Raw genomic sequence first — 55,038 nt, 5'->3', positions numbered from 1 at the left:
TGGCGCTGGATGTGCAGAACGAGGCGCTGTACCTGCTGCTCGCCCCCGATGGCCGGGTGCTGGCGGGCAATCTGGAAGCCTGGCCGGCCGAGGCCAATGGCGATGCGCCCTGGATCCGCATGCCGCTGCTGCGCGACGGGCTGGAAAGCGAGGCGCGGCTGCTGCGGGTGGAACTCGGCGAGGGGTACCGCCTGCTGGTCGGCCGCGACGTGGCGGAGAAGCTGCGCCTGCGGGCGCTGTTGAGCGAGGGGCTCGCCTGGGCCGCCGCCTCCTCCGCCCTGATCGCCGTGCTGGGCGCCTGGCTGCTGCGCCGCGCGCTGGAGGACCGGCTGGCGCCGGTCTATGGCACCGCGGCCGCGATCAGCGGCGGCGACCTGTCCCGCCGCGTGCCGCTGTCCGACCGGCAGGATGAATTCGACCGGCTGGGCATGACGATGAACGCCATGCTCGACCGCATCGCCCAGCTGATGGAGGGGGTGCGCGGCGTCTCGGATGCCATCGCGCACGACCTGCGCACGCCGATCGCCCGCGCCCGCGCCAAGCTGGAGGAAAGCCTGGATTCCGCGGCGGATGAGGAGGCGCTGCGCGCCGCGGTGGAACAGGGCATCGCCGACCTCGACGACATCGCCCGCGTCTTCAAGGCGGTGCTGCGCATCGCGGAGGTGGAGGCCGGCGCGCGCCGCGCCGCCTTCGCGCCGCTGGACCTGGCGCCGATGCTGGCTGATGCGGCGGAGCTCTACGGCGCCGCTGCCGAGGCCGGGGAACAGGTGCTCGAGGCCGCGCTGCCGGAGGCGCTGCCCCTGGTGGGGGATCGCGACCTGCTGCTGCAGGCGGTGGCGAACCTGCTGGACAATGCGCTGAAGTTCAATCCGCCGGGCGGGCGCGTGGTGCTGGGCGCGCACCAGGTGGGCAGCGTGGTCGAGATCTGGGTGGCGGATGACGGGCCGGGCCTGGCGCCGGCGGACCGCGCCCGGGTGGGGGAACGCTTCTTCCGCGCCGATGCCGCCCGCACCACGCCGGGCTCCGGCCTCGGCCTGTCCCTGGTGCGGGCCGTGGTCGGGCTGCATGCGGGGGAGGTGGTGCTGGCGGATTCGCATCCCGGCGCCGCGCCCCCCGGCCTCAGGGTCACCCTTCGGCTGCCGACTTCCCCGCAGCCGGCCGGCATGGTGCCGGGGCTCGCAGCGGGGCTGCCGATGGGCCTGCCGGCGGCATGAGTCCGGCCGCGGCCCGCGCGGCAGGCCCCGCATGGCGCCTTATTCATGGCGACGCCATGCCCCGATGCGGTGGCCGGGCGCATCATGCGCAGCATGCAACTGCCCGTCTTTCTGCTGGTCCTGGTGCTGTGCCTGTCGATGGGACCGCTTCGCCTGCGCGCGGACATGCCGCTGCGCGTCACCAGTGACAGCACATCCTATTGCCGGGAACTGGCCGGCCGCCTGTCCGCCCTGCCGCCGCCGCGGCCGGCCAGGGAAAGGCGGGTGGTGGAGGAGGGGCTGCGGCTCTGCGAATCCGGGCATGTCCGCACCGGCATCGCCCGGCTTCGGCGCGCCCTGCGGGATGCGCCAGCGGCGCAGTAGCGCGCCGCCAGCTGCGGTCCGATGAATTTCTGGCGGCCCGCTCTGGCCGGGGCCGCCGCGGTGCTGGCCGGCATCGGCCTGGCGCGCTTCGCCTATGTGCCGCTGTTCCCGGCCATGGTCGGCGCCGGCTGGGTGGATGGCGGCGGGGCCGGGCTGCTGGGGGCGGCCAATCTGGCGGGCTATCTGGCGGGCGTTCTGGGCGGGCGGGGCCTGGCGGCGCGCATCGGCGTGCCGCGGGCGCTGGATGCCGGCATGGCGCTGGTGCTGCTGTCCTTCGCCGCCTGCGCGATCCAGGGCGGGCTCTGGTGGTTCGTGCTCTGGCGCGGCCTGGCCGGCGCGGCGGGCGGGGTGCTGATGGCGCTGGTCGGGCCGGCGGTGCAGGCCAGCGTGGCGCCCCATGCGCGCGGCATGGCAGGCGGCGTGGTGATGTCCGGCGCCGGCAGCGGGGTGGTGGCGGCGGGGCTGCTGGTGCCGCTGCTGCTGCCCGGCGGCTTGGCCTTCACCTGGGCCGGGCTGGCTTTGGCGGCCGGGCTGCTCTGGCTCGGCGCGCGCCGCTTCTGGCCGCGCCCGCCGGCGCTTGCGGCGGCGGAGATCGCGCAGGCGGTGCCGCGGGCGCTGCGGCTGCTGCTGGCCTATGGGCTGTCCGGCGCGGGCATGGTGGCGCCGATGGTCTATCTGGCGGACCTCGCCGTGCGCGGCCGCGGCCTGCCGATCGAGGCTGCCTCCCTCGTCTGGGTGCTGTTCGGGCTGGGCGCGGTGGCGGGCACGCTGCTGGGCGGGCGGGTCGCCGGGCGGATCGGCGGGCGGCGGGCGCTGCCGGTCTGGCTGGGCGTGCAGGTGGTGGCGCTGGCGGCGGCGCTGCTGCCCTGGTGGCCGGCGCTGCTGCTGGCCGCGCCGCTCGGCGGCTTCGCCGGCGTCGGCGCCACGGCAGTGACGCTGGCCGCGGCGCGGGAGGTGGCGGGCGCTCAGGCCGGGGTGGTGTGGATCCGCGCGACGGCCGGCTATGCGCTGGCCCAGGCCGGCATCGCCTTCGCCCTGGCCGCGCTGTTCGCCGCGACGGGTGACAGCCACGCCGCTGTTTTCGCCGCGGGCCTGGTCCTGTCCCTGGCCGCCCTGGCCACCTCGCTGGCGGGCCGCTGAGCAAAAAAAGGCGGGACCCCGGGGAAGGGGCCCCGCCTGAGGTGAGGATGCCGGCGAGATCGGGGGGAGGCAGCCGGCATCCGGAGGGAGAGACGGGGTGCGGAAGCTCGGCAACCCCGGGGATGTTATGAGACCAGAATGGTTGCGGAATGGTTTCCAGCCTGCGCGCTGCGCGGTCTTTTCGTGCCGGCGGGCCTGGCTTAAGCCCCATGCGCAAGGATCGGGAGAAGAAGCATGGCGGGGACTGGTTCGAGGGCGCTGCCGCTTGAGGGGCTCAAGGTGATCGAGCTCGGCCATTACATCGCCGGCCCCTTCGCCACCCGGCTGCTGGCCGATCTCGGCGCCGAGGTCATCAAGATCGAACCGCCGGAGGGCGACCCGATCCGCGGCTGGGGCAGCCGGCACAATGGGCATCCCGTCTGGTTCAGCATCCATGGCCGCAACAAGCTGTCCGTCACGCTGGACCTGAAATCCGCGAAGGGCCGCGACCGCATCCTGAAGCTGGTGGCGCGTGCCGATGCGCTGGTGGAGAATTTCCGGCCCGGCTTCCTGGAGCGCATCGGCCTGGGGCCGGAGGTGCTGCACCAGGCCAATCCGCGCCTCGTCCTCGCCCGCGTCTCCGGCTACGGCCAGGACGGGCCCTATCGGGACAAGCCCGCCTTCGGCTCGATCGGGGAAGCGATGGGTGGGCTGCGCCACCTGACGGCAACCCCGGGCGTCACGGACCATCCGCCGCCGCGCTGCGGGGTCTCGATCAGCGACGACCTGGCGGGGATGTATGCGGCGCTGGCGGTCACCTCCGCCTGCTGGGCGATCAAGGGCAATCCGGAGGCGCGCGGCCGGATCATCGATGTGGACCTGGTGGGCGCGGTGTTCAGCCTGATGGAGGGGATGCTGCCGGAATACGGGCTGACCGGCGCGATCCGTCAGCCCGCGGGGTCGGCCATCCTGACCGCGGCGCCGACCAACACCTATCTCTGCGCCGATGGGAAGTGGCTCTGCATCGGCGGCAATTCGGACCCGATTTTCAAGCGGCTCTGCGATGCCATCGGCAATCCGGCGATGGGGGCCGATCCGCGCTTCGCCGACAATCGCGGCCGCTGCGCGCATATGGCGGAGATCGACGCCGAGATCGGCCGCTGGACCCGCACCCTGCCGGCGGCGGAGGCGGAGGCGGTGCTGGAGGCGGCGGATATTCCCTGCTCGCGCCTCTATGACATCCGCGACTGCGCCGAGGACCCGCATTTCCGCGCCCGGCAGACGGTGATGGAGGTGGAGGACCCGCTGCTCGGCGCCACCCTGCTGCACCCCGCCGCGCCCTTCCGCTTCGATGGCGTGACCCCGCGCGAGATGGTGCGCTGGACGGCGCCCGCCGTCGGCGCGCACAACGACCATGTCTTTGGTGAACTGCTGGGGGAGAGAAGCGATGCATAGCGCCGAGATCTCGGAAGTCGCCCCGCGCGACGGGCTGCAATCCATCGGCCCCTTCGTGCCGACCGAGACCAAGATCGCGCTGGTACGGAAGCTTCACGCGGCCGGGCTGCGGCGGATGGAAATCGGCAGCTTCGTGAACCCGAAGGCCGTGCCGCAGATGGCTGATACCGCCGCGGTGCTGGAGGCGGCGCTGGCCCTGCCGGGGCTGGAGGCCACCGTGCTGGCGCCGAACCGGCGGGGCTTCGAGATGGCCAAGGCGGCCGGCGCGCATCGCGTCGGCGTCTTCATGTCCGTCACCGAAAGCCACAACAAGGCCAATGTGAACCGCAGCCGGATGGACAGTTTTCTCGATCTCTCCGGCATCGTCAGCGACGCCCGGGCGGCGGGGATGAAGGTCCGCTTCAACCTGTCCTGCGCCTTCCACTGCCCCTTCGAGGGGGTGGTGCCGGAGGAGGAGGCGCTGGATTGGGTGGAGCGGGTGCAGGCCCTCGACCAGGGCATCGAGATCAGCATCTGCGACACCACCGGCAATGCGGCGCCGGACCAGGTGCGCCGCGTCTTCGCCCATGCCATCCGCAGCTGGCCGGATGCGGAGGGCAAGCCGCGCTTCGCCTTCCACGGGCACGACACCTACGGCATGGGCGTCGCCAACTGCGCCGCCGCCTGGGAGGCCGGTTGCCGGGTTTTCGACAGTGCCGCAGGCGGCCTGGGCGGCTGTCCCTTCGCGCCGGGTGCCACGGGAAATGTGGCGACGGAGGATGTCGCCTGGCTGATGCGCCGCATGGGCGTGGCGACCGGCGTGGATTGGGCGAAGCTGCTGGAGGCGGCGGATTTCGCCGCCGCCATCCCGGGCGCGCTGCCGGGCGGGCGGATGCGGGCGGTGCCGGCGGCGCGGGCGGCGTAACGTCTCGATCTGGCGGGCGCATCCTGCTAGTTTCAAGGCGATGCGCGCCGTCCTTGCCATGTTGCTGCTGCTGATGCTCGCAGCCTGCGGCACCTCCCGCACCCCGCCTTCGGTGGTGGCGCCACTGCGGCCGGAGCTGGGGGAGCCGGTTTCCTGCGTGCCCTATGCGCGGGCGCGGTCCGGCATCGGCCTGTCCGGCGATGCCTGGCAGTGGTGGGATGCCGCAGCCGGGCGCTATGACCGGGGCGCGGCGCCGCGGCCGGGCAGCGTGCTGGTCATCGGCCGCACGCCGCGCATGCGCGCCGGCCATGTCGCCGTCGTCGCCCGCGTGATCGGGCCGCGCGAGATCCTGGTGGACCATGCGAATTGGGCCACAGGCGCGGCGCGGGGGCGGATCATGACGGACCAGCGCGTGGTCGATGTCTCGCCCGGCAATGACTGGTCGCGCGTCCGGGTCTGGTATCCGCCGATCAACGCGCTGGGCAACACGGTCTTCGCGGCCCATGGCTTCGTCCATGCCGGGCGCAGCTACGCCGGCGGCTGAGAGACCGTTTGAGAACACCGGCGGGTCGGTTCCGCGGCGCTTTTCCGCCCCGGCCGTGTTGGGCGGCTCGCCGATGCAACCAGCATCGGCCGCACCGCCCGCCTTGCAGGGACGAAAAATCGCCTGCTGTCCCTCAGCCGCCGGCATTCTCAAACGGTCTCTGAGCCTTTCCCCAGGCGCTTCCAGCAGGCTATCTGTTTCGCAAGCATTCCCGGAGGAAACCATGACCACGACCCGCCGCGGCCTGATGGCCGCCGCCCTGGCCACCGCGCCGATCCTCTCCGCCCGCGCGCAGTCCAGCTGGCCGGAGCGGCCGCTGCGCTTCATCGTGCCCTTCCCGGCTGGGTCCAGCCCGGACCTGACCGGCCGCGTGGTGACCGCGCATCTGGCGACGGCGCTCGGCCAGCCGGTGGTGGTGGAGAACCGCGCGGGCGCCGGCGGGAATATCGGCACGGATGCGGTGGCCAAGGCGACGGATGGGCACACGATCGGCCTGTCGATCAACGGCCCGCTCTCCACCGCCCCGGCGCTGTTTGCCAACCTGCCCTATGACCCGGTGCGGGACCTGAAGGCAGTGTCGCTGCTGGTGCGCGGGCCGCAATTCCTGGTGGTGAACAAGGACCTGCCGGTGACGGACCTGGCCGGCTTCATCGCCCATGTGAAGGCGAACCCGGGCAAGCTCGCCTTCGGCTCGGTCGGGCCAGGCTCGGGCGGTCATCTCGGCATGATCGACCTGATGGCCAAGGCCGGCGGGCTGGAGATGCTGCACGTGCCCTATCGCGGCTTCCCGGATGCGACGCTGGACCTGGTGGCCGGGCGCATCCAGGCCATGGTGGTGACCACCGCCGCGGTGATGGGCCAGGTGCGGGATGGCAGCATCCGCGCCATCGCCGTCACCTCCGCCAACCGCTTCCACCTGACTCCCCAGGTGCCCACCCTGGCGGAACAGGGCATCGCCAATGCCGAGAGCTATGGCTGGCAGATCATGGTGGCGCCGGCCAATACGCCGCCCGAGCGCATCGCCCGCCTGGCCGCCGAAGCCCAGAAGGGCCTGCGGGAGGCCGCCGGCCGCCAGCGGCTGGAAAATGCCGGCTTCGAGGTGATGGCGACGGGGCCGGAGGAAGCGGCCGCCTTCCTGGCGGAGGAAACCGACCGCTGGGGCGGCATGATCCGGCGCCTCGGCATCCGCATGGATGCCTGAGATCACCCGGCCGGCCGGATGCACCCGCGCGCGTCACCACGCACAGGTGACGCGGCGCGGGGCGGCCGGCCGCCTTCCGCAAAGAACTCGCTGCGCAAGCTGCCGTTGATCCCGTATACCACTCGGGAGAGACCAGATGTTCCTGCGCATCGACAAGTTACAGACCGAATTGCCGCCGCCCAAGCGACAGGACCCGAACGAGGCGGCAGCCTTGCAGGAACTACTCGGCGGCAAATACGGCGAGATGTCTACTCTGAGCAACTACATGTTCCAGAGCTTCAACTTCCGCAGCAAGGCGAAGCTTCGCCCCTTCTACAGCCTGGTCGCCGCCATCACGGCCGAAGAGCTGGGCCATGTGGAGCTGGTGAGCAACGGCGTCGCCATGCTCAACGCCGGCCCCGACAGCGAGGGTGACGACACCGGCGACGGCGGCGACATCACCGGCGCACCCTTCGCCGACATGAAGGACATCCGGTCCTACGCCAGCTTCGCCTCGAACGGCGGCGGCGCCATGCCGGTGAACAGCAACTCCATGTCCTGGAACGCGGACATGGTTACCACCACCGGCAACGTGGTGATCGACCTGCTGCACAACTTCCACCTGGAATGCGGCGCGCGGCTGCACAAGCTGCGCGTCTACGAGACGGTGCAGGACCCGACCGCGCGGGAAGTCTGCGGCTACCTTCTGGTGCGCGGCTCCGTCCACGCCCACGCTTACGCGCTGGCCCTGCAACAGCTGACAGGCGTCGACATCCACAAGATGCTGCCGACACCGAACATCAACCTGTCGAACATCCCCGAAAGCCAGAAATACCTGGCCGAGGGATCCCACCGCCGCCTCTACCGCTTCAGCCCGAACGACTACGCCGAGATGGCCTCGATCTGGGGCAACGGCGAAATGGCCCTGCCCGGCGATCCGCCAGGCGAACTCGAAGTGGTGGCCGGCATGCCCGAAGGCGGCAAGATCCACCAACTGGTCGGCGTCCCCTCCGCCTTCACCCCCGACTACGCCCCCGAGGAGATGTTCGAAATCGCCAAGAAACTGACCGCGAAGATGTAGCCGCGGCAGGCGCGAGCGTCCCGAGGGGCTGCGCAGCCCCAGGCGCCGGGTGGGCAAGGGCGCGCTGGTTGATTGCAGGGGGACGCTGTCCCCCTGCACCCCCTGCCAAGGGGCAGCGGCCCCTTGGAACCCTTTGATTCATGAACAGAAATGGAGAGGGGCCAGAGGTTACCGCTTGTTCGGCGGTCCTGCTGGCCCCTCTCCGTTTCTGTTCAAGGTCCTGAGGTCCAGGAGGCCACTGCCTCCTGGCGGGAGGGGTGCGGGGAGGGCAGCGCCCTCCCCGCATCACCCGCACCGCCCTTCGACCACCCCGCGCACGGCCTGCGCAGCCCGCGGGGCGCCTCTCGTCAGCCCGCGCGCTCGATCGCTTCTTTCTCGGCGACCAGGGCGTTTGCGGCCGGTGGGGCGCCGCGGGTCTTCCACAGGGAGTAGGCGATGCCGCCGGCGATAAGGGCTGCGGTGACGCCGAGGGAGATGACCGGGTCGACCTTGCCGAAGATCTGGTTCCAGAAGATTTTCGCGCCGATGAAGACGAGCACCATGGCCAGCGCGTATTTCAGGTAGTGGAAGCGGTGGACCATGGCGGAGAGCGCGAAGTACAGCGCGCGCAGGCCCAGGATCGCCATGATATTGGCGGTGTAGACGATGAAGGTGTCGGTGGTGATGGCGAAGATCGCCGGCACGCTGTCTACCGCGAAGACCAGGTCGGCCAGGTTGATCACGACCAGCGCCAGGAACAGGGGCGTGGCCCAGACCACCAGCTTGCCGGACTTCGGATCCGGCTGGCGGACGAAGAACTTCTGGTCGTGCAGCTGGTCGGTCACCCGCATGTGGCGCTTCAGGAAGCGCACCACGGGGTTCTTCGAGATGTCGGAGTCACCCTCCGGCACGATCATCATCTTGATGCCGGTGCCGATCAGGAAGGCGCCGAAGATGAACAGCAGCCAATCGTATTCCTGCACCAGGGCGGCGCCGACGCCGATCATGATGCCGCGCAGCACGATCACCGCGATGATGCCCCAGACCAGTGCCCGGTACTGGTACATCCGGGGGATCGCGAAGAAGCCGAAGATCAGGCTGATGACGAAGACGTTGTCGATCGACAGCGCCTTCTCGATGAAGAAGCCGGTGAAATAGGTCACGCCGGCATGGGTGCCGTCCTCGGTGGAAATATGCCCGGCCTCATAGGCCCACCAGATGGCGCCGCCGTAGAGCATGGCGAAGCTGATGTAGAAGGCCGAGAGCCAGAGGCTTTCGGCGATGCCCATCTCCTTGTCCTTCTTGTTCAGGACGCCGAGGTCGAAGGCCAGCAGGGCGAAGACGATGGCGAGGAAGCCCAGCCACATCCAGATCGGCTTGCCGACCCATTCCAACAGAAGAAAGTCCATGACGATTTCGCTCCGGGTCATGCGGAAACCGCCATTCCGGAGGACCCGCATGCGGATCGACCAGGGACGGATTCACAGGTTTCACCCCGGCGCGGGTGTCACGATCCGGGCCGGGGTCGTGGCAGGCTCTGGCGATCCGACATCGCGGGGGCGGGCCGGCGAAGCGCCGGGTAACCGCCCGAGCCGCCAGAGGGGCCCGGATCAGGGGGCGAGGTAAGGGAAGGGCGCGCGGCCTTCAAGATGGACGGATGGAAATTTTTTGGAAATCTGCCGCATGGGTCGGCGCTGGTCGCGTGGCGGCGGGTTCCGACCGATTATCGGGCTCACCCCGGTTGTCTCGGGCCGCGCGGCGGGCCATCTGCGGTTTGCGGAAGACGCCGGGGCGGATTACTCTCCGGCCCCGAGGCAATCCGGCCCCCTGCCACGGGCGGGCCACTCACGGGATCGAGGCGTCGCTATGGGTTCTTTCAGCATCTGGCATTGGCTTGTCGTTCTGCTGGTCGTCCTGCTGCTGTTTGGCAGCGGCAAGATCAGTGGCCTGATGGGCGACGTTGCGAAGGGCATCAAGTCCTTCAAGGCGAACATCAAGGAAGAGGACGGCAAGGACGCCTCCATGGTGGCGGACCCGGCGGCGCAGACCCCGGTGCCGCCGGCGGGCACCATCGCCGCCCCCGGCACCGCGACGACCACGCAGCAGGCGGCCAATCCGACTCGTCCGGCGGCCTGAGGTTTCAGGGCAGGCGGCGGGCCGGCCACCCCGTCCGGGTGGCCCCCAGCCGGCCGGTCGCCGCATTGCCGGTCGCCGCATTGGTTGATCGCCGGGCGGCCCCGGCCTAGGTTCACAGCGCAATGGACGTGCCCCGCCACAAGGCGGGGTCGCGCGCCGACCCCGGATGCGGGGCCGGCGCGTTGCGTTTGGGGGGCTTTAAGAATGAACAGGCCGGCAATGAACGGCGCAGGGCAGGCCCAGCAGCCTGACCCAGGGGCAGGGGTGGCGGACGGGGCCGGCCCGGGCGTGGTGCAGATCGACGACATGGAATTCGCCTCCGCCCGGCGCGAGCTGGCGGGCTGGCAGGGCCATGCCTGGCGCGCCGCGGCCTGCGCCTTCGTGCTGTGGCACATGTGGATCCTGCTGGTGGCGCCCATCGATCCGACTGTGGCCCGCGCCGCGCATGTCTTCCTGGGCGCCGCCCTGGGCTTCGCGCTGTTCGCACCCTTCGCGGTGCAGGGCGCGGGTGGCGCCGGCACGCGGGTGCCCTGGTACGACTGGCTGCTGATGATCCCCTGCCTGCTCGTGCCGGCGCACTACATCCTGGATGCCGATGGCATCGAGATGCGGTCCTTCATGGGGCCGAACTGGCAGGACATCGCGGTGGGCACGGTGGGCATCCTGCTGGTGCTGGAATTCGCCCGGCGCACCGCGGGCTTCGTCATGCCGCTGATCGCCGTGGTCTTCATGGCCTATTGCTTCGTCGGCCCCTGGATGCCCGGCATCCTGTTCCATGGCGGCATCGCCTTCGACCAGGCGGTGGTGGAGCTGTTCAACAACAACGGGGTGCTGGGGACGATCGTGCAGGTCTCGGCGACCTTCATCATCCTCTTCGTCACCTTCGCCGCCTTCCTGACGGCGTCGAAGGCCGGCGACTATTTCAACGATTTCGCGCTTGCTTTGGTGGGCCGTGCGCGGGGCGGGCCGGCCAAGGTCACGGTGGTCTCTGGCATCCTGTTCGGGGCCATCTCGGGCAGCGCGGTGGCGAATGTGGTCGCCTCCGGCGCCTTCACCATCCCGATGATGCGCCGCGTCGGCTATTCGCGCGAAACGGCGGCGGCGGTGGAGGCGACGAGCTCCACCGGCGGGCAGATCACGCCGCCGGTGATGGGCGCCGGCGCCTTCATCATGGCCGAGGTGCTGGGCATCCCCTACACGGAGATCGCGCTGGCAGGCCTGATCCCGGCGCTGCTCTTCTACCTGGCCAACTACATCCATTGCGACCTGAACGCCCGCAAGGCCGGCATCATGGGCCTGAAGCGGGAGGATCTGCCGCGCTGGGCGGATCTCGGCCGCCGCGTCTATATGGCAGCGCCGCTGATCCTGATGATCGCCATGCTGGTGCTGGGCTATTCGCCCTTCCGCGCCGCGGCCACCGGCATCGCCGCCACCATCGTCATCATGTTCGTCACCAGCCTGCTGCACCGGCTGGTGCTGCGGCGCGAGGGGCTGGCCAGCGGCATCGGCGGTGCCCTGCTGGAGCTGTTGCGCTCCATCGAGGTGGCGCTGGTCGGCTCGGCCAAGGATGCCATGCAGCTGATCGCCGTTTGCGCCGCCGCCGGGCTGGTGGCCGGCGTCATCGGGCTGACCGGCGTCGGCGGGCGCTTCGCCAATATGCTGCTGGAGATCGCGGCCTCCTCCGAATTCCTCGCCATGCTCTTTGCCATGGTGGTGGCCATCATCCTCGGCATGGGGGTGCCGACCACGGCGGCCTATGCCATCGCGGCGGCGGTGGTGGCGCCGGGGCTGATCAATATCGGCGTGCCGGCGCTGGTGGCGCATATGTTCATCTTCTACTTCGCCATCCTCTCGGCCATTACGCCGCCGGTGGCGCTCGCCTCCTTCGCTGCGGCTTCGATGGCCGGGGCGGATATGTGGAAGACCAGCATGATCGCGGTGAAGCTGGGGCTCGCCACCTTCATCGTGCCCTTCATGTTCTGGATCTCCCCGGCGCTGCTGGCGCAGGGGGAACTGCTGGGGATCCTGCAGGCTGTCTTCACCGCCGGCTGCGGCGTCTTCCTGCTGGCCTGCGCGACGGAGGGCTGGATGCTGAACGGCCGTCTGGCGCTGCCGCTGCGCCTGCTCTCCGGCGCAGCAGGCCTGGCGCTGATGGTGCCGGAGGGTCTGACCGACCTGTTGGGCCTGGCGGTTGGAATCGGCCTGCTCGCCTGGCAGTACCGCGCCTTTCCGGAGACTCGGGCGGCATGATGGGGTGGGACCAGGCGGCGGAGGCGATCGTCGCCGCCGGACGGCGAATGGATGCGCGGGGCTGGGTGCCGGCCACTGCCGGCAATTTCTCCGTCCGGCTGGATGCGCGCCGGCTCGCCGTCACCGTCTCCGGCCGCCACAAGGGGTTTCTCACCACGGATGACGTGATGGTGGTGGACCTGGATGGGGTGGCGGAGGATCCGGCGAAGAGAAGCTCGGCCGAGACGCTGCTCCATTGCGGCATCTATCGCCGCTTCCCCGAGGCAGGGGCGGTGCTGCATGGCCATTCCATCGCCAATACCGTGCTGTCCCGCGCCGCCGGCGAAAGCCTGGTGCTGGCGGGATTTGAGCTGCTGAAGGTCTTCCCGGGCCTGGCCACGCATGAGGCGGAGGTGGCGGTGCCGGTGGTGCCGAACGACCAGGACATCGCCCGCATGCAGCGCGGCCTGGATGCGCTGTGGGACGGGCTGCCCAGCGTCCCGCCGGGCTATTTGATCCGCGGCCACGGGTCCTATGTATGGGCGCCCGACATGCCCTCCGCCCTGGCCCGGATGGAGGGGCTGGAATTCATGCTGGACTGTGCGCTGAAGGAAAGGAGCCTGCGATGAGCCGTCTGACCGTCTGGGACGCCGCGACCAACCAGCAGGTCCAGGTCACCGAGGATCCCACCCAGATCGCCGCGGCGCTCTCCGCCATCGGCGTGCGCTTCGAGCGCTGGCCGCTGGCCGACCTGCCCGCCGATGCCCCGGCCGAGGCGGTGCTGGAGGCCTATCGCCCGCAGCTGAACGCCTTCATGGGCGAGACCGGCGCCGGCACGGCCGATGTCATCAAGCTGACGCCCGACCATCCGCAGAAGGATGCGATGCGGGCCAAGTTCCTGTCGGAGCATATCCATACCGAGGACGAGGTCCGCTTCTTCCATGCCGGCTCCGGCAACTTCGTGCTGCATGTGGACGGCAAGGTCTTCGACGCGCATTGCACGGCGGGCGACCTGATCTCGGTGCCGGCGGACAGCAGGCACTGGTTCGATGCGGGCGAGAATCCCAGCTTCGCCGTGCTGCGCGTCTTCACCGACACCTCCGGCTGGACGCCGCATTACACCGGCACGGACATGGCGACGCGCTTCCCCGCCGCCACGGCATGACGCCGCGCCTGGTCTTGACGGATATCGAGGGCACGACCAGCGCCATCGCCTTCGTCAAGGACACGCTCTTCCCCTTCGCCGAGGCGGAGCTGGACGCCTTCCTGGCCGCCCGCGGGGCGGAGCCGGAGGTGGCGGCGATCCTGGCGGAGGTGCCGGGGCCGGACCAGGCGGCAACCCTGCGCGGCTGGATGGCGGCGGATGCCAAGGTCACCGCGCTGAAGTCCCTGCAGGGGCTGATCTGGGCGGCGGGTTTCACGGATGGAAGGCTGCGCGGGCATCTCTGGCCTGATGTGGCGCCCTGCCTGCGCGCCTGGCAGGCCGGCGGGGTGGCGCTGGCGGTCTATTCCTCGGGCTCCGTCGGCGCCCAGAAGCTGCTGTTCGGCCATAGCGAGGCCGGCGACCTGCTGCCCCTGTTCAGCGGCTTCTTCGACACGCGGGTCGGTGCCAAGCGGGAGGCGGCCTCCTACGCCGCCATCGCCGCGCAGACCGGGCAGGACCCGGCCGGGATCCTGTTCCTCTCCGATGTGGCGGAGGAGCTGGACGCGGCCCGGGACAGCGGCCTGATGACCTGCCAGCTGGTCCGTGCCCAGGACGGCACCGTGGCCTGCGGGAGACACCCCGCCGCCATGGACTTCCCGGAGGTCGCCCGCCAGTTCCAGCTGCCGCTGGCCGGGTGACACGCGCCGTCGCGACAGGTTAAGTGCCCCTGCCCCCGGGGCGCGGGAGATCGGGCGCGGGAGATCAATCAACATGATGACGAGCTACGCCGTCCGTGACGGCCGTCTTGCCCTGCGCGACGGCGTCCTGGCCCCGGAACAGATCGCCGAGGCGGTCTGGATCGACCTGCTCAACCCGACGCCCGAGGAGGAGCGGGCGGTGCAGGAGGCGCTGCGCCTGGAAATCCCGACCCGGGAGGAGATGCAGGAGATCGAAAGCTCCTCCCGCCTGTATCGGGAGGATGAGGCGCTGTTCCTGACCGCCAACTTCCTCTACGGCGTGGAGGGCGGCGAATACGGCTCCACCCCCATCACCTTCGTGCTCAGCAACCAGGCGCTGGTGACGGTGCGCTATGCGACGCCCAAGGCCTTTTCGGTCTTCTCGCTGCGCTGCCAGCGATCCCCGGGCCTGGTCTCCACCCCGGATGCGGTGATGCTGCATCTGTTCGAGCAGATCGTCGACCGGCTGGCCGATATCCTGGAGCGCGTGGGCTCCGACATGGACCGCGCCTCCTCCGCCTCCTTCCGCAGCGCGCGCACCAAGGTGAAGGCCGACAAGCGCGACCATGACCTGCGCGAGGCGCTGATCACCCTGGGCGAGGTGGGGGAGGTGACGACGCGCACGAACGAGACGCTGCTGGGCCTTACCCGCATCCTGTCCTTCGTCAGCGCGGAAAAGGCGACGGTGATCCGCAAGGACAACCAGGTGCTGATCAAGACCCTGGTGCGCGACGTGCGGTCGCTGGTGGACCATGCCGGCTTCCTGAACAACAAGGCGACCTTCCTGCTGGATGCGGTGCTGGGCATCCTGAACGTCGAGCAGAACGCCATCATCAAGACCTTCACGGTGGCCAGCGTGGCGCTGATGCCGCCGACGCTGATCGCCAGCATCTACGGCATGAATTTCCGGCACATGCCGGAGCTGGAATGGCCCTGGGCCTATCCGGCCGCACTCGGCCTCATGGTTGTCGCGGCCGTGCTGCCCATCGCCTATTTCAAGCGGAAGGGCTGGCTCTGATCCTGCCGGGCCTTCTTCCGCTCCTGCTGCTGCTGATCGCTGCCGGCCCGGCCCTGGCGCAAGGCGGGGCTTTGCCTGCGCCGGTGCCGGCGCAGGTAGCCTGCCCGCCGCGCGGCACGCCGCTGGTCCGCGTCACCGTCTCGGACCCCGATCCGCGCGTGCTGCCGCCGGTGAGCGCGGAGCAGCTGCGCCGCCTGGCGGAGGTGCCGGAGGAGGCGCAGGGCCAGGGCACGGTGCTGCACCACCTGGGCCTGACGCTGTCCCGCGTCGAATGGCGCAGCGAGATTACGGTGCGCAGCCAGGGGGTGGCGGAAGGGCCAGTCTGCGGCCTGCCCTCCGAGGTCCGGCTCAGCCTGGTGCATGCCGAGCACAGCATCCGCCTGGCGCGGGAGATTCCCCGCAATGGCTGCCTGGCGCGGGAGGTGCTGGCGCATGAGCGCCGCCATGCCGAGGTGAACCGGCGCACCCTGCGCGAGGCGGCGGAGGGGTTGCGCCTGGCCGCCCGCAACTGGGCCGCCCGCGCCCAGGCCCAGGCCCCCGATGCCGGCGCCGCGGCGCTGCTGCTGCAGGAGGATCTGACGGCGGCGGTGGAGCCGGTGCTGGCCCGGCTGCGCGCAGCGCGGGAGGCAGGGCATGACGCGATCGACACGCCGCGGGAATACCGCCGGCTGGGCCGCGTCTGCCCGGCCGACCAGCGGCGGCTGAACCTGCGCCTTGGCGCGCATTGAATCACGCTGGCGGCCGGCGGATCCGTTGACCGGCGGGCCGCGGCTTGCTGCACTGCGGGAATCCCCAGCCGAGGTCGCCCGATGCCCGATACCCACCGCATCCCCGCCACGCCCGAGACCATCCGCTGGGGCGCCTTCGATGCCAGCTTCGCCCCCGTCGCCACCATCGCCAGCGGCGACCTGGTGGTGCTGGAATGCGTCTCCGGCGCGCCGGAGGCGATGCCGAAGCCGGAGACCGGGCTGCTGCCGCCGCCGGCGCTGGCCGCCATCCACGCCGCCAAGCCGCCGCGCCTCGGCCCGCATATCCTGACCGGCCCGGTGGCCGTGGCGGGCGCCGAGCCGGGCGATGTGCTGCGCGTGGATATCGAGAAGATCGAGCTCGGCTGCGACTGGGGTTTTTGCGGATTTCGCCCGCTCTTCGGCACGCTGCCGGAGGATTTCCCCTATGCGCGCATGCTGCATATCCCGGTCGACAAGGCCGCGATGACGGGGCGGGTTCCGGTCGGCCCGGGCGTGACCCTGCCGCTGTCCCCCTTCTTCGGCGTGATGGGCGTGGCCCCGCCGGCGCCCTGGGGTCCGATCTCGACCAAGGAGCCGCGGGCGCATGGCGGCAATCTGGACAACAAGGAACTGACCGCCGGCACCACGCTGTGGCTGCCCGTGCATGTGGCGGGCGCCAATTTCTCGGCCGGCGACGGGCATGGCGTGCAGGGCGATGGCGAGGTCTGCATCAATGCGCTGGAGATGTGCCTGACCGGGCATTTTCGCCTGACGCTGGAAAAGGGCGGCGGCGCCGCCGACCCGGCGCTGCGCTTCCCCCGCGCGGAAACCGCGACCCACTTCATCTCCATGGGGATGAACGAGGATCTGGACCTTGCCATGAAGCAGGCGCTGCGGGAGATGATCGCCTTCATCGTGGCGCGCATGAACGTCTCGGCCGCCGATGCCTACCAGCTGTGTTCGCTCGCGGTGGATTTCCGGGTGACTCAGACGGTGAACGGTGAGAAGGGCGTGCACGGCATGCTGAAGAAGGGCTTGCTGTTCTGAGGCGCTGTTAACGCCTCGTTAGCTTTCTCCGCAGTCTGTCCACAGGAATCATGCTCTCCGGCGCATTCTACAACTTGTAGTCCGCCCCCGCGTTGCCCTACCGTATGTTGTGTCAGCCGGGGTTGTGGAGAGAGCGCATGGATTGGACGACGGAGGCCATCGAGCGGCTTCGGGCGCTCTGGGCGGAAGGTCATTCGACAGCCGAGATCGGCCGGCGCATGGGCGTTTCGAAGAACGCCGTGGTGGGCAAGGCGCATCGCCTGAACCTGCCCGCCCGCCCCAGCCCGATCCGCCGCGAGGCGCTGGCCGAGCGCCCGGCCCAGGCCGCGCCCGCCGCCGCCCGCCTGCCGCGCCCGGCCGGCCTGGCGCCGCGTTCCACCCTGGCGCCGACGGTCGCGCCGGCCATGGCCACGACCCTGGCGGCGACACCCGCCCCGGCGCCCGCGCCCATGCCGGCGCCGCAGCCTTCCGTCGTGCGCGCCTTCCCGCGCCTCGGCTCCGCCCGCAGCTGCTGCTGGCCGATCGGCGAGCCCGGCACGCCGGATTTCCGCTTCTGCTCGGCCGAGGCGACGCCGGGCAAGCCATACTGCACCCAGCATGCGTCGGTGGCCTATGTGAAGGCCCGCGACCGCCGCGAAGACGCCGCCTGAGCCTGGCGAAGCTGCGGGGCCGAGGGGGTCCTGCAGCGCAGGGCGGCCGCGCCCGGATCGCGGTTGGAGGCGGGGCAGGGGGCTGGCATAGCTGTGGCCATGTCCCGACCCCTGCAGGGCGTGCTGCTACAACTCGTCGCACTCGCCCTTTTCGTCACCATGGATGCGCTGCTGAAGGTGCTGGTGGCGAGCCACGCGGTGCCGCAGCTGATGTTCGTGCGCTTCGTCTTCCACACACTGCTGGTGATGGCGGCGCTGAAGCTGCTGACCGGCAAGGTGCCCTTCCGCAGCCGCGCGCCGGGGCTGCAGACCCTGCGCAGCCTGTGCCTGGCGACCGCCAATGCGGCGCTCTCCGTCGCGCTGATCCATATCCCGCTGGCCGATGCCACGGCGGTGGCCTTCGCCGCCCCGGTGCTGACCGTGGCGCTGGCCGCGGTCTGGCTGGGCGAGAAGGTCTCGCCGCGGCGCTGGCTGGGCTGCGCCATCGGATTCGCCGGCGTGCTGGTGGCGCTGCGCCCGCCCTTCCTGACCGGGGAGCCGCTGCACTGGGCCATGCTGCTGCCGCTGGTCACTGCGGTGGCCAATACCGTCTACCAGCTGCTGACCCGCAAGCTGGCGGCGGTGGATGACCCGCATACCACCTTCGTCCATACCTCGATCGCCGCCGCGGTGGTCACCGGCCTGGCGCAGCCCTTCGTCTGGGAAACGCCGGCCGCGGCGGACTGGCCGCTTTTCGCCGCCCTCGGCCTGCTGGGCGGCGCCGGCCATTGCCTGCTGGTGCTGGCCTTTGCCCGCGCGCCGGCCTCGGTCCTCGCGCCCATGTCCTATACCCAGCTGCTCTGGGCCGGGCTGGCCGGCGTGCTGGTCTTCGGCGACTGGCCGGATGGCTGGACCGCGATAGGGGCGGCCATCATCGCGGCCGGCGGAATCCTGGTGGCCCTGCCGGAGCGGCGAAGGGCGGGGTGAGGCCTCGGCCCGCAGACACGTCTCGTAACATGAATGGCGCTTCACCTGCCGCCTCCTCTCCCCAAATGAACGGCGGCGGCCTGAGCCGCCCGCCATTCCGGGATGGAGAGACGACGATGACCCATGCGCCCTTGCCTCGCCGCAGCCTGCTCGGCGCCGCGACCCTCGGCGCCGCACTGGCCACGGGTGCCTCCGGCCTGATCGTCCCGGCGCGGGCGCAGGGCTTGGCGCCCACCCCCTCCATGCGCGGCGGCGCGAACAACTACCGGCCCGGCGCGCCGATCGTGGAACGCATTGGCGGCGGCGGCTTCTGGCTGACCGGCACCGTCCGGCGCGCGGGCGATGGCGCGCCTTTGCCGCGTGTGCGCATCCAGGCCTGGGCCCATACGACGGAGGGGCATGAGCGCGACGAGCGCAGCCATGGCGCCACCCTGACGGATGCCAATGGCGTCTTCCGGATCGAGATGCCGCAGATCGTGCCCGCCTTCGGCCAGGCGCATGGCCACCTCGCCTATGATGCGGCGCATGACGACAATGGGTTCGCGACCGTGTTCCTGCGGCCGGTGTTGCGGAGCGCCCGCGACACCAGCCTGACGGCGGACTTCGTGCTGCGACCCGCGTGACTCTTCGGGGGAAGGTGCGGTCCTTCCTGATCTGGGCCGCCCTGGCGGCCGCCATTGCCGTGCCGATCACGGTCGCGGCGACAAGCCCGCTGCTGGCCTGGCGCGATTCCATCTACATCGCCGCCGGCCTTGCGGGGGTGGTCGGGCTGGCGCTGCTGCTGGTGCAGCCCCTGCTCGCAGGCGGCCTTCTGCCGGGCCTGCCTCTGCGCCTGGCGCGGCGGCTGCATGGCCTGGTGGGCGCTGGGCTGCTTGCGGCCGTGGTGGTGCATGTCGCGGGGCTCTGGTTGACCAGCCCGCCGGACGTGCTCGACGCCCTGCTGTTCCGATCGCCGACGGACTTCTCGGCATGGGGCGTGGTCGCCCTATGGGCGGTGCTTGCCGCGGCCGGGATGGCGGCGCTGCGCGGGCGCTTGCGGCCGGCCGTCTGGCGCCTGCTGCACGTGATGCTGGCCCTGGTGATCGTCATCGGCACGGTGGTCCATGCCCTGCTGATCGACGGGACAATGGGGATCGTCTCCAAGGCCGTGCTCTGCGCAGTGGTGCTGGTGGCGGCCGCCAAGGTCGTGGTCGATCAGCGGTTGCTGGCGGATCTGCGCCGCCTGGCCAGCCGGGATGGCCGCCGGAGGACGGCGCGCCGACAGACGCAGGCTTGAGGGGCAGCCGGGACCGCATGGGCCCGCAAATGGCCCGGACGTGATGACCCGGCGTGCCGTCACGCGCGCATGTGTTGCGTTCCCGTGTCATCAACAGGCTTGCCTAAACCGGCCCGAAAGGACTAGCCCCATGCGTATTCCTGCAATTGGCCCGGCATGACCATCCGAACCGACACTCCCGATCGTGACCATCCGCGCACGGCGCTCGACGCAGCCGGGGTGCGCGACGCCTATCGGCGCTGGGCCGGCGTCTATGACGCGGTCTTCGGCGGCGTCTCCGCCTTCGGCCGGCGCCGCGCGGTGGAGGAGGTGAATCGCCTGCCCGGCACGCGGGTGCTGGAGGTGGGCGTGGGCACCGGCCTGGCCCTGCCGCGCTACCGCGGCGACAAGCGGGTGGTCGGCGTCGACCTGTCGCGGGAGATGCTGGAAAAGGCCGCCGAGCGGGTGCGGCAGGAGCGACTCGGCCAGGTGGTGGGCCTGGCGGAGATGGATGCCGAGCACATGGCCTTCGCCGATGGCGCCTTCGACATCGCGGTGGCGATGTTCACCGCCAGCGTGGTGCCGGATGCCAAGCGGCTGTTCGTCGAGATGTCGCGCGTGGTCCGCCCCGGCGGCCACCTGTTGTTCGTCAACCACTTCGCGGCCGAGGATGGCCCGCGCTGGTGGGTGGAGCGCGCCATGGCGCCGCTATCCCGCCTGCTGGGCTGGCATCCGGATTTCGCGCTGCGCGACCTGCTGGACCCTTCCCTGGTGCAGGTGGAGGCGATGGAGCCCTGCAAGCCGGGCGGCCTGTTCACCCTGGTGCGCGTGCGCAACCAGCCGGAGGAAGCGCTGGCCGTCGCGGCCTGAACCGCGCGCGCCGCGCCGCCTGCAGCGCCCGCCCTTCGCGGCGGGCTTAGAGCCGTCTTGACGAATCGGCTCTTAGCCTGACCCCGATCCGGATGGGCCAGGCGCGTTTTTATTAATCTTCCCAATGCGAAGAACTTACGGCGTTGCGGAAGGAGCGAGCCTCCTCACTTGTGCGGTGCGGGGGGCGCCACTATGGTCCGCCCGCAGCGCGACCTGCCGCGGCGGCGGTGGAAGAGGCGCGCTTGGGACCTGGGGCGGGCGGGCCGCCCCCGGGGTTCGGCGGCAGTTTCGGCGCGCGACGCGGTGCGCTGACGGGATGACAGGATGCGGCACGTGATCGGTGCGTTTCGGGGAATGGCGGGACGGATCTCCGGCCCGGTGGGTCTGGCGCTCGTCGCCGCGGTGATCGCGGCGCTGGGTGCCCCGGCAGCCGCGCAGGAGGCCATGGTGGGCGCCCCGGTGCCCTGGGGCATGGGGCTGCAGCAGTCCGGCGGGCCGATCAAGGACGCGATCTCGTCCTTCAACACGCTGGTCTTCTGGATCATCGTGGCGATCACGATCTTCGTCGCCGCGCTGCTGGCCTATGTGATCTGGCGCTTCCGGGCGGAGGCGAACCCCAACCCGTCCCGCACCAGCCACAACACGGTGCTGGAGATCGCCTGGACGGTGGTCCCGGTGCTGATCCTGGTGGTTATCGCCATCCCCTCCTTCCGCCTGATCTACTACCAGGACCGGACGGTGGATGCGGACCTGACCATCAATGTGCAGGGGCGCCAGTGGTACTGGCACTACGGCTATCCCGAGAACGGCAACTTCACCTTCGACAGCTACCCTGTGCAGACCGAGGACCTGGCCGCCGGCCAGATGCGCAACCTCGAGGTGGACAACCCCCTGGTGATCCCGGTGGGCGCCAATATCCGCGTGCTCAGCACCGGGCAGGACGTGATCCATTCCTTCTTCATCCCCTCGCTCGGCGTGCAGCGCTATTCCATTCCCGGCCGCACGCTGGAGACCTGGATGCGCGCCGACCGCCCCGGCACCTTTTACGGCCAGTGCAACCAGATCTGCGGTGTGAACCACTGGTTCATGCCGATCGTGGTGCGCGCCGTGCCGCCGGCGGAATTCGAGGCCTGGGCCGCGCAGGCGCGCACGCGCTTCGCCCAGGGCCTGCCGCCGGGCCCGCCCGCGGCGCTGGCCGCCGCCCCCGGCGCGGCCGTCACCCCGATCAACGTCGCCGAGGTCCGCCGGTAAGGCGGCCCCGAAGCCAACATCAGAAGCGGACACACCCCGATGGCGACCGCGGCACACGCCCACGACGATCACCACGATCACAAGCCGAACTTCGTGAACCGGTGGCTGTTCTCCACCAATCACAAGGATATCGGCACCCTCTATATCGGCTTCTCGCTGATCGCCGCGATCGTCGGCATCGGCCTGTCGCTGCTGATGCGAATCGAGCTGCAGCAGCCCGGCATGCAGATCTTCGCCGATGGCCAGATGTGGAATGCCTATGTCTCGGCCCATGGCCTGATCATGGTGTTCTTCGTGATCATGCCGGCGCTGATCGGCGGCTTCGGCAACTGGTTCGTGCCGCTGATGATCGGCGCGCCGGACATGGCCTTCCCGCGCATGAACAACATCAGCTTCTGGCTGCTGGTGCCGGCCTTCCTGCTGCTGGGTGCGTCCCTCTTCGTGGGCGGCGGCGCGGGCGCCGGCTGGACCATCTATCCGCCGCTGTCGGATGACACCTACCAGACCGGCCCGGCGATGGACCTGGCGCTGTTCGGGCTGCACCTGGCCGGCGCCTCCTCCATCCTCGGCGCGGCGAACTTCATCACCACCATCTTCAACATGCGCGCCCCGGGCATGACGCTGCACAAGATGCCGCTGTTCGTCTGGTCGATGCTGGTCACCGCCTTCCTGCTGCTGCTGGCGGTGCCGGTGCTGGCGGGCGCCATCACCATGCTGATCACCGACCGCAACTTCGGCACGGCCTTCTTCGACCCGGCCGGCGGCGGCGACCCGGTGCTGTTCCAGCATCTGTTCTGGTTCTTCGGCCACCCCGAAGTCTACATCATGATCCTGCCGGCCTTCGGGATCGTCTCCCACGTGGTGTCCACCTTCTCGCGCAAGCCGATCTTCGGCTATCTCGGCATGGCCTATGCCATGGTCGCGATCGGCGTGGTCGGCTTCATCGTCTGGGCGCACCACATGTTCCAGTCGGGCATCGACGTCGACACGCGCGCCTACTTCATGGCGGCGACGATGGTCATCGCCGTGCCGACCGGCATCAAGATCTTCTCCTGGATCGCCACCATGTGGGGCGGCTCGCTGAAGTTCGACACGCCGATGCTCTTCGCCATCGGCTTCATCTTCCTGTTCACGGTCGGCGGCGTGACGGGCGTGGTGCTGGCCAATGCCGGCCTGACGCAGATCCTGCACAACACCTACTACGTGGTGGCGCACTTCCACTACGTGCTGAGCCTGGGCGCGGTCTTCGGCATCTACTGCGGAATCTACTACTGGCTCGGCAAGATGTCGGGCCGGCAGTATCCGGAGACGCTGGGCAAGATCCACTTCTGGCTCACCTTCGTCGGCGTGAACCTGACCTTCTTCCCGATGCACTTCCTGGGCAACCAGGGCATGCCGCGCCGCTACCCGGACTATCCGGACGCCTTTGCGGGCTGGAACCTGATCGTCTCGATCGGTTCCTACATCTCCGTCGCCGCCTTCTTGATGTTCTTCTACGTGATCTTCGTGACCTTCACGCGCGGCGCGAAGGTGGCGGCGAATCCCTGGGGCGAGGGTGCGACGACGCTGGAGTGGCAGGTCAGCTCCCCGCCGCCCTTCCACTCCTTCGACGAACTTCCGCGGATCCGGTAAGGCTTGATGAGCAGCACCACACTTCCGGTTGCCGGCCAGGCCTCGGCCGCTGGCAGCGATCTGTCCGAGGTTCGCGACTGGATCGCGCTGCTCAAGCCGCGCGTGCTCACCCTCGTCGTCTTCACCGGGCTGATCGGTCTGCTGGTGGCGCCGGGCCATATCCACCCGGTGCTGGGGCTGACGGCGGTGCTCTGCATCACCGTGGGCGCCGGCGCCGCCGGTGCGCTGAACATGTGGTACGACCGCGACATCGACGCGGTGATGCGCCGCACGCAGCGCCGGCCGATCCCGGCCGGGCGCATCGCGCCGAATGCGGCACTCGGCTTCGGCATGGTGCTGGCGGTGGCCTCCGTCGCCATCATGGGGTTGGCCACCAACTGGGTGGCGGCCGGCTGGCTCGCCTTCTCCATCCTGTTCTATGTCGTGGTCTACACCGCCTGGCTGAAGCGCCGGACCAGCCAGAACATCGTCATCGGCGGCGCCGCCGGCGCCTTCCCGCCAATCATCGGCTGGGCTGCCGTCACCGGCGATGTCACGCTGGTGCCCTGGCTGCTCTTCACCATCGTCTTTGCCTGGACACCGCCGCATTTCTGGGCGCTGTCGCTCTGGGCGCATGGCGACTACGCCCGCGCCGGCGTGCCGATGCTGCCGGTGGTGGAAGGCGCGCGGGAGACCCGCAAGCAGATCGTCATCTACACCGTGGTGCTGGCGCTGGCCGGCCTGGCGCCCTGGCTGGTCGGCTTCGCCGGCCCGGCCTATGCGGCGGTGGCAGCAGCGCTGGGCGGCGGCTTCCTCTACCACGCCATCCGCACCTGGCGGGAGAAGCAGGACGAGACCGGGCGCAGCCTGGTGAATGACGCCGCGGCGCGGCGGACCTTCGCCTTTTCGCTCACCTATCTCTTCATCCTCTTCGGCGCGCTCGCCATCGACCGACTGGTGCTCGGATGACCGCGGCCGAGCCCGTGGAGATGACGCCGGAGGAGCGTGCAGCCTTCGAGAAGCGCCGGCGCGGCCGCAACTGGGCGCTGCTCGGCGCCCTGCTGGCGCTGGTGGTGCTGTTCTATTTCATCGCGACCGCGCGGCTGATGCGAGGCTGAGATGACGCAGGATCCGAAGTCCCCCCAAATTCGGCCTCAGGATCGGCAGGCGCTGCTGGCGCGCCGCAACCGCCGCACCGCGCTGGCCGCCTTCACCGGCGTGGCCGGCATGGTGGGCGTCAGCTTCGCCGCCGTGCCGCTGTATGACCTGTTTTGCCGCGTCACCGGCTTCAACGGCACGCCGATGATCGGCGGCGCCCCCGCGCCCGGCGCCGGGGAACAGGTGCTGACCATCCGCTTCAACGCCAATACCCAGCCCAACCTGCCCTGGCGCTTCGAACCCGCCGTGCCCAGCCTGCGGCTGCGGGTGGGGGAGGAAGGCGTGGCCTTCTACAATGCCAGCGCCACGGGGGACCGGCCCTCCACCGGCATCTCCACCTACAACGTGACGCCCGAGGTGGTGGGCAAGTACTTCCACAAGACCGCCTGCTTCTGCTTCGAGGAACAGACCCTCCAGCCCGGCCAGCAGGTGGACATGCCCCTGGCCTTCTGGGTGGATCCGGCCATCGCGCAGGACCCGAATACGCGGGACATCCGCACCATCACGGTGAACTACACCTTCTTCCGCAGCCTGAACGACGCCGATCGTGCCGGGGCGCTGGCCAGTGCCGGCCCGCATGTCGGACGCCGCCAGAACCCCACCCCTTAAACCCGGCAAAGGCTTGAACACCGCCGGGATTTGAGGATTTGATGCCGCGCAGCCGCCAGGGTGTGCGGAGACCAGACGGATACCAGGACGACCCATGGCAAGCGAATCCGGCCACCCGACCTACAAGCATCCCTACCACCTGGTGGATCCGTCCCCCTGGCCGCTGGCCGGCGCCTTCGCGGGCGGGGCCCTGGTGCTCGGCATCGTCATGATCGCGCACTACAACAGCTGGTGGATGCTCGGCATCGGCCTGGCCGGCGTGCTGGCGACCATGTTCTTCTGGTGGCGCGACATCCTGAAGGAGAGCAACACCGCCGGCCTGCATTCGCCGGTGGTTCGCCTTGGCCTGCGCTACGGCATGATCCTGTTCATCGCCTCCGAGGTGATGTTCTTCGTCGCCTTCTTCTGGGCCTATTTCCACTTCGCCCTCTTCCCGGACCATGTCTCCGGCACCGTCGCGGCCACCGCCGTCTGGCCGCCGGCGGGCACGCTGACCTTCGACCCCTTCGGCCTGCCGCTGCTGAACACCATGATCCTGCTGCTGTCCGGCTGCACGGTGACCTGGGCGCATCACGCGCTACTGGAGAATGACCGCAAGGGCCTGATCACCGGCCTGGCGCTGACCGTCTTCCTCGGCATGTTCTTCACCTTCTTCCAGGTGGTCGAATACATGGAGGCGCCGTTCCACTTCACCGGCGGCGTCTATCCCTCCACCTTCTTCCTGGCCACCGGCTTCCACGGCTTCCACGTGATGGTCGGCACCATCTTCCTGGCCGTCTGCCTGATCCGTGCGATCCGCGGCGGCTTCACGCCGCAGAAGCACTTCGGCTTCGAGGCGGCGGCCTGGTACTGGCACTTCGTGGACGTGGTCTGGCTGTTCCTCTTCATCTGCATCTACTGGTGGGGCGCCGGCGAGATCATGCCGCACTGATCGAGACGATCATGCCGCAGCAAACGGCCCCGTCCGCCCCCGCGGGCGGGGCCGCGTCTTTTTGGCGGGTCGCCGGCCGCGGCCGCTGCCCGCGCTGCGGCGAGGGGCGGCTGTTCGCCGGGCTGCTGGCCATCGTGCCACGCTGCGCGGCCTGCGGGCTGGATCTCTCGGCCCAGGATTCGGGCGATGCGCCCGCCGTGCTCGGCATCTTCGTGCTCGGCGCGCTGACCATGATCGGCGCCTTCCTGGTGGAATTCCGTCTGCAGCCGCCGCTCTGGGTTCATGCCGTGCTGTGGCCGGCGCTGCTGATCCCCGCCTCCATCCTGACCATGCGCTTTGCCAAGGCGGCGCTGGTCGCGCTGACCTGGCGCCAGCGCGGTCGCGCATGAGGCGGCTGCTGCTGCCGGCCCTGGTGATGCTGCCTGTGCTGGCCATCCTCCTCGCGCTCGGCACCTGGCAGGTGCAGCGGCTGCAGTGGAAGACCGCCCTGCTGGCCGATATCGCCGCCGCCGAGGCTGGCCCCGCCCGCCCGCTGGCCGACCCGCCGCAGCCCTGGAGCAAGGTCTCCGTCACCGGCCGCCTGGATCATGGGCGGGAGGGGCTGCTGGGGCTCGAGGTGCGCGGGCCGGTGCTCGGCAGCCACCTTCTGGTGCCGCTGCAACGCGACGGCGCGCCGCCCATTCTGGTCGATCGCGGCTGGATCCCGCTGGAGCGCCGCGGCCCCATCGACCGCCCCGAGGGCCTGGTGACGCTGGAGGGCTATGTGCGCCCCGGCGAGACGCTCGGCCTTTTCGCCGCCAGCGACGACCCGGCCGGGCGCCGCTTCTACAGCTTCGTGCCGGATGCGATCGGCACCGCGCTGGGGCTCGACCGCGTCGCGCCCTATGGGCTGGTGGTGCTGGGGCCGGCCGGGGGGCTGCCGGACCCGGCCCGCACCCTGCCGCGGCCGACCAACAGCCATCTCGGCTATGCCATCACCTGGTACGGCCTGGCGCTGTCCCTGCTCGGCGTCTTCGCCGTCTGGGCCCGCCGCCGCCTGAGGGAGACCGCATGAGCGCTTATGACCGCCTGACCGCCCGCTTCGCCCGCATCGGCGCGCTGGGGGAAGCCGCCGGCATGCTGCATTGGGATGCCAGCGCCATGATGCCGCCGGGCGGCGGCGCGGCGCGGGGCGAGCAGTTGGCGGCACTGGCCGGGCTGCGGCACGACCTGCTGGTCTCGCCCGAAGTGTCGCTGGACCTCGGCGAGGCCACGGCGCCGGGCGCGTGGGAGGACGCCAATCTGGCGCTGATGCGCCACGCCCATCTGCGGGCCACCGCCCTGCCGACCGCGCTGGTGGAGGCGGTGGAGCGCGCCAATTCGGCCTGCGAGAAGGTTTGGCGAAACGCCAAGGCCAGCGCCGATTTCGCCATGGTCCGCCCCCATCTGGCGGAGGTCGTGCGCCTGCAGCGGGAGGTGGCGCAGGGCTTGGGCGAGGCGTTGCGCATGGCGCCCTATGACGCGCTGATGGATGGCTACCAGCGCGGCGTCACCGCGGCCGATGTCGAGCCGGTCTTCGACGCCTATGAATCCTGGCTGGCCGAGGCGCTGCCGCGGGCGGAGGCGATCCAGGCCCGCCGCGGCGCGGCCCTGCCCCTGCCGGGGCCCTTCCCGGTAGCCGCCCAGCGGGACCTCTGCCGCGCCATGGCGCAGGTGGTGGGGCTGGATTTCAACCACGCCCGGCTGGATGAGAGCCTGCACCCCTTCTGCGGCGGCACGCCCACCGACGTCCGGATCACCACCTTCTATGACGAGGCGAATGTCGCCAAGGCGCTGCTCGGCGTGCTGCACGAGACCGGCCATGCGATGTACGAACGCGGCCTGCCGGAAGCCTTCGCCCGCCAGCCGGTTGGGGAGGCGGCCGGGATGGCGGCGCATGAATCGCAGTCCCTGATCGTCGAGATGCAGGCCTGCCGCTCCGACGCCTTTTTGGACTTTCTCGGCACGCGACTGCAGGCCAGCTTCGGCGGCGACCCCGCCCCCTATGCCGCGGCGAATTTGGGAAAACTGTGGCGGCGGGTGGAGCGGGGGTTCATCCGGGTCGACGCCGACGAGATGACCTATCCGGCCCATGTCATCCTGCGCTTCCGGCTGGAGCGCGCCATGATCGAGGGGCGGCTGGAGGTGGCGGAGCTGCCCGAGGCCTGGAATGCAGGCCTGCAGAAGTCCCTCGGCATCACCCCGCCGAATGACGCGCTGGGCTGCCTGCAGGACATCCACTGGCATGACGGCGCCTTCGGCTATTTCCCCAGCTACACGCTGGGCGCCATGGCCGCAGCCCAGCTGATGGCGGCGCTGCGCCGGGCGGAGCCGGAGCTGGATGCGCAACTCGCGCGCGGCGAAATGGCGCGAATGATGGGCTGGCTGCGCGGCCATGTGCACAGCCAGGGCGCCCGCCTCGGCTTACAGGACTTGCTGCGAGCGGCCACGGGAAAGCCGCTGGACCCGGCCGATTTCACCGCGCATCTGACGGCGCGCTACCTGACGGATTGAAGAAGATCCGCCACGGCCGCGCGCTCTGCTGGCCGTGCTTGGCCTTTGGCGCCCATGCAGGTGCCGGGGAACATTTCTTCCGGATCGGCCAGGAGCGCATCAGCCGGCCGCGGTCCCAGCTGGCGCCCGCCTGTTCCGGCGCGGGCGAATAGCCGAAGGCGGGGTCGCCGCCGATGCGCCGGCCCGGCACCCCCGCCAGGCAGCGCCAGCAGCAGCAGAAGGCCGCGGATCAAAGCCCGTATTCGATTTGCACCATGCGGTCGGCGCCGCTTTCCCCGCCCCAGGCCTCGCCCGCCATGCCGTCCATATGGCGCAGATTGGCGCCGGCCGGTCGGAGGGGAAGGACAGCAAGCTGTCCTCCGCCGGGTCGAAGCGCCGCCGGGGGGCCGCGCCGCGACGCGACGGTTACATTCGCTCCGACCACGCAACTTTGCTAGCTTCGCTGGATGAATCAGGATCGGACCCGCGGCAAAATGCCGCAGACGGCCCGACAGCCACTGCGCAGCCCGGCCTCGCATTCCAGCGGCCGGCCCTTTGCCCTGCGGTTGCATCTGGTCGCGTTGGTGCTGGCGGTGCTGCTGCCGGCGCTGGCCTTTGCCGCGGCCGCGGCCTGGGACGCGGTGCGCGGCCGCGTCGCTGCCGAGGAAGCGCGGCTGATGGAGACCGCCCGGGCCCTGGCGGCGGCGATCGACAGTCATATCGCGGGCCATATGGCGGCGCTGACGGTGCTGGCGGCCTCGCCCGGCGAGAATGCGGAGGCCCTCGCGGCTCTGGCGCGCAATACCGGCCGGGCCTTCGGCGGCTGGGTGGTGATCTTCGATCGTGGCGGCGCCCCGGTGCTGCATACCAATCCGCAGGGCGGCGCGATGCATACCGGCGTGCTGGGGCCGGGCGGCGCGCTGGGGCCGGGCGGCGGCGGCCGCTGGGTGGAGCAGGTGTTCTTCACCGGCCGTCCGGTTGTCACCGACCTGGCGCGCGGCCGAGTCTCGGGCCAGATGGTGGCCTTCGTCCTGGTGCCGATGCTGCGCGAGGGCGTGGTCTGGCGCGTGGCCGGCATGCCGCTGCTGCCCGCCCGCCTCTCTCAACTGCTGGCCAGCCGGGGCCTCGATGGCCGCGGCGCCGCGGCCCTCACGGATGGGCAGGGCGCCTTCATCGGGCATTCGCGGCAGGACGAGGACCTGGTCGGCCGGCTGCGCCCGCCGCGGCCGGAGCGGGAACTGGGCCCGCAGGGCATCCTGCAGGGCCGCAGCCTGGCCGACGGCTCCGCCATCCGCACCGCCTACCACGCCGTGGCCAGCGCACCCGGCTGGCTGGTCTGGGTGAATGAGCCGGAGGCGATCTTCCGTGAGGCGATGCGCCGCGCCCTGCTGCGGCTGGGCGGCGGCGCGGCGCTGGCCCTGCTGCTTGGCCTGGCGCTGGCCGCGGCGCTGACACGCCGCCTGCTGCGCCCGGTGGAGGCGCTGGTGGCACGGGCGGAGGCGGTGGCCGAGGGCCGGACCACGCCGGATGAGGCGCCGGAGGCGCCGCCGGCCCGGGTTTCGGAATTCGAGCGCCTGCGCCGCGCCGTGGCCGCGGCCGAGGCGGCGCTGCGGGAGGGAGAGCAGGAACTGCGCCGGGTGCAGCGCATCGGCCGCGTCGGCGGCTTCATGATCGACTTCCGCACCGGCGAAAGCCGCCGCTCGGCCGAATACATGGACCTGCTCGGGGCCCCGGCCGAATCGAGCCCCGGCAGCTACGCGACCTGGCTCGCTCATGTGCATCCGCAGGATCGCGCCCGCGCCGCCGCCTATTTCGAATCGGTCATGGCGCCGGGGGCGACGCAGACCGACTATGCGCAGGACTACCGGGTGCTGACCCCCTTCGGCACACGCTGGGTCTCGGCCCGGGCTGAGATCGAGCGTGACGCAGAAGGGCGGGTGCTGCGGATGATCGGCGCGCATGTCGATGTCACCGCGCTGAAGCAGGCCGAGCAGGCGCTGCGCGACAGCGAAGAACGCCTGCGCCTGGCGCTGGAGGCGGCGGAGCTCGGCGCCTGGGAGGTGGATCTGCGCCAGGGCCATGCCGTGCGCACGCCGCGGATGCTGGAGATCCTGGGCTTCGGCTCCGAGGCGCAGTTCGGCGCCTATCCGTCCTGGCGCGACCGGCTGCATCCGGAGGATCGCGAGCGGCTGACCGTGGCGGTGGAGCAGGTGCGCCGCGGCGAGTCCGAACGCTATCGGGTGGAATATCGCTTCCTGCGGCCGGACGGCCAGTGGCGCTGGGTGGAAAGCCACGGCCAGGCGGTGGAGCGCGACCCGGAGACGGGCGAGGCCTTGCGGCTGATCGGGACCACCCAGGACGTGACGGCGCGGCGGGAGGCGGAGGACCGCCAGAAGCTGCTGTCGCGGGAGGTGGACCATCGCGCCAAGAACGCCCTGGCGGTGGTGCAGGCCGCGCTGCGGCTGACCCCGCGCGACGACCCGGCGGCCTTCGCCAAGGCGATCGAGGGCCGTGTCATGGCGCTGGCGAGGGCGCATACGCTGCTGGCGCTTGGCAAGTGGAAGGGCGCGCAGCTGCGCGAGGTGCTGGAGGGGGAGTTGGCCCCCTTCCTCGGCGCGGCCGGCCCCGCCGCCCGCTGCAGCGGGCCCAAGCTGGCCCTGTCCCCGGCCGCGGTGCAGGCCGTGGCGATGACCTGCCACGAGCTGGCGACCAATGCCGCCAAGCACGGCGCGCTGGCCAGCCCGACCGGGCGGCTGGAGATCAGCTGGTCGGTGGAGGAGGGCGCCGGCGGCAGCCAGCTGCACCTGTGCTGGGCCGAGTCAGGCGGCCCGCCCCCCGCCGCGGCGCCGATGCGGCGCGGCTTCGGCACCTCCCTCATCGAGGCGACGGTGGTGCGGCAGCTGGGCGGCCGCATCGCCACCGACTGGCCGTCGGAGGGGCTGCTCTGGCAGGCCTGGCTGCCGCTTTCGCGGGTGCAGGCGGCGGGCTGAGCCTGCCGCGCCCTTGAGCGTTTTCAAGCCTTGCGGCTTCGCAAGGCGACTCGGAAAACGCGGCAAGACAGTGAGCTGGCGCTGTTTCACCGTCTTCGCTTTCGGTGAAACAGCTCTAGCCGCAGCGGACGGACATGCCGCCATCCACCACCAGCTCCGTGCCGGTGATGAAGCGCGCTTCCTCCGAGGCCAGGAACAGCACGGCATTCGCCGTGTCCCGCCCATCGCCGGCGAAGCCCAGCGGGATGCGCGCCAGGCGCTGCTTGATCAGCGCATCCACATCGCCACCGGCGCGCTGGCCGGCCAGCCGCACCTCCACCATCGGCGTGTGCATCTGCCCGGGCACCACGGTATTCGCCCGGATTCCCTTGGTGGCGTATTGGATGGCGACGACGCGGGAGAACTGGATGACGCCGGCCTTGGACGCCGCATAGGCGACCTGCGCCGCGCCGGTCCAGCGGATGCCGCTGGTGGAGGCCAGGTTGACGATGGCGCCGCCACCGGCCGCCTCCATCACCGGGATCACGTGCTTGCAGGTCAGGAAGACGCTCTTCAGGTTGTGGTCGATCTGCGCGTCCCAGACCTCCTCGGCCATTTCCACGGGGCCGCCGGCGGCGGAGCCGCCGACATTGTTCACCAGGATGTCGATGCGGCCGTGATCGGCGACGATGCCGGCGACCAGCTTCTGGATCGCGGCGCTGTCCGTCACGTTGCACTCGAAGGGGTGGAAGACGCCCTGCACCTCCGCCACGCGCTGCGCCGTTTCCTCCATCGCGGTCAGGTCGCGATCGACGCCGATGACGGTGGCGCCTTCGCGGGCGAAGCCCACCGCGATGCCGCGGCCATTGCCCCAGCCGGTGCCGACGGAGCCGGCGCCGGTGACGAGGACGATCTTGTTGGCGAAACGGGCGGACATGCGCGGGCCTCCGATGGGTGCGGTCGCGATAGCGATCTTCTCCACCTGGTGCAACAGGCTTCCATGCTGCGGATAAGATCGCTAAGGTCGAGGGGTGAGGAAGCCCAAAGACCTGCCCGCGCCCCCGCCAAGCGCCGCGCCAGACGCCGCGCCCGACGCGGCGGAGGGCAATGTGCGTGCGGTGGATCGGGCGCTCGCGCTGCTCGACGCCTTCCATGAGGGCGACGGGCCACTGCCGCTGGCCGATCTCGCCCGGCGCAGCGGGCTGCACCTGACCACGGCGCTGCGGCTGCTCGGCACGCTGGAAAGCCATGGCTTCGTCAAGCGCCTGCCAACCGGCGGCTATGTGCTGGGCCCCACCCTGCTACTGCTGGGGGAGCGGTTCCGGCGCATGCTGCGGCTCGATGACCATGTGCCGCCGGCGCTGGAACGGCTGCGCGCCGAGAGCGGCGAGAGCGCCACCTTTTTCGTCCGCGACGGCGACCGCAGGCGCTGCCTGTTCCGCCTGGAAAGCCCGCATCCCGTGCGCGACTTTGCCAGGGTCGGGGAGGCGCAGCCGCTCGGCATCGGCGCGCATGGCCGCGCGCTGCTGGCGCTGGAGGGCGCCGAGCGACCGCGCCTGCCGATCATCAGCCGTGGCGAAAGGCTGCAGGATGTGGCTGCCATCGCCGCGCCGGTGCTGGGTGCCGGCGGGCTGCTGGCCGGCTCCATCGGCCTGACCATGCCGCTCTATCGCTTCGATGCGGCGGCGGAGCGGCTCTCCGCCACGCTGGTGCTGCGGGAGGCGCTGGCCGTGACCGCGTCCCTCGGTGGCGATCCGACGCCGATCCGGAACCTGGGAGAGACCTGATGGCCCGATTGACCCTGCCCGCCGACCCCACGCCGGAGCAGGCCGAGGCCTGCGCCGAAGCGGCCTCCGGCATCCGCGGCCGGGTGCCGGCGCCGATGATCGCCTGGATCCGCAACCCGGAACTCGCCCGCCGCGCGCAGAAGCTGGGCGAGCTGCTGCGCTACCAGACCACGCTGGAGCCGAAGCTGAGCGAACTGGCCATCCTGGTCTGCGCGCGCCACTGGACCTCGCATTACGAATGGACGGTGCATAAGCGGGAGGGGCTGAAGGCCGGCATGGACCCGGCGGTGGTCGAGGCGATCGCCGCGCGGCGCGAACCCACGCTGGCTGATGACCGCGAACGCGCGGTGTACGACGTGGCCCGCACCCTGATTGGCACGGCGCGGCTACCCCAGGCGCTGCACGACCAGGCGACCGCCGTGCTGGGCGAGCGCGGCCTGGTCGAGCTGGTGGCGTTGCTCGGCTACTATTCCATGGTCGCGCTGACCCTGAACGCCTTCGAGATCGGCCTGCCGGACGCCCGTGCCCCCGAGCTGGGAGACGCCGCATGAGCACGCATTACATCGGCGTCCGCGAGGACTGGCTCGCGACGAACCAGGAAGAGATCCTCGACCCGGGCCAGCTGATCGTCGATCCGCACCACCACCTCTGGGACCGGCCCGGCTGGCGCTATCTGCTGGATGAGATGCTGGCCGACATCCGCAGCGGCCATGACGTGCGCGCCACCGTCTTCGTCCAGGCCCGCGCCATGCACCGCGCCGCCGGGCCGGTGGAAATGCAGCCGGTGGGCGAGACGGAATTCGCCAATGGCGTCGCCGCCATGTGCGCCAGCGGCGGCTACGGCGATGTGCGGGTCTGCGCCGGCATCGTCGGCTTCGCGGATCTCCGGCTGGGCGAGGCCGTGCGGCCGGTGCTGGAGGCGCATCTGCGCGCCGGCGGCGACCGCTTCCGCGGCATCCGCCACATCGCCACCTGGGACCCGGACCCGGCCATGCTGAACCCGGCCTATCAGCCGGCCGAGGATATGCTGGATTCTGCCGAATTCCGCGCCGGCTTTGCGCAGCTCGCGCCGCTCGGCCTCAGCTACGATGCCTGGCTGTATTTCCCCCAGATCCCGCGCCTGACTTCGCTGGCGCGCGCCTTTCCCGAAACGCCCATCGTGCTCGACCACTGCGGCGGCATTTTGGGAATCGGCCGCTACGCCGGCAGGCGGGACGAGGTCTTTGGCGAATGGTCGCGTCATATGCGCGACCTCGCGAGCTGCCCGAATGTGATGGTAAAGCTTGGCGGGCTCGGCATGCGGCTGCCGGGCTTCGGCTTCGAGACGGGCGAGACGGCGCCCTCTTCGGCCCAGCTCGCCGAGGCCTGGCGTCCCTGGATCGAAACCTGCATCCAGGTCTTCGGCACCGGGCGCTGCATGTTCGAGAGCAACTTCCCGGTCGACAAGGGCGGCTACGGCTATGCCGCCGGCTGGAACGCCTTCAAGCGCCTGGCCCAGGGCGCCAACGCGGCCGAGAAGGCCGACCTGTTCTGGCGCAGCGCCACCCGCTTCTACCGCCTGCCATTCAACGAAGGAGGAAACACATGAACCGACGCCTTGCCCTCGGCGCGATGCTTAGCGCCCTGACGGTCTTGCCTGCCATGGCGCAGCCCGCCGACTGGCGGCCGGACCGGCCGATCCGCCTTGTGGTGCCCTTCGGCCCCGGCGGCCCCAGCGACATCGTTGCCCGCATCCTGGTGCCGAAGATCTCGGCGACGCTGGGCCAGCCGGTGGTGGTGGACAACCGCGCCGGTGCCGGCGGCGTGACGGGCGTGGATGTCATCGCCCGCGCCGCGCCCGATGGCTATGTCTTCGGCATGGGCAGCGCCGGGGCGCTGGCCATCTCCCCGGGCCTGGACCGCGGCACGCCCTACAACCCGCTGACCGACCTGGCGCCCATCACCCTCGGCGTGCTGGTGCCGGAGCCGCTGGTGGTGCCGGTGGCGGCGGGCTTCCAGACCATCCAGGAGCTGATCGCCGCCGCCAAGGCACGGCCGGGCGCGCTGAACTTCGGCTCCACCGGGTCCGGCAGCATGCCTCACCTGGCGGCGGAACAGCTGCGCGCGGCGGCGGGGATCGACATCGTCCATATCTCCTACCGCTCGGGCGGCGCGCTCTCCACCGCCATCCTGACCAATGAGGTGCAGCTGGGCTTCGCCGACTTGCCCGTGCTGCTCGGCCATATCCGCGGCGGCACCATGCGGGCCCTGGCGGTGGGCACGGCGGAGCGCCTGTCCTGGATCCCGGACGTGCCGACGATGCGCGAGGTGGGCCTGCCGGCGGTGGATGCCAGCAACTGGCACGGCTTCGTCGCGCCCGCCCGCACGCCGGAGCCGATCCTGGTCGCGCTGCACCGCGCTGTGGCCGGGGCGCTGAACGACCCGGAGGTGCGCCGCCAGTTGGACGGCCAGGGCGCCATGCCGGGCGGCAACAGCCGCGAGGAATTCGGCGCCTTCATGCGCAGCGAGCTGGAGAAGTGGGGCGCCGTGATCCGCGCCAACAACATCAAGGCGGAGTAGAACCGCCCCCGGCCCCTCACGGGGCCGGGCGGCGCGCGGCCATGTGCTCCAGATAGGCGATCAGACCGTCCAGCTGCGCCTCGCTGATCTGCTCGACGGAAAAGCCCGGCATCTTCTGGTCGGGCCAAGTCCGCACACTGGACGGGTTGCGGATGTAGCGCCGCAGCGCCTGGGGCTGGAAATACTCCACCGGGCTCATCGGCCGGTTCAGGTCGGGGCCCATATCGGCCGAGCCCGCGCCGTTGATCCGGTGGCAGGACAGGCAGACCGCCGTATAGACGCCCTGGCCGAGGCGTGCCGGATGATCCGCCGGCAGCGCCGCATCCACCACCATCTGCGGCCAGCGCCGCGCCGGGGAGGCGACGTAGCGCAGCGCCGCGACCTGGTAGGCCCAGTATTCCGGCGAGACGCCGGACAGCGCCGGCCTTTCCCAGACGATGTAGAAGGGCCCGGCGGAGACCGGCTTGCCCGGCAGGCTGGGCCAGGCGGCCTCGGGCGGCTCGATCGCCAGCCAGGCGCGCGCGGCGCCGGGGCCGGTGGCGCGGGCGGTGGCGAGCGGGATCTGCGCCGCAAAACCATCGGTGGCCGCGGCCTCCAGCGTCGCCTCGGGATCCGTGGCGGGGAAGTCTTGCAGCAGCGCGGAGAGCGGCACGGCCTGGTAGCGCATCGGGCCGCGATAGGCATTGTCGCGCTCGATCGCGACCTCCGCCCGATCCGGCCGGGCCAGCAGCGCGGCGGTGTCGAGCTCGACGCGCCGCGTGCCGTCATCGAGGGTGAGATTGGCCGCGGTGGCGGCGCTGGCGAGGCCCAGCAGCAGGCAGGCGGCCGGCAGCAGGCCGCGCCAGGCATGGTTGGCGAACATGTTTGGGCGTACTCCCCCAGGGCGTTTTCCGCGCGAGTATCAGCATGCCCCGACCTGGCTGGGGAGGGGCGGGGCACGTCAGAGTTTTGATGCAGGCGAGACTATTCGGCGCGGATGCCGGCGGCGCGGATCACCGGCTCCAGCAGCGTCTTCTCGCGTTCGATCACCGCGGCGAAGTCCGCCGGGCCGCCGCCGCCGAGGATGGCGCCCTGCTGCGCCAGGCGGCCGCCGATGGCGGGGTCGCGCAGCGCCTCCGTCACCGTCTCCGCCACCCGTTGCAGGATGGGCTGCGGCGTACCGGCGGGGGCGACCAGGCCGAAGGCGGTGCCGAAGACGAAGTCGATGCCGGATTCCGCCATGGTCGGCACCTGCGGCAGCTGCGCCAGGCGGGTGGTGGTGGCGGCGGCCAGCGGGCGCACCTGGCCGCCGGTGATCTGGCCCAGGATATTCGGCAGGTTGTCGATCACCATGTCGATCTGCCCGCCGACGAGATCCGTGATGGCGGCCGCGGCGCCGCGATAGGGCACGTGCTGGATTTCCGTCCCCGTGGCGCGCTTGAACAGCTCCAGCGCCAGATGCAGGCTGGTGCCGGGGCCGGCGGACCCAGCGGTCAGCGTGCCGGGGGCGGCCTTCGCCGCGGCGACCAGCGCGGCCACGTCCTGCCACGGCCGCTGCGGCCCCACGCACAGCAACTTGGGCGTGCTGATCAGCAGCACGATGGGGGCGAAGGCGGTCTGCGTGTCGAAGGGCATGGTCCGATAGATGAACTGGTTCACCGCGACCGGGCCGAGCGAGCTGGCCAGCAGCGTATGGCCATCCGGCGGCGCCTTGGCCACCAGGTCCGCGCCGATATTGCCGCCGGCGCCGGCGCGGTTTTCCACGACGACAGGCTGGCCAAAGCGCTCCGTCAGCCGCGGGGCGAGGGCGCGGGCCAGCGTGTCCACCAGCCCGCCGGGCGGGAAGGGGACCACGATGCGGATCGGGCGGGAGGGCCAGCCTTGGCCGAGAGCCGGCGTGGCGAGCAGGGTGGCGGCGGCAAGCGTGGCGCGGCGGGTGATGGGCATGGGCGTTGTCCCCCTTTGCGATCAGGCCTTGTGGTAGAGGGTGGGGACCGCCGCATCGACGACGACCTCCACCAGCATGGGTCCCTCCGCCCGGCAGGCCTCGCGCAGCGCGGCGTCCAGCGCATCCGGGTGGGTGATGCGGATGGCGGGGCAGCCCATGCCCTCGGCGATCCGCACGAAGTCGAGGCCCGGCAGGTCGATGCCGGGGATGTCGCGCACCTGCATCGCCTGGCCGATGGAGCGCATGGCGCCATAGCCGCCATTGTTGATGACGACGGTGGTGAGGCGCAGCCCGTGCTGCACGGCGGTCCAGAGCGCCTGTGGCGCATACATCATCGACCCGTCGCCAATCAGGCAGACCACGCGCTGGTCCGGCTTCGCCAGCGCCACGCCCACCGCCGCCGGCAGGCCATAGCCGAGCCCGCCGCTCGCCATGGTGAAGAAGCTGCCCCAGCGCGTGCGCGGCATCTGCGCCTGCATGGCCGGGCGGTGGGAGGGCGCTTCCTCCACCAGGATGGCGTCCTCCGGCATCGCAAGGTGCAGGCGGTGCAGCAGATACGCGGCCGGGATCGGGTCGGCGGGTTGTGGCAGTGGCGTGGGCGCGCGGGGCGCCGGGGCGGCGCGATGCATTTCGGGCAAGGCGGCCTGCAGCGCCGGGATGGCGAAGCGCAGGCTCCCCAGGATGCTGGTGCCGGCGGGGGCGCTGGCGGCGGTGTCGCCATCCGCGGTCAGGTGGAAGATCGGCGTGCCGCTGCGGAAGATCGCGGCCTCGCCGGCCACGTGGAAGGTGAAGACCGGCGCGCCCACCACCAGCACGCAGTCATGGGGCGCCAGCGCGTCGGAGACCGCCTGGGGCGCGGCGGCGAGAAAACCGGCAAACAGGGGGTGATCCTCGGGGAAGGCGATGCGGCTGGCGAAGGGGCTGGTGAGCACCGGCGCGCCGATCGCCTCCGCCAGCGTCACCAGGGCCGGGCCCATGCCCTCCTGGTCCACCTCCGGCCCCACCACCAGCACCGGGTTTTTCGACACCGCCAGCGCCTGTGCGGCCTCGGCGATCAGCGCTGGGTCGGGGGCCACGTCGGGCGACAGGATGCGCGGAATGGGCGCCTCGCAGGGCCGGCCCCAGTCGTCAGCAGGAATCGAGACGAAGACCGGGCCGCAGGGGCGGCGCTGGGCGATCCGGAAAGCCTGGGCGATGGCGGCCGCCACATCCTCCGCCCGCGCCGGCTCGATGCTGAATTTCACATAGGGTTTTGGGAAATTCGCGGCCTCGGTCGCGCCCAGGAAGGGCTGGTTGGGCAGCAGGGCGCGCACCTGCTGGCCGGCGGTGATGACCAGCGGCGCCTGGTTGCGCTGCGCGGTGAAGACATTGCCCAGCGCATGCCCCACCCCCGCAGCCGAGTGCAGGTTCACGAAGGCCGGCGTGCCGCTGGCGCGGGCATAGCCATCCGCCATGCCCACCACGCAGGCTTCCTGCAGCCCGAGCACGTAGCGGAAATCGCCCGGAAAGCGGTCGAGGAAGGGCATCTCGGTGGAACCTGGATTGCCGAAGACCGTGGTGCTGCCGAGCGAGCGCAACAGCTCAAGCACCGCTTGGCGCACCGTGGGCATGCCGCCTTGTCCTCCCTGTTCCGCCGAGCATAGGGGGCGCCCGAAGCGGCCCGCAAGCTGGCACGAATCTGGCAGGACCACGCCTTGCGGGGCAGGGGCTTTCGCGTGTTCCATCACGGCCGCAGACGGAGAGACTTCATGACGACGCATTACGGTCCGCGCCGCGGATGAGCACGGCACGCCCCGTCCGCATCGCCGTCGATATCGGCGGCACCTTCACCGACCTGCAGATCCTCGATGCCCGGCACGGCCGCGTCGTGGCCTGGAAGACGCCGACCACCCCGGCCGATCCCTCCGAGGGATTGCTCACCGGCGTGCGGGAGGCCGCTTCGCGCTTCGGCTTTGCGCTGGCGGAGGTGGGGCTGCTGCTGCATGGCACCACCATCGCGACCAACGCCGTGCTGGAGCGCAAGCTGGCCCAGGGCGTGCTGCTGACGACCGCGGGCTTCGAGGATGTGCTGGAGATCACGCGCCATGTGCGCCGCGACATCTACGGCCTGGCGCCTGATCCCTTCCCCTGCCTGATCGAACGCGACCGCCGCTTCGGCGTGCCGGAACGGCTGCGTGCCGATGGCAGCGTGGAGACGCCGCTCGGCGACCTCGCGCCGCTGCTTGACCGGTTGCGCGAGGTGTCGCCGGAAGCGGTGGCGATCGGGCTCCTGCATGCCTATGCAAACCCCGCTCATGAACGGGCGCTGCGCGAAGCGGTGGCGGCGGCGCTGCCCGGCGTGCCGATCAGCCTATCCTCCGAGATCAGCCCGGAAATTCGCGAATACGAGCGCCTCTCCACCACGGTGCTGAACGCGCTGCTGATGCCGGTGGTGCAGCGCTACCTGGACAAGCTGGAGTCGCGGTTGGGGGAGGGCGGCTTCGCGCCGCGCATCTTCCTGGTGCAGTCCAATGGCGGCATGTGCAGCCTGCGCCGCGCGGCGGAACAGCCGGCGCGGCTGCTGCTGTCCGGCCCCTCCGGCGGCGCGCTGGCGGCGGAGCGGATTTCGCAGCGGCTGGCGCGGCCGAACCTAGTCGCGGTAGATATGGGCGGCACCAGCTTCGATGTGAGCGTGGTGCAGGACCATCGCATCGGCCTGGTGACGCAGGGCGAGGTCGGCGGGCTGCCGGTGCGGCTGCCCATGGTGGAGATGCGCACCATCGGCGCCGGCGGCGGCTCCATCGCCGCGGTGGATGCGGCGGGGCGGCTGACGGCGGGACCGCGCAGCGCCGGCGCGCGGCCGGGGCCAGTCTGCTATGGGCGCGGCGGCGTGGAGCCGACGGTGACGGATGCCAATGCGGTGCTCGGCCGCTTCGATCCCGATTTTTTTCTCGGCGGCGCCATGGCGCTGGATCTCGGCGCGGCGCGCGCAGCGATGGAAGCGCGCATCGGGGGGCCGCTATCGCTGGGCACGGAAGAAGCGGCGGAGGGCGTGCTGCGCGTGACCAATGCGCAGCTCGCCGCCGCCGTGCGGCTTTCGCTGTTCGAGAAGGGTCTCGACCCGCGCGCCTTTTCGCTGCTGTCCTTCGGTGGCGCGGGCGGTCTGCATGCGACGGAGGTGGCGGATGAGCTCGGCATCACCGAAGTGATCTTCCCGCGGGAGCCCGGCACGCTCTCCGCCTATGGCATCCTGTTCTCCGACCTGGCGCAGGATATCGCGCGGTCGCGGCTCTATGCGGCGGATGAATCGCAGGGGGCGGCGCTGGCGGAGGCGGTGGACTCGCTGCGGGCCGAGGCGACCGCGCGGCTGGAGGCGGATGACGTGCCGGCGGCGCAGCGCGCGGTCGAGATCGCCGCCGACCTGCGCTATCGCGGCCAGGCCTTCGAGCTGCTGGTGCCCTGGCCCGAGGCGCCGGCTTTGGCACCGCTGGTGGCGCGTTTCCACGCGGCGCATCGCGCGCGCTTCTCCTATGCTGCGGAGGGCGAGCGCGTGGAGATCGTGACGCTGCGCGCAACCGCCATCGGTCGCCTCGACAAGCCGGCGGAGGTGGTGCCGGAATCGCCGGATGCGGCGACGAAGCCGGGCACGCGCCGCATCTGGCAGGCGGGCGCGGCGACGGACTGGCCGGTGTGGCGGCGCGAGGCCTTGCGGGTCGGCGATGTGCTGCACGGCCCCGCCATCATCGAGGAAGCCTTTGCGACGCATGTCATCGCCCGCCACTGGCAGGCGAGTCTCGACCCCGAAGGCGCCATCGTCGCGCGGAGGATGGCGTGATGCTGGGACCGATCGAGATCGAGGTGATCCGCAACGCGCTGAACGCGGCGGCGGCGGAGATGGACATCACCATCTGGCGCACCAGCCGCAGCACCATCGTGCGCGAGCTGCTGGACTATTCCACCGCCGTCTTCGACGCGGAGGGCCGCAACCTGGCGCAATCCGCGCGCATCCCCGGCCATCTGAATTCGATGACGCATGCGCTGCGCACGCTGCTGGCGGACCATGTGCCGCCGGAGGATTGGCACGAGGGCGACGTCGTCATCTTCAACGACCCCTATTGCGGCGGCCAGCACCTGCCGGACATTCTGGCCTTCCGGCCCGTCTTCCACGACGGCGCGCGCATCGCCTTCGTCGGCACGCTCTGCCACCACATCGATGTCGGCGGGCTGGTGGCCGGCAGCTACGCCGCCAAGGCCACGGAAATCTTCCAGGAAGGCCTGCGCATTCCGCCCGTGAAGATCATCGAGGGCGGGCGGCGCAACGAGGGCATCTGGGCGATGATCCGGCAGAATGTCCGCAAGCCCGATCTGCTGCTGGGCGATCTGTCGTCGCAGCTGGCGAGCCTCGAGGTGGGCGCCGCGGCGCTGTCGCGGCTGGCCACGCGCTTCGGCGCGGCGGCGGTGGTGGAGGCCGGTGCGCGCATCCTCGACATGAGCGAGGCCGGCATGCGCGCCGCCATCGGCCGCATGCCCGATGGCACCTATGAGTTCGAGGATTTTCTCGACGATGACGGCATCGCGCTCGGCCAGCGCATCCGCCTGCATGTGAAGCTGACCATCACCGGTGAGACGGCGCTGGTCGATCTCTCGGGCTGTGCCGCGCAGGTGGCGGGGCCGACCAATGCGACGCTGGCCAGCACCAATGCGGCCGTGATGTTCGCGCTGATGTGCTGCGCCGATTCCTCGCTGCATATGAGCGCGGGCTGCTACCGGCCGATCACGGTGGTGGCGCCGGAGGGGCTTGTGGTGAATGCGCGCCACCCCGCGCCCGTCGCGCATCGCATCGCCGTCACGCACCGTCTGCTGAACGCGATGAACGGTGCGCTGCACCAGGCGGTGCCGGAGCTCATCCCAGCCGCCTATTACGGCAACAGCTACGTCACCACCTTCCAGACCGTGCAGGACAGCGGCGCGCGCGAAGTGCTGGTGGAGATCGAGATCGGCGGATCGGGCGCGCATCCGGCGAAGGATGGCGTGAACGCCTATGCCTCCGGCATGCACAACAATGCCAATATCCCGATCGAGATGATCGAGGCGCAGCTGCCGCTGACCGTGCTGCGCTACGGCCTGCGCGAGGGCAGCGGCGGCGAGGGGCGCTTCCGCGGCGGACTCGGCCTGGTGCGGGAATGGCGGATCGACAGCACCGCCTGCTTCTTCACCGCGAATATGGACCGCTTCGACCACGCGCCCTATGGCCTGGCCGGCGGCGGCGAGGCGGCGAAGGGCGCGCTGGTGCTGCGGCGCGACGGCGTGGAATCGCCGATCCTGCCGAAGACGGACAACCTGCCGCTGCGCCAGGGCGATGTGGTGCGGCTGGAGACCAGCGGCGGCGGCGGTTTTGGCCCCGCGGCGGCGCGCGCGCCCGAGGCCTCGTCACGCGACGCACGGATGGGCTATCTGTGACGCCGACAGCAGGAGGCAGCGCCATGGGCATCAGCATCGGAACGCCGGAGCAGGTGGGGCTTTCCACCGCGCGGCTTGCGCGCATCGATGCCTGGCGCGATTCGCTGGTCGCGGATGGCAAGGTCGCCGGCGCCACCACGCTGGTGTTTCGCCGCGGCCAGGTGGCGCATTGCGGCAGCAGCGGGCTGGCGGATCTCGCCCGCAGCACGACGATGACGCCGGAGACGATCCACCGCATCTATTCCATGACCAAGCCGCTGACCAGCGCGGCGATCATGATGCTGTACGAGGAAGGCCGCTTCCAGCTCGACGATCCGATCAGCCGCTTTCTGCCCTATTTCGCGAACCAGCGCGTCTGCACCGGCGGTGCGCGCGGCAAGGTGGATACCGTGCCGGCCATGCGCGGCATCACCTTCCGGGATCTGCTGACGCATACCTCGGGCCTCACCTATGGCTTCATGCAGGCGACCGCGGTCGATGCCATGTATCGCGATGGCGGCATCGACTATGGCAGCGCCGAGACCTCGCTGGGCGAGGTGACGGAGGCCTTGGCAAAACTGCCGCTGATCGCGGAGCCCGGCACCGAATGGAACTACTCGGTTTCCACCGACGTGCTCGGATACCTGGTGGAGGTCATTTCCGGCCAGCCATTCGCGGCCTTCCTCAAGGAAAGGCTGATCGATCCGCTCGGCATGGTGGACACCGATTTCCATGTGCGGGAGGGGCAGGGCGCGCGGCTCGCGGCAAACTACGCGCTGGGCAGCGACCGCAGCCTGAAGCTGATCGATGACCCCGCGACCAGCCGCTACCTCTCACCTCGAAAGGTGCATTCGGGCGGCGGCGGGCTGGTCTCGACGGCGGCGGATTATCTCCAGTTCTGCCGCATGCTGCTGAACAAGGGCGAGCTTGACGGCACGCGCTATCTCGGCCGCAAGACGGTCGAGCTGATGATGTCGAACCATCTGCGCGGCGATATGGCGGCGATGGGCCAGCCGCGCTGGTCCGAGAGCACGGCGGAGGGCATCGGCTTCGGCCTCGGCTTTTCCGTCACGCTGGACCCGGCGCGGGCACAAATCCTCGGCACGCCCGGCGAATGCGCCTGGGGCGGCGCCGCCAGCACCGCCTTCTGGGTGGATCCAGCGGAGGAGATGGCGGTGATTCTGCTGACCCAGCTCATGCCCTCCTCCACCTGGCCGCTGCGGCGCGAATTGCGCGTGCTGAGCTACCAGGCCGTGCTGGACTGAGGCGGCGCATGCCCCGTTTCCTCGCCGTCTATACGATGCGGCCCGAGAACGTCGCGCGCTTCCGCCAGATGCCCGAGGCGGAACAGGCGGCGGTGGATGCTGCGGGCGTGCCGGCCTGGGTGGCGTGGGAGGCGCGGCACGCGGCCGCCATCCTCGACCGCGGCGGCATGGTGGGAAAGACGCGGCGGGTGACCAAGGACGGCGTCGCGGAGGCTGTGAACGAGATCTGCGGCTACGTGGTCGTCGAGGCCGAGGACATCGACGCCGCCGCGTACCTCTTCGAAAACCACCCGCATTTCGCGATCTTCCCGGGCGATGCGGTGGAGATCATGCCCTTCGTCACCGACTAGATATTGAGCCGCGCGGTGCGCAGCGTCGGCAGGCCGATGCCGGTGGCCTCGAACCCGCCATCCACGGCGATGACCTGGCCGGTGATATAGCTGGCGCGGTCGCTGCACAGGAAGAAGATCGCCTCGGCCAGCTCGCTCTCCAGCCCGTAGCGGTTCAGCGGGATGGTGTCGTGGTAGTCGCGGCGAATTTCGGGCGTATGCACCGCCTTGGCCATCGCCGTGTCCACCGGCCCCGGCGCCACCGCATTCACGCGGATGCCGAGTGCCGCAAGCTCCACCGCCTGCTGCTTGGTCAGATGCGCCAGGCCCGCCTTGCTGGTGCCATAGGCGACGCGCAGCGTGGAGGCGCGCAGGCCGGAGATGGAGGTGATGTTCACCACCGCCCCGCCGCCGCCCTCCGCCATCAGCGGCGCCGCCGCATGCACGGCGAGGAAGGGCCCGGTGAGGTTCACCGCGAGCACGCGTGCCCATTCCTCCGGCGTCGTTTCCAGCATCGGCTTGAACACCGCGGTGCCGGCATTGTTCACCAGCGCATCCAGCCGGCCGAAATGCGCATGCGCCGCGCGTACCGCACCGGTGATGGCCAAGGCATCGGCCACGTCGCATTGCAGCGCCAGCGTGGTCTCCGACTGCGCGAGCGTTCCCATTGCGGAGTCGAGCAGCGCCGCGTCGATATCCAGCAGCGCCACGCGCCAGCCTTCCGCCAGGAAGCGTTGCGCCGTGGCCAGCCCGATGCCGCGCCCCGCGCCGGTGATGAGCACGACACGCGCCGTGTCCTGTGGCATGACGATGAACCCCGATCTTTCGCGCAGCATTCCACGGTCCGGCCCTGCTGCGCCATAGTCCGACGAGACGCTGCAGGAGCTGCCATGTCCCCCTTCGTGCCCGGCATCGAGATTCGCATCGAGGGCAGTCCCGGTGGCTCCCTCTCCGGCCTGCGCTTCGCCGCCAAGGACCTGTTCGATATCGCCGGCCACCCGACCGGCGGAGGCAACCCGGACTGGGCGCGCCAGAACCCCGTGCCGACGCGCCATGCCTGGGCGGTGCAGACCCTGCTGGATGCCGGCGCCACGCTGATCGGCAAGACGATCACCGACGAAGTCTCGCTCGGCATTCTGGGCGAGAACGCCTTTGAGGGCACGCCGCTGAACCCCGCGGCGCCGGGGCATGTGCCGGGCGGCTCCTCTTCCGGCTCCGCCAGCGCCGTGGCGCAAGGTCTGTGCGAGACGGCGCTGGGCACGGATACCGGCGGCTCCGTCCGCGTGCCGGCCAGCTTCTGCGGGCTCTACGGCATCCGGCCCACGCATGGCCGGCTGGATCTCACGGGCATGTTGCCGCAGGCGCCGAGCTCCGACACGACCGGCTGGTTCGCCCGCGATGCCGCGACTTTTGCCCGTGTCTCGGAAGTGCTGCTGCAGGAGAAGGTGGCGGAGGCGCTGCCCAACAACCTCCTCATCGCCACCGACGCCTTCGGCTTCGCCGAGCCCGAAACCACGGCCGCCCTGCAACCTATGCTCGACAAGTTGAAAAAGATCGTGCCGGAGTGGCGGGAGGAGGTGCTGGCGCCGCCCGGCCTCGTCGCCTGGGGCCGCGCCCAGCGCACGCTGCAGCCGGTCGAGGCCTGGGAGACCTTTCGCGAATGGGTGGAGCGCGACAATCCGCGCTTCGCCTTCTCCGTCGCCCGCGGCCTGGTGATGGCCGCCGCGACGCCGGAGGTGGAGCGCGGCTGGGCCGCCTTGATGCGCCAGGAGGTGCGCGGCCGGCTGCGCCACCTGCTGCCGCCCGGCACCGTGCTCGCCATGCCGACCACGCCCTTCCCGGCGCCCAAGGCAGGGCTGCCGCTCTCGGCGTTGAACCCGATCCGCGACCAGATTCTGTGTCTGTGTGCGCTGGGCGGTCTTGCGGGACATCCGCAAATCAGCCTGCCCGGCGCCACGGCGCAGGGGCGGCCCGTCGGCCTGTCCTTGATCGCGGCGCGCGGCGCGGACACGCTGTTGCTGCGCACAGCCCTGGCGATGGAGAGCCTTTGAAAATGGAAGTGAACATTCCCGAAGTGGTGGCGGAGATCCGCGCGCTGTTCGACCGCTACGAACAGGCGCTGATCGACAAGGATGTCGATGTGCTGGACGCCACCTTCTGGAACTCGCCGCACACCATCCGCTATGCGATCCATGAGAACGGCTATGGCTTCGACGAGATCCACGCGCATCGCGTGCGCCGCCCGCCAGGCCCCGGCATCAAGCTGGCGACGCGGCGGCTGGTGATCACCACGCTGGGCCGCGACTTCGCCACCGTGAACCTGGAATTCGACATGCGCGGGCGGGACATGCCGGGGCGGCAGAGCCAGACCTTTGTCCGCTTCCCGGATGTGGGCTGGAAGGTGGTCTCCGCCCATGTCTCCGTGACGGAATCCTCGCCGGCCTACTGATCCGCGAGGAACGTCAGCACCTCCGCCGCCAGCAGTTCGGGCGTCTGGATCGCCATGAAATGGCCGCTCTCCAGCACCCGGAAGCGGGCGCCAGCGATGGCCTCCGCCACCGGGGCGACACGCTCCGGCGGGCGGGTGTGGTCATGCACCCCGGCCAGCACCAGCACGGGGCAGGCGATGCTGGCCAGGTCGGCCGCCATGTCGAGGCCGGCCAGCATGCGCATGGTGCGCGCCTGACCGGCGGCATCCGCCCCCAGCCGCTAGGCGCGGGTGGCGGCGAAGCGGGCGGCATCGCCGCGCAGCGCCTCGGGGTAGGATTGCGCCAGCCCCGCATCCACCACGGCGCGCGTGCCCTCGCGCTCCAGCAGATCCGCGCGTTCTATGGCTGCGGCGCGGCCGGCCTCCGGCAGGCCGGTGGCGGGGGAGGTGACGATGGCGGCGCGGATGCGGCCGGGATGCGCGGCGGCCAGGTGCAGCGCCACAGCGCCACCCACCGCGGTGCCCAGCACCACCACGGGCTCGGTCAGACCCAGCGCATCCAGCAGCGCCACGGCATCATTGCCCGATTGCGCCAGCGTCATCGGCCCGGGCGGCTTTTCCGAAAGCCCCGCATTGCGCTGGTCGTAGCGCAGCACCCGGAAATGCGGGTGCAGCAGCGGCAGCACCGGCTCCCAGCTTTCCAGGCTGCCGCCCATTTCGTGCAGCAGCATCAGAATGGCCTGGCCCTCGCCCGAAATCTCGTAGCGCAGCGCGATCTCGGGCGTGGCGATCCAGGGCATCAGATGTCGCCGTCGAGGTCGAGCGACCAGGCATCCGGAACCAGGCGAAAACCCTCGCCGTCGCGGGCCAGATGGGCGAAGGCCGGGAAGTGCAGGTGCATGCCGGCGATCGCCTGCCGGTCCGTCGCCACCTGGTCGAAGATGCGGCGGCGGGTCTCGGCGGCCTGGGCGGGGTCGACATCCACCGCCATCGTCGCCTTCGGCCGCGCCACCTGCACCTCCGGCACATGCACGATATCGCCCCAGATCAGCAGGGATTTGCCGCCCGAGGCGATCAGGAAGCCGGTATGTCCGGGGGTGTGGCCGGGCAGGGGCAGCGCGGTGACGCCGGGAAACACCTCGCCGCCGGTGAAGAGATCGGTGCGATCCGCATAGGCGGCAAGCCGCGCCCGCGCGCCGCCGAAGAAGGCCGCCTGCCGCGCCGGGTCGGCGCGCCCCATCGCCGCGTCGTCGTGCCAATAGGCGTGCTCCGCGGCGTGCAGCCGCAGCTGCGCGGTGGGGTAGAGCGCGGCGCCGTCCGGGCCGGTGAGGCCGCCGAAATGGTCGGGGTGGAGATGCGTCATCAGCAGCGTGTCCACCGCCCCCGGCGCGATGCCGGCCGAGGCCAAGTTGCCGGCCAGGCGGCCAGTGGTCGGCTTGATCGGGCCGCAGCCGGTATCGATCAGCGCGACCCGGCCGCCGTGGCGGACCAGGAAGCCGTTCACCGCGGTGCGCCGGGGTACCGGGCGGAAGGCGGCGTGCAGGAGGGCGGCGGCCTCGGCCTCCGCGATGCCGGCCATGGTGCTGAGCGGGGCGTCCTGGTGGCCATCATTCAGGGCGGTGACCAGGATGTCCCCCACCCGCCGGTGCAGCACGCCCGCCACCTGCCGATCCTCATAGCCCTGCATGCCTCGTCCTTCCCGGCCTTCGAGGGTCGCAGCATGGCCACCCTGGCGCTGCCGGCAAGGGGGGCCTCAGCCGGGTGGCGGCAGGCGCAGATGCAACGCCTGACCGGCGCGCAGTGACGCCACCAGCCGCACCACCCCGTCTTCCACAACGGCCTGCAGCGGGTCGAGCCCCAGGGGGGGGCATGCCAGGCGGATCAGGGGCTGCCCGGCCTCCTGCCGTGTCAGTGGTGCGAAGGCCAGTTCCAGCCCCTCGGCCGTCTCCCGCAGCACGGCGCAGGCGGGCGCGAGCAGGCGCAGCGGGCCGAACCCGATTCCGCCGCCATCTGAGGGCACGCGCCAGGCGACCGCGGCGGTGATGCCGAGCGCCTTGTGCCGGACGGCATGCAGCCTGACGTTGCGGAGCAACACCTGGTGCGGCGCGGCGGCGGAGAAGGCCGCGGTCTCGGCGGCGTCGCGCCCCGGCAGCAGCGTATAGACGTAGCCGCCGGGCTCCCCCGGATTATCGTGCTCGATCCAAAGGGTCTGGTAGTTGCGCTGCAGCGGCTCCGTCGGGCTGGCGGGGCTTTTGTTGATGTCGGACCAGGCCCCGCTGCGGCGGTCCAGCATCGCCAGCAGCCGGGCCTTGCCGAGCAGCTTCGGCACGACATAGCCGCCGATGCCCTCGAGGTGCAGCCAGCGCTGGCTTGAAACGTCCAGTGGCACGGCGCCGCTTTCCAGCGGGCCGGCCGCACCGACCCATTGCCGGCTGCCCGACGCGCCGAGATTGCGGTTCTCGATCGTCGTCATGCAGCTGGCGCCGTGCCTGTGGGTCAGGTCTGACCCCAGCGCCGTGATGCCATCCTCGAACAGGAACCAGGATTTGCGGCCGGTCAGCTGGCCGCGTTCGGCATACAGCGCCATGGCGGCCACCGTAACGCCACCGAGCGCCACACCTCCAACCAAATTCGACCCGCTGGCATTGGCGGCCGCCCCGGCTTCCGGACGCTGCGCAATGGTGGTGCCGGGCAGCCGGCAAGGGTCCACTGTGGGCCAGAAGCCATCCTGAAAATGTGTCATGTCCGAGGTGAGATAGAGGCTGTTCATGCCCGAGGCGGTGAACCAGCCATGCAGATTTTCCTCATTCATCGACTCATAATTCGCGGTCCGCTTGCCGTGCAGTGCGAGGCCGAGGGTGAAGGCCGGCGCGCGGTAGACCACCCGATCCATCTCGATGAAGATCACGCTGCCGGCGGGCGGCGGCAGCGCCGGGATGGCGGGATCTTCGCATAGCAGGCGGGCCTGCTCGAGCAGGCCGAGGGGGATGTTCTCAGGCTCGAACAGCGGGTCGAAGGCGAAGAAGTCGCGTGCGCGATCAGCCAGGATATGATGCTTGACCGTGCCACGGAACAGCGTGGCCTCCGCCGGCGGTGCGATCTCGGCCAGCAGCAGCAGTGCGCGGAGCGCCATATGGCCCTTGCCGTGGTCGCTGCACCAGGCGCGGGAGATCTCCCGCCCGCGCACCATGTCCATCACCGCGCCATCGACCAGCAGCGGCAGCAGCCCGCGGCGCGCATCCTGCACCAGGCGCTGGCAGGCGTCCTGCGGCATGGGCCAGGGGCTGTGCTGCAGCAGGCAGGCCGTCTCCGCCGCGCGCAGCAGGAAGTCCACGCCATAGCCGCCGGTATAGGGGTGGCGGCGGTGCTGGATGAAGGACCCGTCGGGGCGGAACCCGTCGCGCGAGGCTGGCTCCAGGATTTCCTGCGTCAGCGTGCGCAGGCCCAGCAGCAGCCGCAGCGCGTCACCCTCCAGGATGGCGCGGCGGATGGCGATGCCGGCGGACCAGGCGCAATTCGCCCCGGTGGCGGGGCTGCGTCCTTCGCCCAGGCGCGCGGGATCCGGCGCGAAGCGCGCGATGGCGGCCAGCAGGCTGGCGCGCAGTGGCGGCGCGATCCGGTCCGCCAGCAGCACCTGCAGATCCAGCAGCCGCGCCGGGATGCCGATCTCCCAGTGCCACCAATTGCCGGGGCGGTCGCTGCGCGGCGTGAAGTGGTGCTCGGCGATCGGCTGCAGGGAATCGAGGATGGCCTGCGGGTAGGTGGCGGTCGCCGCCTCGTCGGGGCCGGCGAGGCGCCAGGCGATGGCGAGGTCCTTGAGGGACTGGACACGGCGCTGGATCTGGAAGGGGAGGTCCAGGGCCTCGGATTGCTCGGCGCCCGGCAGGGGAAGTGGCTCGGCCAGAGCCGGCAACTGCGCCGCCGCCCGCTGTAGCATCGGCTCGACCATGATGCGGTGACGGGTCCGGAGGGCAGGCGTCAGCGCGGGTCCGGTCAGGCCGAAGGCCCAGCTCCGCTTCAGCGCCGCGAAGTCGGCAAGATCCGGATCTGGCTTCGCCAGCAAAGCGGCCTGCATGGTCGATCTTCTTTCTGTCACGCTTCCGCGATTGTGGGAAGCCGGGCGGCAACTTCCAGAAGCGGCGTCCTGCGGCGGTGGCTTGCCTGCCCAGGATGTTTCGCACGCTGCAGGCGAAAGGCGTGCCATCCAGACGGAACGGCGACATCGTGCCCGGCCCGGTCGCAGACGCGCATGGAGAGAGGCCCCGGTCTGCAGCCAAGACGCGCCCGGTTTGATTGTGGGTCCGGCCGCGGTAGGATAGCTAGCGGTAACCTCCTGCTCAAGGAGATCACAACGTCAGATCCCGTGGAGCTCCTGTGCAGCACGAACAGACCGTCAGGATCGGCCCGGTTGCGCTCGGCAACCACCTGCCGATCGCGCTGATTGCCGGCCCCTGCCAGATGGAAAGCCGCGCCCATGCGCTGGAGACGGCGACGGCGCTGAAGGAGATCTGCGGCCGGCTCGGCATCGGCCTGATCTACAAGTCGAGCTTCGACAAGGCCAATCGCACCTCCGCCACCGCCGCGCGCGGCATGGGGATGGCCGCCGCTCTGCCGGTCTTCGTCGAGATCCGCGAAAGCTTGGGCCTGCCCGTGCTGACCGATGTGCATGACGCCGCCCAATGCGCCCCGGTGGCCGAGGCGGTGGATGTGCTGCAGATCCCGGCCTTCCTCTGCCGCCAGACCGACCTGCTGCTGGCCGCCGCCGCCACCGGCCGGGCTGTGAACGTCAAGAAGGGCCAGTTCCTGGCGCCCTGGGACATGAAGAACGTTGCCGCCAAGCTGACCGGCGCCGGTAATCCGAATGTGCTGCTGACCGAGCGCGGCGTCTCCTTCGGCTACAATACTCTGGTCTCCGATATGCGGTCGCTGCCGATCATGGCGGCGCAGACCGGCCTGCCGGTGATCTTCGACGCCACCCATTCGGTGCAGCAGCCGGGCGGGCAGGGCACCTCCTCGGGCGGGCAGCGGGAATTCGTCGAGACCCTGGCGCGGGCCGCTTGCGCCGTGGGTGTCGCCGGGCTGTTCATCGAGACGCATGAGGACCCGGACAACGCGCCCTCCGACGGGCCGAACATGGTCCCCCTGGCGCAGTTCGAGGGGCTGATCCGCCGGCTGATGGCGATCGACGCCCTGGTGAAGGGTTTTGCCACAGCATGAACCCCGTCATCCTGATCCCGTCGCGGATGGCGGCCACAAGGCTTCCGGGCAAGCCACTCGCGAAAATCCACGGCCAGCCGATGATCGTGCATGTCTGGCGCCGGGCGCTGGAGGCCGCAATCGGCCCCGTGCTGGTGGCGACCGACAGCCCGGAGGTGGCGCAGGCTATCCGGGCCGTGGGCGGCGAGGTGGCGATGACCCGCGGCGACCACCCCTCCGGCACCGACCGGATCGCGGAGGCGCTGACGGCCTGGGATCCGGAGGGCCGCTACGACACGGTGGTGAATGTGCAGGGCGACCTGCCGACCATCGCACCGGCGGCGATCCGCGCCTCCCTCACCCCGCTGGCCGATCCGGCGGTGGATGCGGCGACGCTGGTGGCGGAGATCAAGCGGGAGGAAGAGCGCACGGCACCCTCCGTGGTGAAGATGGTGGGCAGCGAGATCGCGCCGGGCCGCTTCCGCTGCCTGTACTTTACCCGCGCCACCGCGCCCACGGGCCCCGGGCCGCTCTGGCACCATATCGGCCTCTATGCCTGGCGCCGCGCGCCGATGCTGCGGATGGTGGCGCTGCCGCCCTCGCCGCTCGAGCTGCGGGAGAAGCTGGAGCAGCTGCGGGCGCTTGAGGCCGGCATGCGGATGGATGCGGTAGTGGTGGATGACGTGCCGCTCGGCGTCGACACACCCGAGGATCTGGAACGGGCGCGCGAGATGCTGCGGGAAGTCGCGTGATGGCAGTGGCGGACATGGCGGTGGACCACGGCGATCGGGTGCGTCGCGCCACCTTGCAGCGGACCGTCCGCCTGGAGGCGGAGGGGCTGACGGCCCTGGAATCGGCGCTGGCGGGGGAACTCGGCGATCGCGTGCTGGAGGCTGTGGAGCTGATCCTGCGCTCCGGCGGGCGGCTGATCGTCACCGGCATGGGCAAGTCCGGCCATGTGGGGCGCAAGATCGTGGCCACCCTCGCCTCCACCGGCACGCCCTCGCATTTCGTGCATCCGGCGGAGGCGAGCCACGGCGACCTCGGCATGATCCGCGCCGAGGACGTGGTGCTCGCGCTTTCCTGGTCCGGCGAGGCGCCGGAGCTGGCTGATATCATCAGCTATACGCGGCGCTTCAGCGTGCCGCTGATCGCCATCACCTCGCGGCCCGACAGCGCGCTCGGATCGGCCTCCGATCTCTGCCTGACGCTGCCGCGCATGCCGGAAGCCTGCCCGAACGGCCTGGCGCCGACCACCTCCACCGCGATGCAGCTGGCCCTGGGCGATGCCCTGGCGATGTGCCTGCTGGAGGCGCGCGGTTTCTCGCCCGCCGATTTCCGCGAATTCCATCCGGGCGGCAAGCTCGGCGCCCGGCTGAAGCGCGCGCGCGACCTGATGCATGGGGGCAGCGAGGTGCCGCTGGTCTCCGATCAGGCCTCGCTGGCCGAAGCGATCGTGCAGATGACGTCGCGACGCTTCGGCGTGACCGGCATCACCGACAGCGAGGGGCGGATCATCGGCATCCTGACCGATGGCGACTTGCGCCGGGCCTTCCAGAGCGGCTTCGTCAATGGTCCGGCCGCCGCGGTGATGACGCGCCAGCCGCTGACGGTGCCGCCGGATGCCCTGGCGCCCGACCTGTTGGCCACGATGAACGAGCGGAATATCACGAGCATCTTCGTCGTGGGCGAGGAGGCGCGTCCGCTCGGGATCGTTCACCTGCACGACCTGCTGCGCTCGGGCATCGTGTGAGAGATGGCCGCGGAGGAGCAAGTGGGACTGCGCGCCGGTCGGGCCTGCTTCGGCCGCAAGGCCGTCGCCATCCTGGTGAAGGCGGATCCGAGGACCTTGCCTTCTGGCCTCCTCGGCATTTCGTGCCTGGACAATTCGGCAGGCTTGAAGGAAACGATCTAGTGAATGGCTGACCTTGCCATGGTCCTGACAACGAATGCGGAGAGGTGGTTCACAGCCTGAACGAAGGCTCTCGCTTTTGGCGAAGGCCTGGAGGACGCCGGAAGCACCAATACCAGCTTGTCTCGGAAAAAGTTCGATAGTGGCTTAGAGACAAAACTTATCGAGAACGATACCTGTGCACGCGGACAGATCGTCCCCAAGCGTCGGCTTGCCCGCGGCCTCAGAGGTATGCGCATGGAATACGCGACCAGATGCGGATCGGGCGGCGCCAACGACGCTGTCCCATATTGCTGAGCGAAGGGGTGTGCTTTGCTAGCCAGTGTCGGTAGCCAGTTTTGGAAGGGCCAACAGGCCATCGCGGCAGGTCGGGCTAGCAGAGCTGCCGCACGTCCGGTCTTGGGGCTGGCGGGCTTCTAGGGCGCAGCTGTCGCCCGCTTCGACGTGACCATAGGATCGAGATGCCCATGCCGCATTCCCTGCCGCCCGCCTCGGACCTGATTGTTCCTGTGATCCTGTGTGGCGGCACGGGCAGCCGGCTGTGGCCGTTGTCGCGGG

The 55,038-nt window shown here is 70.6% G+C and carries 55 protein-coding genes (1 of these 55 only partly in view); 45 read left to right on the top strand and 10 right to left on the bottom strand.

The window, feature by feature from the left end; genetic code table 11:
• The 8 genes from J3S20_RS13995 to J3S20_RS13960 all read left to right on the top strand — a co-directional run.
• Positions 1-1,214 carry the 3' portion of a sensor histidine kinase gene (locus J3S20_RS13995; RefSeq protein WP_216837120.1) on the top strand. 247 nt of this gene lie to the left of the window's left edge, so the window shows 1,214 of its 1,461 coding nt (coding positions 248-1,461); its start codon lies off the left edge, out of view; it ends in the stop codon at positions 1,212-1,214.
• A gap of 45 nt (positions 1,215-1,259) precedes the next feature.
• Positions 1,260-1,577, top strand: a complete 318-nt coding sequence (locus J3S20_RS13990; RefSeq protein WP_216837119.1) for a hypothetical protein — start codon at positions 1,260-1,262, stop codon at positions 1,575-1,577.
• 21 nt (positions 1,578-1,598) lie between these two features.
• On the top strand, positions 1,599-2,717 hold the full coding sequence (locus J3S20_RS13985; RefSeq protein ID WP_216837118.1) for a YbfB/YjiJ family MFS transporter: 1,119 nt from the start codon (positions 1,599-1,601) through the stop codon (positions 2,715-2,717).
• A gap of 234 nt (positions 2,718-2,951) precedes the next feature.
• Positions 2,952-4,151 carry a CaiB/BaiF CoA transferase family protein gene (locus tag J3S20_RS13980; RefSeq protein WP_216837117.1) on the top strand — a complete coding sequence of 400 codons (1,200 nt, stop codon included), beginning with the start codon at positions 2,952-2,954 and terminating at the stop codon, positions 4,149-4,151.
• A complete protein-coding gene (locus J3S20_RS13975) occupies positions 4,144-5,055 on the top strand; it encodes a hydroxymethylglutaryl-CoA lyase (RefSeq protein WP_216837116.1) in 912 nt (303 codons plus the stop codon). The genes J3S20_RS13980 and J3S20_RS13975 overlap by 8 nt, the downstream gene beginning before the upstream one ends.
• 40 nt (positions 5,056-5,095) lie before the next feature.
• Entirely contained in the window at positions 5,096-5,599 is a 504-nt protein-coding gene (locus J3S20_RS13970; RefSeq protein ID WP_216837115.1) for a CHAP domain-containing protein, read from the top strand.
• Between the two features lie 223 nt (positions 5,600-5,822).
• Positions 5,823-6,800, top strand: a complete 978-nt coding sequence (locus J3S20_RS13965) for a Bug family tripartite tricarboxylate transporter substrate binding protein (RefSeq protein WP_216837114.1) — start codon at positions 5,823-5,825, stop codon at positions 6,798-6,800.
• A 136-nt stretch (positions 6,801-6,936) separates the two neighbouring features.
• Entirely contained in the window at positions 6,937-7,860 is a 924-nt protein-coding gene (locus J3S20_RS13960) for a manganese catalase family protein (RefSeq protein WP_216837113.1), read from the top strand.
• Positions 7,861-8,207: 347 nt separating this feature from the next.
• Here J3S20_RS13960 and J3S20_RS13955 read toward each other — a convergent pair whose 3' ends face one another.
• Positions 8,208-9,269: a TerC family protein gene (locus J3S20_RS13955; protein ID WP_246602825.1), complete on the bottom strand. Its 1,062-nt coding sequence runs from the start codon at positions 9,267-9,269 to the stop codon at positions 8,208-8,210.
• Between the two features lie 436 nt (positions 9,270-9,705).
• Between J3S20_RS13955 and J3S20_RS13950 the strand changes: the two genes are divergently transcribed.
• The 23 genes from J3S20_RS13950 to J3S20_RS13840 all read left to right on the top strand — a co-directional run bounded on the left by J3S20_RS13950 (position 9,706) and on the right by J3S20_RS13840 (position 31,680).
• Entirely contained in the window at positions 9,706-9,975 is a 270-nt protein-coding gene (locus tag J3S20_RS13950; RefSeq protein WP_216837112.1) for a twin-arginine translocase TatA/TatE family subunit, read from the top strand.
• A gap of 264 nt (positions 9,976-10,239) precedes the next feature.
• Complete coding sequence (locus J3S20_RS13945; RefSeq protein ID WP_216837111.1) at positions 10,240-12,225, top strand: TRAP transporter permease; 1,986 nt, start codon at positions 10,240-10,242, stop codon at positions 12,223-12,225.
• Complete coding sequence (locus tag J3S20_RS13940) at positions 12,225-12,833, top strand: methylthioribulose 1-phosphate dehydratase (protein ID WP_379793691.1); 609 nt, start codon at positions 12,225-12,227, stop codon at positions 12,831-12,833. Before J3S20_RS13945 ends, J3S20_RS13940 begins: the two co-directional genes overlap by 1 nt.
• Entirely contained in the window at positions 12,830-13,369 is a 540-nt protein-coding gene (locus J3S20_RS13935) for a 1,2-dihydroxy-3-keto-5-methylthiopentene dioxygenase (protein WP_216837109.1), read from the top strand. Before J3S20_RS13940 ends, J3S20_RS13935 begins: the two co-directional genes overlap by 4 nt.
• The gene (gene mtnC, locus J3S20_RS13930; protein WP_216837108.1) at positions 13,366-14,046 is read left to right on the top strand and encodes an acireductone synthase; all 681 of its coding nucleotides are present in this window, start codon (positions 13,366-13,368) and stop codon (positions 14,044-14,046) included. The genes J3S20_RS13935 and mtnC overlap by 4 nt, the downstream gene beginning before the upstream one ends.
• Before the next feature lie 73 nt (positions 14,047-14,119).
• Positions 14,120-15,103 carry a magnesium/cobalt transporter CorA gene (corA, locus tag J3S20_RS13925; protein ID WP_216837107.1) on the top strand — a complete coding sequence of 328 codons (984 nt, stop codon included), beginning with the start codon at positions 14,120-14,122 and terminating at the stop codon, positions 15,101-15,103.
• A gap of 83 nt (positions 15,104-15,186) precedes the next feature.
• Entirely contained in the window at positions 15,187-15,831 is a 645-nt protein-coding gene (locus tag J3S20_RS13920) for a hypothetical protein (protein ID WP_216837106.1), read from the top strand.
• Positions 15,832-15,912: 81 nt separating this feature from the next.
• Entirely contained in the window at positions 15,913-16,878 is a 966-nt protein-coding gene (locus J3S20_RS13915) for an acetamidase/formamidase family protein (protein WP_216837105.1), read from the top strand.
• A gap of 137 nt (positions 16,879-17,015) precedes the next feature.
• A complete protein-coding gene (locus J3S20_RS13910) occupies positions 17,016-17,528 on the top strand; it encodes a GcrA family cell cycle regulator (protein ID WP_216837104.1) in 513 nt (170 codons plus the stop codon).
• A 99-nt stretch (positions 17,529-17,627) separates the two neighbouring features.
• The gene (locus J3S20_RS13905; protein WP_216837103.1) at positions 17,628-18,494 is read left to right on the top strand and encodes a DMT family transporter; all 867 of its coding nucleotides are present in this window, start codon (positions 17,628-17,630) and stop codon (positions 18,492-18,494) included.
• 116 nt (positions 18,495-18,610) lie between these two features.
• Positions 18,611-19,117, top strand: a complete 507-nt coding sequence (locus tag J3S20_RS13900; RefSeq protein ID WP_216837102.1) for a hypothetical protein — start codon at positions 18,611-18,613, stop codon at positions 19,115-19,117.
• Positions 19,114-19,770: a hypothetical protein gene (locus J3S20_RS13895; RefSeq protein ID WP_216837101.1), complete on the top strand. Its 657-nt coding sequence runs from the start codon at positions 19,114-19,116 to the stop codon at positions 19,768-19,770. Before J3S20_RS13900 ends, J3S20_RS13895 begins: the two co-directional genes overlap by 4 nt.
• A gap of 156 nt (positions 19,771-19,926) precedes the next feature.
• Positions 19,927-20,619 carry a class I SAM-dependent methyltransferase gene (locus tag J3S20_RS13890; protein WP_216837100.1) on the top strand — a complete coding sequence of 231 codons (693 nt, stop codon included), beginning with the start codon at positions 19,927-19,929 and terminating at the stop codon, positions 20,617-20,619.
• Between the two features lie 324 nt (positions 20,620-20,943).
• Positions 20,944-21,870 (top strand): cytochrome c oxidase subunit II, encoded by a 927-nt coding sequence (gene coxB / locus J3S20_RS13885; RefSeq protein ID WP_246602823.1) that lies wholly within the window; start codon positions 20,944-20,946, stop codon positions 21,868-21,870.
• Positions 21,871-21,909: 39 nt separating this feature from the next.
• Complete coding sequence (ctaD, locus tag J3S20_RS13880; protein ID WP_216837099.1) at positions 21,910-23,502, top strand: cytochrome c oxidase subunit I; 1,593 nt, start codon at positions 21,910-21,912, stop codon at positions 23,500-23,502.
• 6 nt (positions 23,503-23,508) lie between these two features.
• Positions 23,509-24,450 (top strand): heme o synthase, encoded by a 942-nt coding sequence (locus J3S20_RS13875; RefSeq protein WP_216837098.1) that lies wholly within the window; start codon positions 23,509-23,511, stop codon positions 24,448-24,450.
• A complete protein-coding gene (locus J3S20_RS13870; protein ID WP_216837645.1) occupies positions 24,447-24,599 on the top strand; it encodes a hypothetical protein in 153 nt (50 codons plus the stop codon). Before J3S20_RS13875 ends, J3S20_RS13870 begins: the two co-directional genes overlap by 4 nt.
• 1 nt (position 24,600) lies before the next feature.
• Positions 24,601-25,248, top strand: a complete 648-nt coding sequence (locus tag J3S20_RS13865; RefSeq protein ID WP_216837097.1) for a cytochrome c oxidase assembly protein — start codon at positions 24,601-24,603, stop codon at positions 25,246-25,248.
• Positions 25,249-25,342: 94 nt separating this feature from the next.
• A complete protein-coding gene (locus J3S20_RS13860) occupies positions 25,343-26,179 on the top strand; it encodes a cytochrome c oxidase subunit 3 (protein WP_216837096.1) in 837 nt (278 codons plus the stop codon).
• An 11-nt stretch (positions 26,180-26,190) separates the two neighbouring features.
• Entirely contained in the window at positions 26,191-26,568 is a 378-nt protein-coding gene (locus tag J3S20_RS13855; RefSeq protein WP_216837095.1) for a DUF983 domain-containing protein, read from the top strand.
• A complete protein-coding gene (locus tag J3S20_RS13850) occupies positions 26,565-27,233 on the top strand; it encodes an SURF1 family protein (protein WP_216837094.1) in 669 nt (222 codons plus the stop codon). Before J3S20_RS13855 ends, J3S20_RS13850 begins: the two co-directional genes overlap by 4 nt.
• Positions 27,230-28,711 (top strand): carboxypeptidase M32, encoded by a 1,482-nt coding sequence (locus J3S20_RS13845; protein WP_216837093.1) that lies wholly within the window; start codon positions 27,230-27,232, stop codon positions 28,709-28,711. The genes J3S20_RS13850 and J3S20_RS13845 overlap by 4 nt, the downstream gene beginning before the upstream one ends.
• Before the next feature lie 446 nt (positions 28,712-29,157).
• On the top strand, positions 29,158-31,680 hold the full coding sequence (locus J3S20_RS13840; RefSeq protein WP_216837092.1) for a PAS domain-containing protein: 2,523 nt from the start codon (positions 29,158-29,160) through the stop codon (positions 31,678-31,680).
• Positions 31,681-31,795: 115 nt separating this feature from the next.
• On the opposite strand, the gene J3S20_RS13835 is transcribed toward J3S20_RS13840, so the two are convergent.
• Positions 31,796-32,596 (bottom strand): SDR family NAD(P)-dependent oxidoreductase, encoded by an 801-nt coding sequence (locus tag J3S20_RS13835; protein WP_216837091.1) that lies wholly within the window; start codon positions 32,594-32,596, stop codon positions 31,796-31,798.
• Positions 32,597-32,690: 94 nt separating this feature from the next.
• On the opposite strand from J3S20_RS13835, the gene J3S20_RS13830 reads away from it, so the two are divergent.
• Genes J3S20_RS13830 through J3S20_RS13815 form a run of 4 tightly spaced genes read left to right on the top strand, consistent with a single transcriptional unit; the run spans position 32,691 to position 36,005 of the window.
• Positions 32,691-33,446 (top strand): IclR family transcriptional regulator, encoded by a 756-nt coding sequence (locus tag J3S20_RS13830; RefSeq protein WP_216837090.1) that lies wholly within the window; start codon positions 32,691-32,693, stop codon positions 33,444-33,446.
• The gene (locus J3S20_RS13825; protein WP_216837089.1) at positions 33,446-33,997 is read left to right on the top strand and encodes a carboxymuconolactone decarboxylase family protein; all 552 of its coding nucleotides are present in this window, start codon (positions 33,446-33,448) and stop codon (positions 33,995-33,997) included. Before J3S20_RS13830 ends, J3S20_RS13825 begins: the two co-directional genes overlap by 1 nt.
• Positions 33,994-35,034 carry an amidohydrolase family protein gene (locus J3S20_RS13820; RefSeq protein WP_246602821.1) on the top strand — a complete coding sequence of 347 codons (1,041 nt, stop codon included), beginning with the start codon at positions 33,994-33,996 and terminating at the stop codon, positions 35,032-35,034. The genes J3S20_RS13825 and J3S20_RS13820 overlap by 4 nt, the downstream gene beginning before the upstream one ends.
• A complete protein-coding gene (locus J3S20_RS13815) occupies positions 35,031-36,005 on the top strand; it encodes a Bug family tripartite tricarboxylate transporter substrate binding protein (protein ID WP_216837088.1) in 975 nt (324 codons plus the stop codon). Before J3S20_RS13820 ends, J3S20_RS13815 begins: the two co-directional genes overlap by 4 nt.
• Before the next feature lie 16 nt (positions 36,006-36,021).
• Here the strand turns inward: J3S20_RS13815 and J3S20_RS13810 are convergent, their stop codons facing one another.
• The 3 genes from J3S20_RS13810 to mdlC all read right to left on the bottom strand — a co-directional run bounded on the left by J3S20_RS13810 (position 36,022) and on the right by mdlC (position 39,542).
• A complete protein-coding gene (locus J3S20_RS13810; protein ID WP_216837087.1) occupies positions 36,022-36,867 on the bottom strand; it encodes a c-type cytochrome in 846 nt (281 codons plus the stop codon).
• Positions 36,868-36,968: 101 nt separating this feature from the next.
• Positions 36,969-37,931: a Bug family tripartite tricarboxylate transporter substrate binding protein gene (locus tag J3S20_RS13805; RefSeq protein ID WP_216837086.1), complete on the bottom strand. Its 963-nt coding sequence runs from the start codon at positions 37,929-37,931 to the stop codon at positions 36,969-36,971.
• 21 nt (positions 37,932-37,952) lie between these two features.
• Positions 37,953-39,542, bottom strand: coding sequence for a benzoylformate decarboxylase (gene mdlC, locus J3S20_RS13800; RefSeq protein WP_216837085.1), 1,590 nt, complete (start codon positions 39,540-39,542; stop codon positions 37,953-37,955).
• Between the two features lie 167 nt (positions 39,543-39,709).
• Here mdlC and J3S20_RS13795 point away from each other — a divergent pair, with 167 nt between their 5' ends.
• From J3S20_RS13795 to J3S20_RS13780, 4 genes are read left to right on the top strand one after another with little or no spacing between them, the layout of a single operon-like run.
• Positions 39,710-41,746, top strand: coding sequence for a hydantoinase/oxoprolinase family protein (locus J3S20_RS13795; RefSeq protein ID WP_216837084.1), 2,037 nt, complete (start codon positions 39,710-39,712; stop codon positions 41,744-41,746).
• Positions 41,746-43,371 carry a hydantoinase B/oxoprolinase family protein gene (locus J3S20_RS13790; RefSeq protein ID WP_216837083.1) on the top strand — a complete coding sequence of 542 codons (1,626 nt, stop codon included), beginning with the start codon at positions 41,746-41,748 and terminating at the stop codon, positions 43,369-43,371. Before J3S20_RS13795 ends, J3S20_RS13790 begins: the two co-directional genes overlap by 1 nt.
• A gap of 23 nt (positions 43,372-43,394) precedes the next feature.
• A complete protein-coding gene (locus J3S20_RS13785; protein WP_216837082.1) occupies positions 43,395-44,615 on the top strand; it encodes a serine hydrolase domain-containing protein in 1,221 nt (406 codons plus the stop codon).
• Positions 44,616-44,623: 8 nt separating this feature from the next.
• Entirely contained in the window at positions 44,624-44,965 is a 342-nt protein-coding gene (locus J3S20_RS13780; protein WP_216837081.1) for a hypothetical protein, read from the top strand.
• On the opposite strand, the gene J3S20_RS13775 is transcribed toward J3S20_RS13780, so the two are convergent.
• Entirely contained in the window at positions 44,962-45,750 is a 789-nt protein-coding gene (locus tag J3S20_RS13775) for an SDR family NAD(P)-dependent oxidoreductase (protein WP_216837080.1), read from the bottom strand. The two genes, J3S20_RS13780 and J3S20_RS13775, sit on opposite strands and share 4 nt — an antisense overlap.
• Positions 45,751-45,834: 84 nt before the next feature.
• Here J3S20_RS13775 and J3S20_RS13770 point away from each other — a divergent pair, with 84 nt between their 5' ends.
• Together J3S20_RS13770 and hpxZ are read left to right on the top strand one after the other, a co-directional pair.
• The gene (locus J3S20_RS13770; protein ID WP_216837079.1) at positions 45,835-46,995 is read left to right on the top strand and encodes an amidase; all 1,161 of its coding nucleotides are present in this window, start codon (positions 45,835-45,837) and stop codon (positions 46,993-46,995) included.
• A gap of 2 nt (positions 46,996-46,997) precedes the next feature.
• Positions 46,998-47,393: an oxalurate catabolism protein HpxZ gene (gene hpxZ, locus J3S20_RS13765; RefSeq protein WP_216837078.1), complete on the top strand. Its 396-nt coding sequence runs from the start codon at positions 46,998-47,000 to the stop codon at positions 47,391-47,393.
• Here hpxZ and J3S20_RS13760 read toward each other — a convergent pair.
• From J3S20_RS13760 to J3S20_RS13745, 4 genes are all read right to left on the bottom strand, one after another.
• Positions 47,387-47,617: an alpha/beta fold hydrolase gene (locus J3S20_RS13760; RefSeq protein ID WP_216837077.1), complete on the bottom strand. Its 231-nt coding sequence runs from the start codon at positions 47,615-47,617 to the stop codon at positions 47,387-47,389. The two genes, hpxZ and J3S20_RS13760, sit on opposite strands and share 7 nt — an antisense overlap.
• 36 nt (positions 47,618-47,653) lie before the next feature.
• On the bottom strand, positions 47,654-48,172 hold the full coding sequence (locus J3S20_RS13755) for an alpha/beta fold hydrolase (protein ID WP_216837076.1): 519 nt from the start codon (positions 48,170-48,172) through the stop codon (positions 47,654-47,656).
• On the bottom strand, positions 48,172-49,059 hold the full coding sequence (locus tag J3S20_RS13750) for an MBL fold metallo-hydrolase (protein ID WP_216837075.1): 888 nt from the start codon (positions 49,057-49,059) through the stop codon (positions 48,172-48,174). Before J3S20_RS13750 ends, J3S20_RS13755 begins: the two co-directional genes overlap by 1 nt.
• 66 nt (positions 49,060-49,125) lie before the next feature.
• Positions 49,126-51,447 (bottom strand): polysaccharide lyase 8 family protein, encoded by a 2,322-nt coding sequence (locus J3S20_RS13745; RefSeq protein WP_216837074.1) that lies wholly within the window; start codon positions 51,445-51,447, stop codon positions 49,126-49,128.
• 299 nt (positions 51,448-51,746) lie between these two features.
• Here J3S20_RS13745 and kdsA point away from each other — a divergent pair, with 299 nt between their 5' ends.
• From kdsA to J3S20_RS13725, 4 genes are read left to right on the top strand one after another with little or no spacing between them, the layout of a single operon-like run.
• Positions 51,747-52,589 (top strand): 3-deoxy-8-phosphooctulonate synthase, encoded by an 843-nt coding sequence (gene kdsA / locus J3S20_RS13740; protein WP_216837073.1) that lies wholly within the window; start codon positions 51,747-51,749, stop codon positions 52,587-52,589.
• Positions 52,586-53,320, top strand: a complete 735-nt coding sequence (locus J3S20_RS13735) for a 3-deoxy-manno-octulosonate cytidylyltransferase (RefSeq protein WP_216837072.1) — start codon at positions 52,586-52,588, stop codon at positions 53,318-53,320. Before kdsA ends, J3S20_RS13735 begins: the two co-directional genes overlap by 4 nt.
• Entirely contained in the window at positions 53,320-54,321 is a 1,002-nt protein-coding gene (locus J3S20_RS13730) for a KpsF/GutQ family sugar-phosphate isomerase (RefSeq protein ID WP_216837071.1), read from the top strand. Before J3S20_RS13735 ends, J3S20_RS13730 begins: the two co-directional genes overlap by 1 nt.
• A gap of 3 nt (positions 54,322-54,324) precedes the next feature.
• A complete protein-coding gene (locus J3S20_RS13725) occupies positions 54,325-54,483 on the top strand; it encodes a hypothetical protein (protein ID WP_216837070.1) in 159 nt (52 codons plus the stop codon).
• Positions 54,484-55,038 lie beyond the last annotated feature (555 nt).

Source organism: Falsiroseomonas tokyonensis (assembly GCF_019024325.1).
Classification (GTDB): domain Bacteria; phylum Pseudomonadota; class Alphaproteobacteria; order Acetobacterales; family Acetobacteraceae; genus Falsiroseomonas; species Falsiroseomonas tokyonensis.
Note: the sequence above shows the minus strand (reverse complement) of the source record. Positions and strands in the feature narration are given on the sequence as shown.

Bases quoted from the DNA above. Each gene is read 5' to 3' on its own strand.
- J3S20_RS13910 (WP_216837104.1), top strand. From the start codon at position 17,016: ATGGATTGGACGACGGAGGCCATCGAGCGGCTTCGGGCGCTCTGGGCG.
- J3S20_RS13915 (WP_216837105.1), top strand. From the start codon at position 15,913: ATGCCCGATACCCACCGCATCCCCGCCACGCCCGAGACCATCCGCTGG.
- J3S20_RS13990 (WP_216837119.1), top strand. From the start codon at position 1,260: ATGGCGACGCCATGCCCCGATGCGGTGGCCGGGCGCATCATGCGCAGC.
- J3S20_RS13820 (WP_246602821.1), top strand. From the start codon at position 33,994: ATGAGCACGCATTACATCGGCGTCCGCGAGGACTGGCTCGCGACGAAC.
- corA (WP_216837107.1), top strand. From the start codon at position 14,120: ATGATGACGAGCTACGCCGTCCGTGACGGCCGTCTTGCCCTGCGCGAC.
- J3S20_RS13940 (WP_379793691.1), top strand. From the start codon at position 12,225: ATGGGGTGGGACCAGGCGGCGGAGGCGATCGTCGCCGCCGGACGGCGA.
- J3S20_RS13845 (WP_216837093.1), top strand. From the start codon at position 27,230: ATGAGCGCTTATGACCGCCTGACCGCCCGCTTCGCCCGCATCGGCGCG.
- J3S20_RS13735 (WP_216837072.1), top strand. From the start codon at position 52,586: ATGAACCCCGTCATCCTGATCCCGTCGCGGATGGCGGCCACAAGGCTT.
- J3S20_RS13785 (WP_216837082.1), top strand. From the start codon at position 43,395: ATGGGCATCAGCATCGGAACGCCGGAGCAGGTGGGGCTTTCCACCGCG.
- J3S20_RS13890 (WP_216837100.1), top strand. From the start codon at position 19,927: ATGACCATCCGAACCGACACTCCCGATCGTGACCATCCGCGCACGGCG.
- J3S20_RS13900 (WP_216837102.1), top strand. From the start codon at position 18,611: ATGACCCATGCGCCCTTGCCTCGCCGCAGCCTGCTCGGCGCCGCGACC.
- J3S20_RS13760 (WP_216837077.1), bottom strand. From the start codon at position 47,617: ATGCGCATGCTGGCCGGCCTCGACATGGCGGCCGACCTGGCCAGCATC.
- J3S20_RS13865 (WP_216837097.1), top strand. From the start codon at position 24,601: ATGACGCAGGATCCGAAGTCCCCCCAAATTCGGCCTCAGGATCGGCAG.
- J3S20_RS13755 (WP_216837076.1), bottom strand. From the start codon at position 48,172: ATGCCCTGGATCGCCACGCCCGAGATCGCGCTGCGCTACGAGATTTCG.
- ctaD (WP_216837099.1), top strand. From the start codon at position 21,910: ATGGCGACCGCGGCACACGCCCACGACGATCACCACGATCACAAGCCG.
- J3S20_RS13780 (WP_216837081.1), top strand. From the start codon at position 44,624: ATGCCCCGTTTCCTCGCCGTCTATACGATGCGGCCCGAGAACGTCGCG.
- J3S20_RS13825 (WP_216837089.1), top strand. From the start codon at position 33,446: ATGGCCCGATTGACCCTGCCCGCCGACCCCACGCCGGAGCAGGCCGAG.
- J3S20_RS13980 (WP_216837117.1), top strand. From the start codon at position 2,952: ATGGCGGGGACTGGTTCGAGGGCGCTGCCGCTTGAGGGGCTCAAGGTG.
- J3S20_RS13810 (WP_216837087.1), bottom strand. From the start codon at position 36,867: ATGTTCGCCAACCATGCCTGGCGCGGCCTGCTGCCGGCCGCCTGCCTG.
- J3S20_RS13840 (WP_216837092.1), top strand. From the start codon at position 29,158: ATGAATCAGGATCGGACCCGCGGCAAAATGCCGCAGACGGCCCGACAG.
- J3S20_RS13970 (WP_216837115.1), top strand. From the start codon at position 5,096: ATGCGCGCCGTCCTTGCCATGTTGCTGCTGCTGATGCTCGCAGCCTGC.
- mdlC (WP_216837085.1), bottom strand. From the start codon at position 39,542: ATGCCCACGGTGCGCCAAGCGGTGCTTGAGCTGTTGCGCTCGCTCGGC.
- J3S20_RS13905 (WP_216837103.1), top strand. From the start codon at position 17,628: ATGTCCCGACCCCTGCAGGGCGTGCTGCTACAACTCGTCGCACTCGCC.
- J3S20_RS13985 (WP_216837118.1), top strand. From the start codon at position 1,599: ATGAATTTCTGGCGGCCCGCTCTGGCCGGGGCCGCCGCGGTGCTGGCC.
- J3S20_RS13835 (WP_216837091.1), bottom strand. From the start codon at position 32,596: ATGTCCGCCCGTTTCGCCAACAAGATCGTCCTCGTCACCGGCGCCGGC.
- J3S20_RS13730 (WP_216837071.1), top strand. From the start codon at position 53,320: ATGGCAGTGGCGGACATGGCGGTGGACCACGGCGATCGGGTGCGTCGC.
- J3S20_RS13795 (WP_216837084.1), top strand. From the start codon at position 39,710: ATGAGCACGGCACGCCCCGTCCGCATCGCCGTCGATATCGGCGGCACC.
- J3S20_RS13965 (WP_216837114.1), top strand. From the start codon at position 5,823: ATGACCACGACCCGCCGCGGCCTGATGGCCGCCGCCCTGGCCACCGCG.
- J3S20_RS13875 (WP_216837098.1), top strand. From the start codon at position 23,509: ATGAGCAGCACCACACTTCCGGTTGCCGGCCAGGCCTCGGCCGCTGGC.
- coxB (WP_246602823.1), top strand. From the start codon at position 20,944: ATGCGGCACGTGATCGGTGCGTTTCGGGGAATGGCGGGACGGATCTCC.
- J3S20_RS13935 (WP_216837109.1), top strand. From the start codon at position 12,830: ATGAGCCGTCTGACCGTCTGGGACGCCGCGACCAACCAGCAGGTCCAG.
- J3S20_RS13870 (WP_216837645.1), top strand. From the start codon at position 24,447: ATGACCGCGGCCGAGCCCGTGGAGATGACGCCGGAGGAGCGTGCAGCC.
- J3S20_RS13775 (WP_216837080.1), bottom strand. From the start codon at position 45,750: ATGCCACAGGACACGGCGCGTGTCGTGCTCATCACCGGCGCGGGGCGC.
- J3S20_RS13750 (WP_216837075.1), bottom strand. From the start codon at position 49,059: ATGCAGGGCTATGAGGATCGGCAGGTGGCGGGCGTGCTGCACCGGCGG.
- J3S20_RS13725 (WP_216837070.1), top strand. From the start codon at position 54,325: ATGGCCGCGGAGGAGCAAGTGGGACTGCGCGCCGGTCGGGCCTGCTTC.
- J3S20_RS13975 (WP_216837116.1), top strand. From the start codon at position 4,144: ATGCATAGCGCCGAGATCTCGGAAGTCGCCCCGCGCGACGGGCTGCAA.
- J3S20_RS13860 (WP_216837096.1), top strand. From the start codon at position 25,343: ATGGCAAGCGAATCCGGCCACCCGACCTACAAGCATCCCTACCACCTG.
- hpxZ (WP_216837078.1), top strand. From the start codon at position 46,998: ATGGAAGTGAACATTCCCGAAGTGGTGGCGGAGATCCGCGCGCTGTTC.
- J3S20_RS13790 (WP_216837083.1), top strand. From the start codon at position 41,746: ATGCTGGGACCGATCGAGATCGAGGTGATCCGCAACGCGCTGAACGCG.
- J3S20_RS13850 (WP_216837094.1), top strand. From the start codon at position 26,565: ATGAGGCGGCTGCTGCTGCCGGCCCTGGTGATGCTGCCTGTGCTGGCC.
- J3S20_RS13770 (WP_216837079.1), top strand. From the start codon at position 45,835: ATGTCCCCCTTCGTGCCCGGCATCGAGATTCGCATCGAGGGCAGTCCC.
- J3S20_RS13745 (WP_216837074.1), bottom strand. From the start codon at position 51,447: ATGCAGGCCGCTTTGCTGGCGAAGCCAGATCCGGATCTTGCCGACTTC.
- J3S20_RS13955 (WP_246602825.1), bottom strand. From the start codon at position 9,269: ATGACCCGGAGCGAAATCGTCATGGACTTTCTTCTGTTGGAATGGGTC.
- J3S20_RS13960 (WP_216837113.1), top strand. From the start codon at position 6,937: ATGTTCCTGCGCATCGACAAGTTACAGACCGAATTGCCGCCGCCCAAG.
- J3S20_RS13855 (WP_216837095.1), top strand. From the start codon at position 26,191: ATGCCGCAGCAAACGGCCCCGTCCGCCCCCGCGGGCGGGGCCGCGTCT.
- mtnC (WP_216837108.1), top strand. From the start codon at position 13,366: ATGACGCCGCGCCTGGTCTTGACGGATATCGAGGGCACGACCAGCGCC.
- J3S20_RS13950 (WP_216837112.1), top strand. From the start codon at position 9,706: ATGGGTTCTTTCAGCATCTGGCATTGGCTTGTCGTTCTGCTGGTCGTC.
- J3S20_RS13815 (WP_216837088.1), top strand. From the start codon at position 35,031: ATGAACCGACGCCTTGCCCTCGGCGCGATGCTTAGCGCCCTGACGGTC.
- J3S20_RS13805 (WP_216837086.1), bottom strand. From the start codon at position 37,931: ATGCCCATCACCCGCCGCGCCACGCTTGCCGCCGCCACCCTGCTCGCC.